Annotated in this window: 63 protein-coding genes and 2 tRNA genes (1 of these 65 only partly in view); 40 read left to right on the forward strand and 25 right to left on the reverse strand. The window is 68.4% G+C overall.

Annotated elements, in window-relative coordinates; translation table 11 throughout:
• A protein-coding gene (locus DEU36_RS14015; protein ID WP_120264936.1) for an ATP-dependent endonuclease crosses the window boundary here: on the reverse strand, positions 1–330 show its 5' end (the start). The gene continues 1,464 nt to the left of window position 1, outside the view; 330 of the gene's 1,794 nt are visible here — the first part of the coding sequence; it begins with the start codon at positions 328–330; its stop codon lies beyond the left edge, outside the window.
• Between the two features lie 965 nt (positions 331–1,295).
• Here DEU36_RS14015 and DEU36_RS16350 point away from each other — a divergent pair.
• Entirely contained in the window at positions 1,296–1,589 is a 294-nt protein-coding gene (locus DEU36_RS16350) for a tyrosine-type recombinase/integrase (RefSeq protein ID WP_396652167.1), read from the forward strand.
• Positions 1,590–1,751: 162 nt separating this feature from the next.
• Here the strand turns inward: DEU36_RS16350 and DEU36_RS14025 are convergent.
• Positions 1,752–1,824 (reverse strand) — tRNA-Lys (locus tag DEU36_RS14025).
• 171 nt (positions 1,825–1,995) lie between these two features.
• Positions 1,996–2,667, reverse strand: a complete 672-nt coding sequence (locus DEU36_RS14030; protein ID WP_120264938.1) for a fasciclin domain-containing protein — start codon at positions 2,665–2,667, stop codon at positions 1,996–1,998.
• A gap of 236 nt (positions 2,668–2,903) precedes the next feature.
• On the opposite strand from DEU36_RS14030, the gene sigK reads away from it, so the two are divergent.
• From sigK to DEU36_RS14050, 4 genes are all read left to right on the forward strand, one after another.
• A complete protein-coding gene (gene sigK / locus DEU36_RS14035) occupies positions 2,904–3,503 on the forward strand; it encodes an ECF RNA polymerase sigma factor SigK (protein ID WP_181574216.1) in 600 nt (199 codons plus the stop codon).
• Positions 3,500–4,333: an anti-sigma factor domain-containing protein gene (locus DEU36_RS14040; protein WP_120264939.1), complete on the forward strand. Its 834-nt coding sequence runs from the start codon at positions 3,500–3,502 to the stop codon at positions 4,331–4,333. The genes sigK and DEU36_RS14040 overlap by 4 nt, the downstream gene beginning before the upstream one ends.
• A 120-nt stretch (positions 4,334–4,453) precedes the next feature.
• Positions 4,454–5,092 (forward strand): DNA-directed RNA polymerase subunit beta, encoded by a 639-nt coding sequence (locus DEU36_RS14045; RefSeq protein WP_120265181.1) that lies wholly within the window; start codon positions 4,454–4,456, stop codon positions 5,090–5,092.
• A 465-nt stretch (positions 5,093–5,557) separates the two neighbouring features.
• A complete protein-coding gene (locus DEU36_RS14050) occupies positions 5,558–6,442 on the forward strand; it encodes an aminodeoxychorismate lyase (protein ID WP_120264940.1) in 885 nt (294 codons plus the stop codon).
• 130 nt (positions 6,443–6,572) lie between these two features.
• On the opposite strand, the gene DEU36_RS14055 is transcribed toward DEU36_RS14050, so the two are convergent.
• The 8 genes from DEU36_RS14055 to DEU36_RS14090 all read right to left on the reverse strand — a co-directional run bounded on the left by DEU36_RS14055 (position 6,573) and on the right by DEU36_RS14090 (position 16,084).
• Positions 6,573–7,409, reverse strand: a complete 837-nt coding sequence (locus tag DEU36_RS14055; RefSeq protein WP_120264941.1) for a DUF559 domain-containing protein — start codon at positions 7,407–7,409, stop codon at positions 6,573–6,575.
• A 617-nt stretch (positions 7,410–8,026) separates the two neighbouring features.
• Positions 8,027–8,806 carry a phosphate ABC transporter ATP-binding protein PstB gene (gene pstB, locus DEU36_RS14060; RefSeq protein ID WP_023954907.1) on the reverse strand — a complete coding sequence of 260 codons (780 nt, stop codon included), beginning with the start codon at positions 8,804–8,806 and terminating at the stop codon, positions 8,027–8,029.
• A gap of 18 nt (positions 8,807–8,824) precedes the next feature.
• Positions 8,825–9,922, reverse strand: coding sequence for a phosphate ABC transporter permease PstA (pstA, locus tag DEU36_RS14065; protein ID WP_120264942.1), 1,098 nt, complete (start codon positions 9,920–9,922; stop codon positions 8,825–8,827).
• A 1-nt stretch (position 9,923) separates the two neighbouring features.
• Positions 9,924–10,877, reverse strand: a complete 954-nt coding sequence (pstC, locus tag DEU36_RS14070; protein WP_120264943.1) for a phosphate ABC transporter permease subunit PstC — start codon at positions 10,875–10,877, stop codon at positions 9,924–9,926.
• A gap of 78 nt (positions 10,878–10,955) precedes the next feature.
• Positions 10,956–12,059, reverse strand: a complete 1,104-nt coding sequence (gene pstS / locus DEU36_RS14075; RefSeq protein ID WP_120264944.1) for a phosphate ABC transporter substrate-binding protein PstS — start codon at positions 12,057–12,059, stop codon at positions 10,956–10,958.
• Between the two features lie 172 nt (positions 12,060–12,231).
• Positions 12,232–13,170, reverse strand: coding sequence for an NUDIX domain-containing protein (locus tag DEU36_RS14080; protein WP_120264945.1), 939 nt, complete (start codon positions 13,168–13,170; stop codon positions 12,232–12,234).
• Complete coding sequence (locus tag DEU36_RS14085; RefSeq protein ID WP_120264946.1) at positions 13,167–15,335, reverse strand: RNA degradosome polyphosphate kinase; 2,169 nt, start codon at positions 15,333–15,335, stop codon at positions 13,167–13,169. The genes DEU36_RS14080 and DEU36_RS14085 overlap by 4 nt, the downstream gene beginning before the upstream one ends.
• A 50-nt stretch (positions 15,336–15,385) precedes the next feature.
• Positions 15,386–16,084 carry a response regulator transcription factor gene (locus DEU36_RS14090; protein ID WP_120264947.1) on the reverse strand — a complete coding sequence of 233 codons (699 nt, stop codon included), beginning with the start codon at positions 16,082–16,084 and terminating at the stop codon, positions 15,386–15,388.
• Positions 16,085–16,192: 108 nt separating this feature from the next.
• Here DEU36_RS14090 and DEU36_RS14095 point away from each other — a divergent pair, with 108 nt between their 5' ends.
• The 5 genes from DEU36_RS14095 to DEU36_RS14115 all read left to right on the forward strand — a co-directional run bounded on the left by DEU36_RS14095 (position 16,193) and on the right by DEU36_RS14115 (position 20,564).
• Complete coding sequence (locus DEU36_RS14095) at positions 16,193–16,483, forward strand: hypothetical protein (RefSeq protein WP_120265182.1); 291 nt, start codon at positions 16,193–16,195, stop codon at positions 16,481–16,483.
• 183 nt (positions 16,484–16,666) lie between these two features.
• Positions 16,667–17,272, forward strand: a complete 606-nt coding sequence (locus DEU36_RS14100) for an FABP family protein (protein WP_120264948.1) — start codon at positions 16,667–16,669, stop codon at positions 17,270–17,272.
• On the forward strand, positions 17,272–18,360 hold the full coding sequence (locus DEU36_RS14105) for a folate-binding protein YgfZ (protein WP_120264949.1): 1,089 nt from the start codon (positions 17,272–17,274) through the stop codon (positions 18,358–18,360). The genes DEU36_RS14100 and DEU36_RS14105 overlap by 1 nt, the downstream gene beginning before the upstream one ends.
• 1 nt (position 18,361) lies before the next feature.
• Positions 18,362–19,480, forward strand: coding sequence for an FUSC family protein (locus tag DEU36_RS14110; RefSeq protein WP_183045408.1), 1,119 nt, complete (start codon positions 18,362–18,364; stop codon positions 19,478–19,480).
• Positions 19,481–19,889: 409 nt separating this feature from the next.
• Positions 19,890–20,564 (forward strand): HEAT repeat domain-containing protein, encoded by a 675-nt coding sequence (locus DEU36_RS14115; protein ID WP_120264950.1) that lies wholly within the window; start codon positions 19,890–19,892, stop codon positions 20,562–20,564.
• A 24-nt stretch (positions 20,565–20,588) separates the two neighbouring features.
• Here the strand turns inward: DEU36_RS14115 and DEU36_RS14120 are convergent, their stop codons facing one another.
• On the reverse strand, positions 20,589–21,407 hold the full coding sequence (locus DEU36_RS14120; RefSeq protein WP_120264951.1) for a class I SAM-dependent methyltransferase: 819 nt from the start codon (positions 21,405–21,407) through the stop codon (positions 20,589–20,591).
• Between the two features lie 40 nt (positions 21,408–21,447).
• Here DEU36_RS14120 and DEU36_RS14125 point away from each other — a divergent pair, with 40 nt between their 5' ends.
• Positions 21,448–22,197: a phosphoglyceromutase gene (locus DEU36_RS14125; protein WP_120264952.1), complete on the forward strand. Its 750-nt coding sequence runs from the start codon at positions 21,448–21,450 to the stop codon at positions 22,195–22,197.
• Between the two features lie 64 nt (positions 22,198–22,261).
• On the opposite strand, the gene phoU is transcribed toward DEU36_RS14125, so the two are convergent.
• The gene (phoU, locus tag DEU36_RS14130; RefSeq protein WP_120264953.1) at positions 22,262–22,948 is read right to left on the reverse strand and encodes a phosphate signaling complex protein PhoU; all 687 of its coding nucleotides are present in this window, start codon (positions 22,946–22,948) and stop codon (positions 22,262–22,264) included.
• 171 nt (positions 22,949–23,119) lie between these two features.
• Here phoU and DEU36_RS14135 point away from each other — a divergent pair, with 171 nt between their 5' ends.
• The gene (locus DEU36_RS14135) at positions 23,120–24,328 is read left to right on the forward strand and encodes a cell wall metabolism sensor histidine kinase WalK (RefSeq protein WP_120264954.1); all 1,209 of its coding nucleotides are present in this window, start codon (positions 23,120–23,122) and stop codon (positions 24,326–24,328) included.
• On the forward strand, positions 24,325–25,008 hold the full coding sequence (locus tag DEU36_RS14140) for a response regulator transcription factor (protein WP_120264955.1): 684 nt from the start codon (positions 24,325–24,327) through the stop codon (positions 25,006–25,008). The genes DEU36_RS14135 and DEU36_RS14140 overlap by 4 nt, the downstream gene beginning before the upstream one ends.
• Before the next feature lie 131 nt (positions 25,009–25,139).
• Here the strand turns inward: DEU36_RS14140 and DEU36_RS14145 are convergent, their stop codons facing one another.
• Entirely contained in the window at positions 25,140–25,655 is a 516-nt protein-coding gene (locus DEU36_RS14145) for a DNA modification methylase (protein ID WP_120264956.1), read from the reverse strand.
• 155 nt (positions 25,656–25,810) lie between these two features.
• Between DEU36_RS14145 and DEU36_RS14150 the strand changes: the two genes are divergently transcribed.
• Together DEU36_RS14150 and ispD are read left to right on the forward strand one after the other, a co-directional pair.
• On the forward strand, positions 25,811–26,293 hold the full coding sequence (locus DEU36_RS14150; protein WP_076690104.1) for a CarD family transcriptional regulator: 483 nt from the start codon (positions 25,811–25,813) through the stop codon (positions 26,291–26,293).
• 22 nt (positions 26,294–26,315) lie between these two features.
• Positions 26,316–27,497 (forward strand): 2-C-methyl-D-erythritol 4-phosphate cytidylyltransferase, encoded by a 1,182-nt coding sequence (gene ispD, locus DEU36_RS14155; protein ID WP_120264957.1) that lies wholly within the window; start codon positions 26,316–26,318, stop codon positions 27,495–27,497.
• Positions 27,498–27,605: 108 nt separating this feature from the next.
• Here ispD and DEU36_RS14160 read toward each other — a convergent pair whose 3' ends face one another.
• Positions 27,606–28,100, reverse strand: coding sequence for a GNAT family N-acetyltransferase (locus tag DEU36_RS14160; protein WP_120264958.1), 495 nt, complete (start codon positions 28,098–28,100; stop codon positions 27,606–27,608).
• A 1-nt stretch (position 28,101) separates the two neighbouring features.
• Positions 28,102–29,031, reverse strand: a complete 930-nt coding sequence (locus tag DEU36_RS14165; protein WP_120264959.1) for a DMT family transporter — start codon at positions 29,029–29,031, stop codon at positions 28,102–28,104.
• Between the two features lie 72 nt (positions 29,032–29,103).
• Here DEU36_RS14165 and cysS point away from each other — a divergent pair, with 72 nt between their 5' ends.
• From cysS to DEU36_RS14185, 4 genes are all read left to right on the forward strand, one after another.
• A complete protein-coding gene (gene cysS / locus DEU36_RS14170; RefSeq protein WP_120264960.1) occupies positions 29,104–30,504 on the forward strand; it encodes a cysteine--tRNA ligase in 1,401 nt (466 codons plus the stop codon).
• Positions 30,497–31,486, forward strand: a complete 990-nt coding sequence (gene rlmB / locus DEU36_RS14175; RefSeq protein WP_120264961.1) for a 23S rRNA (guanosine(2251)-2'-O)-methyltransferase RlmB — start codon at positions 30,497–30,499, stop codon at positions 31,484–31,486. The genes cysS and rlmB overlap by 8 nt, the downstream gene beginning before the upstream one ends.
• 162 nt (positions 31,487–31,648) lie before the next feature.
• Positions 31,649–34,099 carry a glycogen/starch/alpha-glucan phosphorylase gene (locus DEU36_RS14180; RefSeq protein WP_396652174.1) on the forward strand — a complete coding sequence of 817 codons (2,451 nt, stop codon included), beginning with the start codon at positions 31,649–31,651 and terminating at the stop codon, positions 34,097–34,099.
• Between the two features lie 55 nt (positions 34,100–34,154).
• Positions 34,155–34,793 carry an NAD(P)-dependent oxidoreductase gene (locus DEU36_RS14185; RefSeq protein WP_120264962.1) on the forward strand — a complete coding sequence of 213 codons (639 nt, stop codon included), beginning with the start codon at positions 34,155–34,157 and terminating at the stop codon, positions 34,791–34,793.
• A 49-nt stretch (positions 34,794–34,842) separates the two neighbouring features.
• Here the strand turns inward: DEU36_RS14185 and DEU36_RS14190 are convergent, their stop codons facing one another.
• Entirely contained in the window at positions 34,843–36,147 is a 1,305-nt protein-coding gene (locus DEU36_RS14190; RefSeq protein ID WP_120264963.1) for a DUF4032 domain-containing protein, read from the reverse strand.
• 85 nt (positions 36,148–36,232) lie between these two features.
• On the reverse strand, positions 36,233–37,336 hold the full coding sequence (locus DEU36_RS14195) for an ABC transporter ATP-binding protein (protein WP_120264964.1): 1,104 nt from the start codon (positions 37,334–37,336) through the stop codon (positions 36,233–36,235).
• 246 nt (positions 37,337–37,582) lie between these two features.
• Here DEU36_RS14195 and DEU36_RS14200 point away from each other — a divergent pair, with 246 nt between their 5' ends.
• Both DEU36_RS14200 and DEU36_RS14205 read left to right on the forward strand, forming a co-directional pair.
• Complete coding sequence (locus DEU36_RS14200; protein ID WP_120264965.1) at positions 37,583–38,563, forward strand: thioredoxin domain-containing protein; 981 nt, start codon at positions 37,583–37,585, stop codon at positions 38,561–38,563.
• Positions 38,564–38,628: 65 nt separating this feature from the next.
• Positions 38,629–38,704, forward strand: a tRNA-Thr gene (locus DEU36_RS14205).
• Between the two features lie 192 nt (positions 38,705–38,896).
• Here the strand turns inward: DEU36_RS14205 and DEU36_RS16355 are convergent.
• From DEU36_RS16355 to DEU36_RS14225, 5 genes are all read right to left on the reverse strand, one after another.
• Entirely contained in the window at positions 38,897–39,025 is a 129-nt protein-coding gene (locus tag DEU36_RS16355; RefSeq protein WP_259455387.1) for a hypothetical protein, read from the reverse strand.
• Positions 39,026–39,077: 52 nt separating this feature from the next.
• Positions 39,078–40,034, reverse strand: a complete 957-nt coding sequence (locus tag DEU36_RS14210; RefSeq protein ID WP_120264966.1) for a hypothetical protein — start codon at positions 40,032–40,034, stop codon at positions 39,078–39,080.
• 95 nt (positions 40,035–40,129) lie between these two features.
• The gene (locus DEU36_RS14215) at positions 40,130–41,290 is read right to left on the reverse strand and encodes a site-specific integrase (protein WP_183045409.1); all 1,161 of its coding nucleotides are present in this window, start codon (positions 41,288–41,290) and stop codon (positions 40,130–40,132) included.
• Positions 41,290–41,700, reverse strand: coding sequence for an ImmA/IrrE family metallo-endopeptidase (locus tag DEU36_RS14220; protein ID WP_183045410.1), 411 nt, complete (start codon positions 41,698–41,700; stop codon positions 41,290–41,292). Before DEU36_RS14220 ends, DEU36_RS14215 begins: the two co-directional genes overlap by 1 nt.
• A 38-nt stretch (positions 41,701–41,738) precedes the next feature.
• On the reverse strand, positions 41,739–42,155 hold the full coding sequence (locus DEU36_RS14225) for a hypothetical protein (protein WP_120264969.1): 417 nt from the start codon (positions 42,153–42,155) through the stop codon (positions 41,739–41,741).
• Positions 42,156–42,306: 151 nt separating this feature from the next.
• Here DEU36_RS14225 and DEU36_RS16425 point away from each other — a divergent pair, with 151 nt between their 5' ends.
• The 12 genes from DEU36_RS16425 (at position 42,307) to DEU36_RS14275 (ending at position 47,534) form a co-directional block, all read left to right on the forward strand.
• Positions 42,307–42,513 (forward strand): helix-turn-helix domain-containing protein, encoded by a 207-nt coding sequence (locus tag DEU36_RS16425; protein ID WP_396652175.1) that lies wholly within the window; start codon positions 42,307–42,309, stop codon positions 42,511–42,513.
• Positions 42,510–42,725: a helix-turn-helix domain-containing protein gene (locus tag DEU36_RS14235; RefSeq protein WP_183045411.1), complete on the forward strand. Its 216-nt coding sequence runs from the start codon at positions 42,510–42,512 to the stop codon at positions 42,723–42,725. Before DEU36_RS16425 ends, DEU36_RS14235 begins: the two co-directional genes overlap by 4 nt.
• Before the next feature lie 116 nt (positions 42,726–42,841).
• Positions 42,842–43,219: a hypothetical protein gene (locus DEU36_RS16235; protein ID WP_220700935.1), complete on the forward strand. Its 378-nt coding sequence runs from the start codon at positions 42,842–42,844 to the stop codon at positions 43,217–43,219.
• The gene (locus tag DEU36_RS16165) at positions 43,216–43,941 is read left to right on the forward strand and encodes a BRO family protein (protein ID WP_220700936.1); all 726 of its coding nucleotides are present in this window, start codon (positions 43,216–43,218) and stop codon (positions 43,939–43,941) included. Before DEU36_RS16235 ends, DEU36_RS16165 begins: the two co-directional genes overlap by 4 nt.
• Positions 43,938–44,069: a hypothetical protein gene (locus DEU36_RS16360; protein ID WP_259455388.1), complete on the forward strand. Its 132-nt coding sequence runs from the start codon at positions 43,938–43,940 to the stop codon at positions 44,067–44,069. Before DEU36_RS16165 ends, DEU36_RS16360 begins: the two co-directional genes overlap by 4 nt.
• A 176-nt stretch (positions 44,070–44,245) precedes the next feature.
• Positions 44,246–44,461 (forward strand): hypothetical protein, encoded by a 216-nt coding sequence (locus DEU36_RS14245; RefSeq protein WP_120264972.1) that lies wholly within the window; start codon positions 44,246–44,248, stop codon positions 44,459–44,461.
• Positions 44,458–45,414: a hypothetical protein gene (locus DEU36_RS14250; RefSeq protein ID WP_120264973.1), complete on the forward strand. Its 957-nt coding sequence runs from the start codon at positions 44,458–44,460 to the stop codon at positions 45,412–45,414. The genes DEU36_RS14245 and DEU36_RS14250 overlap by 4 nt, the downstream gene beginning before the upstream one ends.
• Positions 45,415–45,417: 3 nt before the next feature.
• A complete protein-coding gene (locus DEU36_RS14255) occupies positions 45,418–46,152 on the forward strand; it encodes a hypothetical protein (protein ID WP_120264974.1) in 735 nt (244 codons plus the stop codon).
• Complete coding sequence (locus DEU36_RS14260) at positions 46,149–46,619, forward strand: hypothetical protein (RefSeq protein WP_120264975.1); 471 nt, start codon at positions 46,149–46,151, stop codon at positions 46,617–46,619. The genes DEU36_RS14255 and DEU36_RS14260 overlap by 4 nt, the downstream gene beginning before the upstream one ends.
• A gap of 20 nt (positions 46,620–46,639) precedes the next feature.
• On the forward strand, positions 46,640–46,939 hold the full coding sequence (locus DEU36_RS14265) for an HNH endonuclease (RefSeq protein ID WP_183045413.1): 300 nt from the start codon (positions 46,640–46,642) through the stop codon (positions 46,937–46,939).
• Complete coding sequence (locus DEU36_RS14270; RefSeq protein ID WP_147374421.1) at positions 46,936–47,235, forward strand: hypothetical protein; 300 nt, start codon at positions 46,936–46,938, stop codon at positions 47,233–47,235. Before DEU36_RS14265 ends, DEU36_RS14270 begins: the two co-directional genes overlap by 4 nt.
• Positions 47,232–47,534: a hypothetical protein gene (locus tag DEU36_RS14275; RefSeq protein WP_120264978.1), complete on the forward strand. Its 303-nt coding sequence runs from the start codon at positions 47,232–47,234 to the stop codon at positions 47,532–47,534. The genes DEU36_RS14270 and DEU36_RS14275 overlap by 4 nt, the downstream gene beginning before the upstream one ends.
• A gap of 8 nt (positions 47,535–47,542) precedes the next feature.
• Here the strand turns inward: DEU36_RS14275 and DEU36_RS14280 are convergent, their stop codons facing one another.
• On the reverse strand, positions 47,543–48,052 hold the full coding sequence (locus DEU36_RS14280) for a hypothetical protein (RefSeq protein ID WP_120264979.1): 510 nt from the start codon (positions 48,050–48,052) through the stop codon (positions 47,543–47,545).
• Between the two features lie 423 nt (positions 48,053–48,475).
• On the opposite strand from DEU36_RS14280, the gene DEU36_RS14285 reads away from it, so the two are divergent.
• The 7 genes from DEU36_RS14285 to DEU36_RS16045 all read left to right on the forward strand — a co-directional run bounded on the left by DEU36_RS14285 (position 48,476) and on the right by DEU36_RS16045 (position 53,863).
• The gene (locus DEU36_RS14285) at positions 48,476–49,087 is read left to right on the forward strand and encodes a hypothetical protein (RefSeq protein WP_147374422.1); all 612 of its coding nucleotides are present in this window, start codon (positions 48,476–48,478) and stop codon (positions 49,085–49,087) included.
• The gene (locus DEU36_RS14290) at positions 49,074–49,310 is read left to right on the forward strand and encodes a hypothetical protein (RefSeq protein WP_120264981.1); all 237 of its coding nucleotides are present in this window, start codon (positions 49,074–49,076) and stop codon (positions 49,308–49,310) included. The genes DEU36_RS14285 and DEU36_RS14290 overlap by 14 nt, the downstream gene beginning before the upstream one ends.
• Positions 49,311–49,413: 103 nt before the next feature.
• Positions 49,414–50,331 (forward strand): hypothetical protein, encoded by a 918-nt coding sequence (locus tag DEU36_RS14295; RefSeq protein WP_120264982.1) that lies wholly within the window; start codon positions 49,414–49,416, stop codon positions 50,329–50,331.
• A 264-nt stretch (positions 50,332–50,595) separates the two neighbouring features.
• Positions 50,596–52,131, forward strand: a complete 1,536-nt coding sequence (locus tag DEU36_RS14300) for a hypothetical protein (RefSeq protein WP_147374423.1) — start codon at positions 50,596–50,598, stop codon at positions 52,129–52,131.
• 145 nt (positions 52,132–52,276) lie between these two features.
• The gene (locus tag DEU36_RS14305; RefSeq protein ID WP_147374424.1) at positions 52,277–52,672 is read left to right on the forward strand and encodes a hypothetical protein; all 396 of its coding nucleotides are present in this window, start codon (positions 52,277–52,279) and stop codon (positions 52,670–52,672) included.
• A 44-nt stretch (positions 52,673–52,716) separates the two neighbouring features.
• A complete protein-coding gene (locus tag DEU36_RS14310; protein WP_147374425.1) occupies positions 52,717–53,088 on the forward strand; it encodes a hypothetical protein in 372 nt (123 codons plus the stop codon).
• A gap of 463 nt (positions 53,089–53,551) precedes the next feature.
• A complete protein-coding gene (locus DEU36_RS16045) occupies positions 53,552–53,863 on the forward strand; it encodes an HNH endonuclease (RefSeq protein WP_147374426.1) in 312 nt (103 codons plus the stop codon).
• A gap of 138 nt (positions 53,864–54,001) precedes the next feature.
• Here DEU36_RS16045 and DEU36_RS16050 read toward each other — a convergent pair whose 3' ends face one another.
• Positions 54,002–54,574 carry a hypothetical protein gene (locus DEU36_RS16050; RefSeq protein WP_147374427.1) on the reverse strand — a complete coding sequence of 191 codons (573 nt, stop codon included), beginning with the start codon at positions 54,572–54,574 and terminating at the stop codon, positions 54,002–54,004.
• Positions 54,575–54,624: the final 50 nt, after the last annotated feature.

The following is a 54,624-nucleotide window of genomic DNA, read 5'->3' on the forward strand; positions in this document are numbered from 1 at the left end:
AAAGGGAGCGCTTAGACCGATCCACGCGAACATGTCCGCGTCGCTTCCCCGTGCGTCTAGAGAAACGGAATCTACTGAAATCATCGGCGGGCGTGGCTGCGACGGGTGATGGTGGATCCACTGGTGAAGTTCGCGCAGGATCGTTGACTTGCCCGCGTTATTCGAGCCCACAATGACCGTAACCCCAGAGGCCTGTGGGCGAATGACGTCGCCACTCTTCAGCGTGATCTCCTTAACGCCGAAATGAAACTGGCTGGCGGTCCCCGTCGCCCAGTCGGGGAACCTCGTCGCGTACAGAGCCGCAACGTTCTCCATGTCCACGCGCTGCATAGCAGAATCATTGCACGCCGCGGGTCGGTCCCGACTCTGGTTGACATCCGAACTGTGAGGATTCGTGCTCGCTGGAAGGATATTCCTGTGGCAAGGCCCTATCCCTGCACGGGCGGCCGGCGGCCGGCGGCAGGCGGCCCGCCGCGTGTCGTTGGGATCCTCTCACAGGCGACGCTCGATTGCGGGACTTCCACGGACTTCGAGATCCGCAGCGGCGCGCGTTCGTTCGTCGCATAGGTTGCGGCTAGGAGGAACTATGAAGCCGCGGCGCTGAAGCGTGAGCGCCGCGAGCGGCCACCTAAGTGGGTGTTCGATGTCGATCCCCAACCCAGAAGCGCGGCTCATGACGTCGGCGATGCCCCCGATCGATTTCGCGTCTACCTGTGATCAATGCGGTCATGCTCGCGAACGCGACGAGGCATGTTCGGAGCGCTAGGAACGCGATCTCAGCTACGAAGAGGGTGGCTCTGGAGCCAGGCAGCTCGGAGGTGTTTGGACGCTTCGTGTCCGCGTATCGGCGACTGACGGCGCAAGCCACGCGCTGAACTGGAAGCCCGAACGTGTCAGCCGTAGACCCGCGCGGTCGAGGCAGCGGAGCCCGCACATCGTGAACGTGAGTTTGGCCACGGTTCAGTGTTTGCTCATCGCCTTCGATCTCCGTCAGGCTCCGCCCCAACGCTTCGATCGCCATGCACGTGTTGACGAGGAGATCCTCAATGGCTGGCCGGCGTCGGAGCGGGCCGACTGCTAGCGCGACGGCACCAGGCTTGCATTTAGAGGCGACTGTCCAAGCCCGAGTTCTGCGGTGCCAACCTAGTCAAGCGGGATGATCGGCTTGAGGACGGCGTGGCGTCTGAGACGCGAGAGGGACTGGTCCGGACTTGCCTCGAAACCATCGTTGCGCGGCTCCAAACTGTTCGCCACCGGGACCGTGAACGAAGGGAACTTCAAGGACGATGCACTCGATGCCGCCGATCGTCAGCTTCCCACCTCATGACCTGCGCCAGGCAGCAGCGTCGATCGCGATCAGCGCCAGCGCTAACGTGGAGGCGGTCCAGCGAATGCTCGACCACGCTTCAGCGGCGGTGACGCTCGACACGTACGCCGATTTGTTCGGTGGTGACATCGACAACGTCGCCGACGCGTTGGCGCGAGCCGCCGACGCGTCTGTCGTCGCAAACGTTCTCACCGCTTCGGAGAGCGGCGTACGGACGCGGAGTCGACGCGCTTCGTCGGCCAGCGACTCGACGATCACCTAGCTCCGACGCACCTTTGCGGTCCGTTGCCACGGTCGCGGCGCGGTTCGTTGAGCCCGCGAGCGCCGAGAATCAGCCATCAGAAGTGTTGTGATCCTGTTGCCACGAACTGATTCGCGGTCGCTCCAGCGCCGGAAAACCAGGGCTTCCGACGCTGCTTCAGGGTGGGCCCCGTGGGGCTCGAACCCACGACCCGCGGATTAAAAGTCCGATGCTCTACCGACTGAGCTAGAGGCCCTGAGCTTCCCAGCTTAGTAGCCGCGGGGGAGGGCTCGAACCGCCGACATCCGACCCGCCGACATCCGTCCGGGCACGACAAAGCCGCCGGTGTGCTCGCACCGGCGGCTTCGCCTCGGCCACGGAGATACCGAGGCCGTGCCGCGGGAACCCCTCACCGCGGCTGTTCGGGTCACATCGGGGGCATCAGCACCGTGTCGATGAGGTAGACCGTTGCGTTGGCCGTCGTGACGCCACCGCAGATGACCGCGGCGCTGTCGTTGACCATGATGTTGTCGCCCGAGCCGGTGACGGTCAGGTCGGCACCGTTGACGGTGGTGTGGGTGCCGTCGATCTCGTCGGGCGCGATCTGGCCGGGCACGACGTGGTAGGTGAGGATCGACGTCAGCGTCGCCGAGTCGGTCTTCAGCGACTCGATGGTGGCGGGGTCGATCTTGGCGAACGCGTCGTCGACGGGAGCGAAGACGGTGAACTCGTCACCGTTCAGCGTGTCGACGAGGTTGACGTCAGGGTTGAGCTGTCCGCTGACGGCGGCGACGAGGGTGGTGAGCAGCGGGTTGTTCGACGCCGCGGTGGCCACCGGGTCCTGCGCCATGCCGGCAACCGAACCCGAGCCGTCCGGAACGGCGGCGGCGTAGTCGGCGCAGCCGGGGCCGACGAGGTTGGCGGCCGGGTCCATCGAGGCGTCGGGCGAAGCCGACTCCATCGGGGCGGCCGACGACGAGGGGGCCTCGGTCTCCTCGGTCATGTTGTCGCCCGAGCCCGACGAGCAGGCCGAAAGGGCGAGGGCTCCGGCGAAGCCGAGGGCCAGGGCAGCAGTGAACTTCTTCTTGGTGCTGAGCATGATTGCCTCCGTGTGTTCTCCGCCGTAGGTCCGTCCCCGGCGTCGAGGGTTCTTCGGAGACCCTCGGGGATCGGATCGGAAAAAGTTCGAGAAACTTTGAAACCGAGTTTTCAGGCATCCGAAGCACCCCTCTTATAGGAAGCGAGCTGAGACGGATGCTCTCGGCCGCGCGGCGCGCCAGGTAGAGAACGCATAACAGGTCGGCGCTGCATCCGGGAACGGGCCGGGGATGCGGCATGCTGGTAGCGATGGTCATAGATGGAATGGACGTGCCCGACGACGGGCCGTCGACGGATCACGTCGCGGAGCTGATCCAGCGCTGCGCCGACGGTGACCACAGTGCTTTCGCCAGCCTGTACGACACGCTGTCGGGGCGGGTCTTCGGGCTCATCCTCCGCGTGCTCGTCGACCGCGCGCAGAGCGAGGAAGTGCTCCAGGAGGTCTTCCTCGAGGTGTGGCAATCCGCTTCGACGTTCGCTCCGAAGAAGGGGCAAGGAAGATCGTGGGTTCTCACGATCGCCCACCGCCGAGCGGTAGACCGGGTTCGGTCGTCGCAGGCGAGCAGCGATCGCGATGTGCGTGCGGGCTACCGAGAGATGGCGACACAGCCCGAAGGTGTCGCCGAACAGGTGGAGCTGCGCATCGAAGGACGGCGCGTCGCTCGGGCTCTCAGCTCTCTACCCGAGGCGCAACGAGAGGCCATCACCCTCGCCTACTACGGGGGTTACAGTCAGAGCGAAATCGCAGCGCTGGTGGGAGCGCCGCTCGGAACGATCAAGACACGGATGCGTGACGGATTGACCAAGCTCCGTAGTGCAATGGGGGTGACATCGTGAACGAACAGACATTCGCCGAGCTTTCGGCAGGGTACGCGCTCGGAGCGCTGTCGCCTGACGACGAGCTCGCCTACCGCGAAGCCCTCGAGGCGCACCCCGAGTGGATGCCGCTCGTCGAAGCGGATGCCGCGGCTGCGGCGCTGCTTTCCGAAGGCGTCGCCGATGTGGCTCCTCCGCCCGCCCTGCGGGCCAGCCTGCTCGCCCAGATCGGCGCGCCGGTCGCGGAGCCAGTCGCGGAGCAGCCGTCGTCTCGCGAGGACGACGTCGCGGACCCCGCCGACGAGCTGCACGACGACGACCCGCGTGCCGCGGCATCCGGCTACTCCGTCGGCTCTCCGGCGACAGAAGAACTTCAGACCGTGCAGCGTCGCAACTGGACGCGCAGCCTTTTCGCGCTGACGGCGTCGATCGCGCTCCTCGTGGGCATCGGTTGGGGCGTCGGCGCGCTGACCCAGGACATGCGGGCGCCGTCCGCCGAAAGCGTGCTCGCACAGATCGAGCGCTCCGACGACGCGCAGTCGAGCACCGCGCAGCTCGGCGACGGCGGTGAGGCCACGGTCCACTGGTCGCCGAGTGTCGACGGTGTCGTGCTCGTCGCCGATGGCCTGCCCGAGATCGACGACGACCAGTCATACGAGGCGTGGTTCGTCCGCGGCAGCGCGCCGATCCCGGCCGGGGCGTTCGAATCGAGCGATGGCTCGGCCGCAATGCTGCTCGAGGGCGACATGCAGCCCGAAGACGTCATCGCGCTCACCATCGAGCAGAGCGGCGGGTCGCCGAGCGGCCTGCCTACCACCGACCCGATCGTCGCGATCCCGACGAGCGCCTGACTGCCCGACCCCGTTATCCGGCAGCGAAACGGCCGGCCCTCTTCGGGCCGGCCGTTTCGTCGTCCTCCGGCTTGTGTGGAACAGCGCCGGAGGGATGCCGCTCTCGCTTAGCCTGGAATGATGACGGACGGATCCCGGGACTACCACAAGCCCGTTCGGCGACCCGCCGACGAGTTCGACCGGCACTTCGCCGGTGAAGATCCGGCGGAGGTCTCGCGCGTCGCCCACGCGACCGCGGGAGCCCTGCTGTCGCGCGTGCGCGAAGACCCGAGTGACGCCGTCGTCGACCGCCTCGTGGGCTTCACGGCCGAACACGGCATCGATACCGTCGCCGAGCTGTGGTCGCGCTCGCCCGCGAAGTCGCTGCCGGGAGCGCTCTGGCGGCTCTACCTGCTGCAACTGATGATCCACCGCGACCCGCGCACCGCTGCGCTTCTCTACGAACGCGGACGGGTTGTGCTTCGTTCGGCCGACGAGGTGATCGCGGGAGCCCCGACGCCCGCCGGCCCGGAGGAGCTGGTGGCGCTCATCGACACGATCATGCGGGGCGTGTTCCGCGGCGACTTCGCGGTGGCGCTCGAACGCGCCGCATCGTTCTGCCGGGTGCAGGCGGCGGGGGCGACCTCGGTGGCCGACGACCATGATGTCAGTGAGCCCGATCGGTCCTCGGTGCTCACCGCGCGAGCGCTGCGCCTGAGTACGTACGCCGACGACCTCGGTTCGTGCGCCGGGCTGTGGCGGCGTGAAGCGCTGAGCTGAGGCCGCGCGGACGAAGTCTCGTGCCGTGGGGGGCGAAGCCCTGAGCCGCGGCGGGCGCGGAGCGGGGGCGAACCGGCTTCGAGGCGGTCTCTCACGTCGCGCGCGTTCGGTGTGCGCCGCGATTCCCGGTCCTCGGCGGCTGCTACTCGAGCGCGAGAAGACCCCGGAAAAGCGAAGTGCCGGGCCGCAGAACGCCTCTCGGCGCGTGGCCGCTCGCAGCGGCTGAAGATGGAGCCCGGGGTTACTGCGGCCCGGCACTTACAGTCTAACGGAGCCTCGGCCGGGGGCATTCCCGGGGTGAACATGTTCGGCGCCCGACCGGTAAGGGGCGGGGGTCGTCGCGGCGGGTCGGGCGGGCCGCGATGCAAGGGATGGTGGGCGACGCGCCGGGGAAGCGGCATCCATATCGGGGTGTCGGGCCGGATGTCGTGCATCCCGGCACCGGGCGCGTCGTAGGCTCGGCGCATGGCACTGCGTTTCGCGCTGATGATCGACCCGCTCGCGGCGGATGAGACCCGGTCGGACTTCGCGTCGACCTTCACCTCGGTCGACCCCGCGGCCCCGGCGTTGACGGTGGGGGAGCTCAGCACCCAGCGCGGCGATGGGATTTTCGAGTCGATCGGGGTCGTGGGCGGGCACCCCCAGGAAGTCGAGGCGCATCTGGAGCGACTCGCGCACTCCGCCGAGCTCTGCGACCTGCCGGCGCCGAACCTCGCCCAGTGGCGGGAGGCCGTGGCGATCGCGGCATCCGAATGCGGCCCGGGCGAAGGCGTCGTCAAGCTGATCCTGAGCCGCGGAATCGAGCACGGACCGACCCCGACGGCGTGGGCGACCGCAGCGGCGGCCGCGGACTTCACGGCGGCGCGCACCGACGGCATCCGCGTCGTGACCCTCGACCGCGGCTACGCCATCGACGCCCCGGCACGCGCTCCGTGGCTGTTGCTGGGAGCGAAGACCCTGTCTTACGCGGTGAACATGGCCGCCCTGCGCGAGGCGCACCGGCGCGGCGCCGACGACGCGATCTTCCTCAGCTCCGACGGGTACGTGCTCGAAGCCCCGACGGCATCGCTCATCCTGCGACGTGGCGACACATTCATCACGCCGGCACCCAACGGCGGCATCCTGCACGGCACCACGCAGCTGAGCCTGTTCGACCACCTTGCCGAGCGTGGTTTCGAGACGGCGTACGAGACGATCCCGGTCGATGAGCTGCGGCGAGCGGATGCCGCGTGGTTGGTGTCGAGCGTGCGGCTCGCGGCCCCCATCATCGAACTCGACGGCGCGGCGCTGGCGGTGGACGCCGAGGTCACGGCATCCCTCAACTCCTACCTGCTCTCACCCCGCGACTGAGGCGCCGCGGGTGGCGGTGCCTTAGCGGTGGCCCGCGAGGCAAGGGATCGTGCGCGGCGCGCCGGAGAATGGCAGGCGTCGTCGGGGTGTCGGCGACGAACCATTGCATCCGGGTGCGGCGAATCGCGGTTCAAACGGATGCTGCAAGCCGCAGGCTCGGGTGCGTTCGCAGGGCTCCGAGGATGGCTGACTCGACGAGCTCCCAGTCGTGGATGACCAGCGCGTAGTCGAAGCGCAGCGTCACGTATCCCCATGTCGCCGCATTCGCATCGCGCATGAGGTCTTTGTGGCGCTTCGCCTCGCTGTGGCGATTCTCGCGGCCGTCGAGCTCCACGATGAGCCGGTCGCCGATGAGGGCGTCGACGACTCCGACCCCGAAGATCGACACCTGGGTTCGCACCCGTAGTCCGAGTGTGCGCAGACGCCACCGCAGGAGCGATTCGAGCCCGCTGTCGGCATCCGCCCGGGCGAGCTGAAGCGCCTCTCGGCCGCGGGCATTGGTGTGCATGCGGAGCCACCGCAGGTCGGCCGTCGTGAGACGGCGCTGTCGCAGGGCCGACTCGAGCGTGACGAAGAAATGCTCGGGGCCGCGGCATCCGAGGATCTGGCGCAGCACCTGTCGGAGCGGAAGAGCACCGGATGCCGTGGGGCGCAGGTCACGGTCCCAATGCTCGACGCACCCGCACGCCGAGCCGTGATGCGCGCGCTGGCCGGTCTTGAGCCACACGTGCGGTTCGTCGTCATCGGCGAGCGTCCAGAGCCCGTGGTGGCGGGCGGCCGTGACGCATGCCATCGAGCCGCCGTGCGCCGCGATCGCTCGGGCCGAAGGGCAGGCACCCGGCGAGGCGTACACGCCGATTCGGATGCGGCTGAGCCTGCCGGTGTCGAGTGCAGCCGCCATCTCGCGACGCCTCAGGCCGTCGGCGCGGAGTTCCCGCGTGGTGAAGATCGATCGCGACTCGCACATCTCTTCACCGTGACCCGCCCGCGCCTGGCTGACGGGAGATCATCGACGATCTGTGCACCGCGGTCTCGTCCTCCGAGACGGGGAGGAACGGTCAGTCGGGTGCGGCGCGGTCCGCGATGCAAGGGTTGCGGTGCGACACCCCGCGGGAGCGGCATCCTCACCGGGGTGTCGGCTTCGATCCCTTGCATCCGCGTACTGCCACCGCCGGAGAGGCGTCCGGCCGGGTGGGCCGTTCGGTCTATTGGTGGGGTGGGTGGGGCTGGGCGATGCGTGTTCCGCGATGCAAGAGATGCCGTGCGACACCCCGCAGGGGCGGCATCCTCATCGGGGTGTCGGCCTCGATCCCTTGCATCCCGGCACGGAGGGCAGCGGGCTCGGCAGAGTCCGAGCCGGCCTTCGCCCCCGGTCGGCCCGACCCGTCCCAACAGGCCCGACCCCCCCGGTTCCCCCGGGCCGGCCCGCCTCGCTGGCCCACCTACCCGAGCCACCGGGCCACCGCCAGCCCCACGCGCGCCGGGATGCAATGCCGAAACGGCGACGCGCCGGGCGAGGAGCCCTCGCACCGGCGCGTCGCGCACGATTCCTCGCATCCCGGCCCACAGCGAGCCGGGCGCGGCTCACCCGAAGCGGCCGGAGACGTAGTCCTCGGTGGCCTGAACGGACGGGGTGGTGAAGATCGAGGTCGTGTCGTCGTACTCGATGAGCTTGCCGGGCTTGCCCGTTCCGGCGATGTTGAAGAACGCGGTCTTGTCGCTGACGCGCGAGGCCTGCTGCATGTTGTGCGTGACGATGACGACCGTGTAGTCGCTCTTGAGCTCCTGGATGAGCTCCTCGATCGCGAACGTCGAGATCGGATCGAGGGCCGAGCAGGGCTCGTCCATGAGAAGCACATCGGGTGAGACGGCGATGGCCCGCGCGATGCACAGACGCTGCTGCTGTCCGCCCGAGAGTCCCGAGCCGGGCTTGTCGAGACGGTCCTTGACCTCGTTCCAGAGGTTGGCGCCGCGCAGCGACTTCTCGACGAGGGCATCGGCGTCCGACTTCGAGATGCGACGGTTGTTGAGCTTGACGCCTGCCAGCACGTTCTCGCGGATCGACATCGTGGGGAAGGGGTTCGGCCGCTGGAACACCATGCCGACCTGGCGCCGCACGAGCACCGGGTCGACGCCCGGTCCGTAGAGGTCGTCGCCGTCGAGCAGCACGCTGCCCTCGACGCGCGCGCCGGGGATCACCTCGTGCATGCGGTTCAGGGTGCGGAGGAACGTCGACTTGCCGCAGCCCGAGGGGCCGATGAAGGCGGTGACGCTGCGGGGTTCGATGTCGAGGGAGACGCCCTCGACGGCGAGGAAGTCGCCGTAGTAGACGTTGAGGTCGTTGACTTCGATGCTCTTGGACACGGAGATTCTTCTTTCGGGTCAGCGGCCGGTCTTGGGTGCGAAGAACTTGGCGATCAGGCGCGCCACGAGGTTCAACAGCATCACGATGACGATGAGGGTCAGGGCGGACGCCCACGCGCGGCCGACGAAGGCCTCGGCGGGAATGCCCTGGTTCATGTACTGGGTGTAGGTGAAGACCGGCAGGGTCTGCATACGACCGTTGAAGAGGTCGTAGTTCATGGATGCCGTGAAGCCGGCGGTGATCAGCAGCGGGGCGGTCTCGCCGATGACGCGCGAGATCGAGAGCATGACGCCGGTCGTGATGCCCGCGATGGCGGTGGGCAGCACCACCTTGGCGATCGTGAGCCACTTGGGCACGCCGAGTGCGAACGAAGCCTCGCGCAGCTCGTTGGGGACGAGGCGCAGCATCTCTTCGGTCGAGCGCACGACCACGGGGATCATCAGCACCGCGAGCGCCACCGACCCCATGATGCCGAGGCGGATGCCGGGGCCGAGGAACAGCGCGAACAGGGCGTAGGCGAAGAGGCCGGCCACGATGGAGGGGATGCCCGTCATCACGTCGACGAGGAACGTGATGCCCTGCGCGAGACGCTTCCCCTGCCCGTACTCGATGAGGTAGATCGCGGTGAAGATGCCGATCGGGATCGAGATGACCGCGGCGGCGAGCGTGATCAGGACCGTGCCCATGATGGCGTGGAGCGCACCGCCACCCTCGCCGACGACGTTGCGCATCGACGAGCTGAAGAACTCGCCGCTCCAGCTGGGGGCGCCCAGCGTGATGACGGTGAACGCGACGGAGACCAGCGGCACCATGGCGATGAGGAACGCCACCGTGACGACGCCGGTCACGAGGCGGTCGACCGACTTGCGGCGGCCCTCGACGGCGGCGGAGACCGCCGTGATGAGCACGAGGTAGGCCACCGCCGACAGGATGAGCCAGCCGGGCACATTGAGAGCGTCGCCCGAGGCGGCAGCGATCACGCCGAAGAAGACGCCCACGACGACCAGGGAGGCTCCGAGGATCGCCCAGGGCGCCCACCTCGGCAGGTGGCCGGTTGTGAGGCCTGTCGAAGCGCTGCGCGCCGACGTGCTCGGGGGAGTCAGAGTCGCGGTCATGTCAGTTGGCCCCCGAGAATTCCTTGCGGCGGCTCACGATGTAGCGCGCGACCGCGTTCACCGCGAAGGTGACGACGAAGAGGATGAGGCCCGTGGCGATGAGGACGTTGACGTTCGTCCCGTAGGCCTCGGGGAAGGTGAGTGCGATGTTCGCCGCGATCGTCGAGGGATTGCCCGAGGTGAAGAGCGCGAACGTGACGCCGCCCGACACCGAGAGCACCATGGCGACGGCCATGGTCTCGCCGAGCGCACGGCCGAGGCCGAGCATGGCGGCCGAGACGATGCCGCTGCGGGCGAAGGGGAAGACGGCCATCCGGATCATCTCCCAGCGCGTCGACCCGAGGGCCAGGGCGGCCTCCTCGTGCAGGGTCGGCGTCTGCAGGAAGATCTCACGGCAGATCGCGGTGATGATCGGGGTGACCATGACGGCGAGGACGACGGATGCCGTGAAAATCGTGCGACCCGTGCTGGAGACGGGGCCGTTGAAGAGCGGGAACCAGCCCACGTTGTCGACGAACCAGCTGTAGACGGGCTGCACGGCCGGTGCCAGGACGCCGATGCCCCAGAGGCCGAAGACCACGGAGGGGACGGCCGCGAGCAGGTCGACGACGTAGCCGAGGGCCTGAGCGAGCTTGCGCGGGGCGTAGTGCGAGATGAAGAGCGCGACGCCGAGCGACAGCGGCACGGCCATGAGCAGCGCCAGCGCGGCTGCCCAGACGGTGCCGAAGACGAGCGGCCCGACGTACGACCAGAAGTTGTCGGGCAGGATCGAGGCGTCTTCGTTGGTGGCGACGAAAGCGGGCAGCGACTGGATGACCAGGAAGATCGCGACCGCAGCGAGGGTCACGAGGATCATCGAGCCGGCGAAGAGCGCCGTGCCGGAGAACCAGCGGTCGCCCGCTCGGGTCTTGGCCCTCGGGGCTCCGGTGCGGGTGACCTCGGGTGTGGTGGTCATGGCTTCGATTCTGTGCGACGGACGGGAACCGCGCGAGGTGCCCGGTCCGGCGAAACCGGACCGGGCACCCGGAGCGTCTTACTTGATGGCCTCGATGGCCTCGGTGACCTGCGTGCGCAGGGTCTCCGAGATGGGGGCCGAGCCGGCAGCGGATGCCGCGGCGTCCTGACCCTCGGCGCTCGCGGCGTAGCTGAAGAAGCCCTTGACCATCTCAGCGGTCGCGGCGTCCTTGTACTCGGCGCAGCCGATGAGGTAGCTCACGAGGACGATGGGGTAGACACCGGCCTCGGTGCTCGTGCGGTCGAGCTTGATCGCGATGTCGGTCGCAGCGCGGCCCTCTTCCTCGGGCGATGCGTCGACGATCGCCGCCGCGGCCTCGGGGGAGTACTCGACGAACTCGTCGCCGACCTTGATCGCGACGGTGCCGAGGTTCCCGGCGCGCGAGGCGTCGGCGTAGCCGATGGTGCCCTGGCCGCCCTCGACGGCCGAGATGACGCCCGACGTTCCCTGAGCGGCCTCGCCGCCGAGGGCCGGCCACTCCTCGACCGAACCGGCGGTCCAGACATCCGGCGCGGTCTTGCCGAGGTAGTCGGTGAAGTTGCCCGTGGTGCCCGACTTGTCGGAGCGGTGCACCGGCGTGATCGCCGTCGCCGGCAGCTCGACGCCCTCGTTCAGGGCCGCGATCGCCGGGTCGTTCCACGTCGTGATCTGGCCGGCGAAGATCTTCGCGAGCGTGTCGGCGTCGAGGTTCAGCGAGTCGACACCGTCGATGTTGAAGACGACGGCGATCGGCGAGATGTAGGTCGGGAGCTCGACGAGGTCTGAGTCGGCGGCGCATGCCTCGAACGGGCCGGCAGTGATCTCGTCGGTCTTGAACGCGCGGTCCGAGCCGGCGAACTGCACGGCGCCGGCCTGGAACGACTCGCGTCCCGTGCCCGAGCCGGAGGGGTCGTAGTCGATCGTGAGACCGGGGTTCGCGGTCTGCAGGCCCTGGGTCCAGGCCTGGACGGCGACTTCCTGCGACGAGGCGCCGCCGCCGACGAGGTTGCCCTCGAGGGAGGGGGCCGAGGAGTCGCTCGAGCCGGCGCCGGGCGCAGCGCTTTCGTTTGCAGCGCAGCCGGCGAGGGCAAGAGAGGCCACGGCGGCCACGGCGCCCAGCTGGGCGAGTCGGGAGAGCTTCACTGTGTGAATCCTTCGCATGTTGATGACGAGAACCCGGTGCAGGTTCGTCCCGAACGGTAGACACCGTCCCTTACGAGAGTGCGCTCTGGGGGTGAACAGAAGGTGAACGACGCTCATGAACCGCGGAACGACGGGCCTCGCAGCGGGTGCCGCCGCGGTGTCGCGTGCGAGATCACACCTTCGGCATGTGCGTTTCGATCGCGACGATCCCCGAACCCGGGTTCTCGCGCGGCAGGTGCACGACCGAGAACGCACCGGTCTCGAGCGCCGAGGCACTGCCGAGGTAGGACCCGCGCAGGGTTCCGGTGGCCAGCGCCATCTCGTTCAGCAGGTCGGGCAGCACGGGGCCGTGGGAGCAGAGCACGACGGGTTTCCTGGCACGCACACGGTCGCCGATGACCGACCGGACATCGGCCCGGCCGTTCTCCCATGCGTCCTGCGAGAGGTGGTGCGAGGTGTCGATGCGTCGGCTGATCGCCGCCGCCAGCGGCGTCACGGTCCGCACGCAGCGGCGCGCATCGGAGGAGACGATGCGGCGGACGCCGAAGGCGAGGAGCGGGCCGACGATGGCGTGCGCCTGCTTCTTGCCGCGGGCCGACAACGGCCGCGCCGCATCCTCGCGGTCCCAGTCCTCGCGGGGCACGGCCTTCGCGTGGCGCAGAGCGATGAGGGGGAACGTGTCGATGGCGCGCTCGTCGACCAGCCGCACGAACTCGTCGAGGATCTCGACGTCGACGGGGTAGCTCAGCGCCTTGCGGGCCTTCTTGAGGCCCATCCACTCCAGCGCCGCGATCTCCTTGTTCGGCACGAACGTCGACATCCGGATGGCCAGGTCGGTCGCTTCCGCCGCCCAGTAGTGCACGATCTTCTGCTTCTTGCTCGGCAGGTGGTACCTCGACACACCGACGGGCGGCCCGAGCCGGACCGAGATGCCGGTCTCTTCCCGGATCTCGCGCACGGCGGTCTCGGCGAGCATCTCACCGGGGTCGACCTTTCCCTTCGGAAGCGTCAGGTCGCGGTACTTGGTGCGGTGGATGATCAGCACCTTGACCTTGCCGTCGATCCACCGCCAGACCACGCCACCGGCCGCGTACACCGCGGTGTCGGTCATCGCACCGCGCGCGCCCGGCGACGCCGCTGCACATGCGCCATCGTGCGGTCCTGCAGGTCGGCGAGCGGCTTGCCATCGTCGTCGAACGCATGGCGCGTCCAGACGCCGCCCTCGCCGAGATGCCACGAGCTGGTCGCGTCGCTCATCGCGAGGTCGAACAGCGTCGTCAGCTCTTTGACGTGCGCGGGCGCGACGACCCGGACGAGCGCCTCGACACGGCGGTCGAGGTTGCGGTGCATCATGTCAGCGCTGCCGATGTAGGCGATGGTGTCGCCGGCGTTGTGGAACGTGAAGATGCGCGAGTGCTCGAGGTAGCGTCCCAGGATCGAGCGCACCGTGATGTTGTCGGTCACGCCCGGAAGATCGGTGCGGAGCGAGCAGATACCGCGCACCCAGACGTCCACCCGCACCCCGGCCTGGCTCGCCCGGTAGAGGGCGTCGATGATCTGCTCGTCGACCATCGAGTTGACCTTGATGCGGATGTGGGCGGGCTTGCCCTCGAGCGCGTTGCGTCGCTCGGCGTCGATGTGGCGCAGCAGGCCCTTGCGCAGATGGAGGGGGGCCACCAGCAGGCGCTTGAACTTCTTCTCGATCGCGTAGCCGCTGAGCTCGTTGAACAGTCGCGTCAGGTCTCGTCCGACCTGCTCGTCGCTCGTGAACAGTCCGAAGTCCTCGTAGAGGCGGCTCGTCTTGGGGTTGTAGTTGCCCGTGCCGATGTGACTGTAGCTGCGCAGGGCGCCGTCTTCTTCGCGGATGACGTGCAGCAGCTTGCAGTGCGTCTTCAGCCCGACGAGGCCGTAGACGACGTGGACACCGGCCTTCTCGAGCTTGCGGGCCCAGACGATGTTCGCGGCTTCGTCGAAACGGGCCTTCACCTCGACGAGAGCGAGCACCTGCTTGCCGCGCTCGGCGGCGTCGATCAGCGCCTGCACGATGGGGCTGTCGCCCGACGTGCGGTAGAGCGTCTGCTTGATGGCGAGCACGTGAGGATCACGCGCCGCCTGCTCGAGGAACGCGACGACGCTCGTCGTGAACGACTCGTACGGGTGGTGCACGAGCACGTCGCCGGCACGGATGGCGCCGAAGAAGTCGGTGCGCCCGTTCTGCTCGGCGGGCTGGAACGCGGTCGCCGTCGTGGGAACGTGCGGCTTGTACCGCAGCTCGGGACGGTCGATGCGGGCGAGGTCGAAGAGGCCGCGCAGGTCGAGCAGCCCCGGCAGGCGGTACACCTCCTGATCGGTGATGTCGAGCTCGCCGAGCAGGAGGTCGAGCGTGACGTCGTCCATATCCTCGGTCACTTCGAGCCGGATCGGCGGGCCGAAGCGACGCCGGAGCAGCTCGGCCTCGAGCGCCTGGATCAGGTTCTCGGTCTCGTCCTCCTCGATCACGACGTCTTCGTTGCGCGTGAGTCGGAAGGTGTGATGCTCGAGGATCTCCATGCCGGGGAAGAGGTCTTCGAGGTTGTTGGCGATCAGGTCCTCGAGCGGCAGGTAGCGCTTGACCGAGGTGCCGGTGTTGAGCTCCACGAACCGGGGGAGCATCGGCGGCACCTTGAGGCGCGCGAATTCCTGTCGTCCGGTCTTGGCGTTGCGGATCCGGATAGCGAGGTTCAGCGACAGGCCCGAGATGTAGGGGAAGGGGTGCGCCGGGTCGACGGCCAGGGGCATGAGGACGGGGAACACCTGCGCCTGGAAGTAGTCGTACAGGCGTCCGCGCTCGGACTCGTCGAGGTCGTCCCATCCGACGATCTCGATGCCGGCATCCCGGAGCGCCGGCTGGATCATGTCTCCCCACGCGCTCGCGTGACGTAGCTGCAGCGCGTGCGCATCGGCGGAGATGTCGGAGAGCACCTCCTGCGGAGCTCGCCCGACGTTGGTGGGGACGGCGAGACCCGTCACGATGCGCCGCTTGAGCCCGGCGACGCGCACCATGAAGAACTCGTCGAGGTTGCTGGCGAAGATCGCGAGGAAGTTGGCTCGCTCGAGCACCGGCAGAGTCGGGTCTTCGGCGAGCTCGAGCACGCGCTGGTTGAACGCGAGCCAGCTGATCTCACGGTCGGTGTAGCGGTGGTCGGGCAGCTGTGCGTCGACGTCTTCGACGGCCGGGTCGAAGTCGTCGTCGTCGGCGTCGCCCAGACCGGAGTCCAGAGCCTCGGTGTCGATCATCCCCTCATCATGGCAGTCCTGCGTGTCCTGCCGGTGAACGAGACGGAGAGTCAGCTCTGCGCGGAGTCGCCGCCGGCGGGAACCGGCTCGTCCTCATAGACGTTGAAGCGGTAGCCCACGTTGCGCACGGTGCCGATCAGCTGTTCGAGATCGCCGAGTTTCGCGCGCAGACGCCGCACGTGAACGTCGACCGTGCGGGTGCCGCCGAAGTAGTCGTAGCCCCACACCTCGCTCAGCAGCTGCTCACGCGTGAAGACCCGTGAGGGGTGCGTCGCGAAGAAGTGCAGCAGCTGGAACTCCTTGTACGTCAGGTCGAGGGGCCGCCCGTGCACCTTGGCCGAGTACGACGACTCGTCGATCGTGATGCCGGAGGTCTGGATGCGGCTCGACACCGCTTCTTTGCTCACGCGTCCGATCGCGAGGCGGATGCGGGCGTCGATCTCGGCGGGGCCGGCTGTGACGAGGATGACGTCGTCGATGCCCCAGTCGGTGGACACGGCGGTGAGGCCGCCCTCGGTGACGATGAGCACGAGAGGTGCATCGATACCCGTGCTGCCCAGGATCTTGCACAGCGACTTCGCGCCGACGAGGTCGTGACGCGCGTCGACGAAGACCACCTCGGCGCTGGGGGCGTTGACGAGCTGGGCGGGTTCGGCGGGGATCTGCCGGACCCGGTGGCTGAGCAGCTCGAGCGCCGGGAGCGCGAGACCACCGCCGTGCGTGGAACTCAGAACGAGAAGCTGTGCCAACGGGGATTCCTCCGGGAGCGGCCGGGACGTGCACTCATCTTAGGCGTTCGCTGGGCGCGGGCTGTGCGCAGCGTCGCGCAGGGCGACACCGTGGGCCACAATGGGACGGTGACCACGCCCGATCTCGCACCGCCGCGCACCGTTGCCGGAGTCGTCGCCGTCTGGATCGCCGCCGCTGTCGCGGCCATCCTGGTGGGGGTTCTCGCGCCGGTCGACGAGCGTGCGATGTGGATGCCGGTGGCCCTGGGCGGCTGCCTCGTCCTGGCGTTCGTGATCCAGCTGGTGCTCGGGCGCGTGCGGGGATTCATCGAGCGCGTGGCGGTCAGCGTGCTCGGTGCGCTGTTCGTCATGGGGTTCATCGGCATCGGATTCGGGCTGTCGTCACTCGTCGGCGCGTGAACGCGGCGGGCACGACGGCCCCTTTCCACGGGCGCGGACGGCCCGTGCGGGCATAGAGTAGAGGCATGGATCTCCTCGCGCTTGAAATCTTCTACGTGGGCCTGCTCGGACTGGCGTCGCTCGCCATCGTCTTCGTGTCGGGCGTCGTCGTGAAGAACCTCTACCGCGGCCAGCGCTGACACCGTGCTCGAGCTGCCCACCGACCTGCCGGCGGACCTCGTTCCGCTGTCGTGGCTGCTCGGAGTCTGGGAGGGCTCTGGCGTCATCGACTACGAGACGGCCGACGGCCATCTCACCGGCGAGTTCGCGCACCAGGTGAGCTTCAGTCACGACGGCGGCGACTATCTGAACTACTCCGCCAACGCCTGGCTGATCGACGACAGTGGTGCGCGTATCCGTCCGCTCGTGGCCGAGACCGGATATTGGCGAGTCGCGCGACCAGCCGCGGCCGAGGACGCCGGACCGGGCCTGTTGCCGGCATCCGCTCCCGCGCGCGAGCGGACCGTCGACGATGTCGAGGCGCTCCGCAACGACGAAGGCGGTTTCGACCTCGAGGTCGCGCTCGTCCACTCCGACGGCGTGAGCGAGCTGTACCTCGGGCAGGTCCGCGGTCCGCGCATCGACCTCGCCACCGACGCGGTCGTGCGCACCGCGGGGGCGAAGGAGTACACCGCAGCCACGCGCATGTACGGCCTCGTCGACGGGCACCTCCTGTGGGCCTGGGACATCGCCGCCCTCGGAGGCGAGCTCGCCTCACACGCGTCGGCCCGCCTGGCCAAGGCCGAGTGATGTCGGGCGACGGCGCGACCTTCGCCGACGTCGACGGGGCCGTGTGCGACGAACTCGGACTCCTGCACATCGGCAATCCGATGCGTGAGCAACAGCTTCTCGACAGCGGCGGTGCCGTCGCGCCGCTGGGCGATCGCGCGGTGGTGACCGTCGCCGGCCCCGACCGTCTCGGCTGGCTCGACTCGCTGACCTCGCAGGCACTGACGCGGCTTCTCCCGGGCGAGAGCACCGAGCTGCTCGTGCTCGACCCGCAGGGTCACGTCGAGCACGCGGCATCCGTCGTCGACGACGGCGAGACGACCTGGCTCATCACCGATGCCGAGCGTCTCGACGGGCTCGTCACCTGGCTCACGCGTATGCGGTTCCGCTTGCGCGTCGAGGTGACCGACCGGTCCGGCGATACCGCCGTCGTCGGCGGAACGGCGGCCGCGGTCGCCGACCTGACGTCGTCCGTCGTGTGGCGCGACCCATGGCCGGAGGTTTCCATCGGTGGATGGGGATACGCGGCGGACGAGGGCCATCCCGCGGCCGGACGTGACTGGGCCGAGGCGGTCCTCGACCGCGGCGAACTCCGCCGGCTCGCCGACGACGCCGTCGCGGGACGCCGCCGCGTCGCCGGACGATGGGCGGCCGACGCCCTGCGCATCGCCGCGTGGCGGCCGCGCGCGACCACGGAGGCCGACGGCATGACGCTTCCCCACGAGGTCGACTGGCTCCGCACCGCCGTCCATCTGTCGAAGGGCTGCTACCGCGGCCAGGAGACGGTGGCGAAGGTGCACAACCTGGGGCATCCTCCCCGTCGCCTCGTGGCGTTGCAGCTCGACGGCAGCGACGCGGTGCTTCCCGAACCCGGCGCGATCGTGCGCCGCGACGGCGACGAGGTGGGGCGGGTCACCTCGGCCGCGCGGCACTTCGAGCAGGGGCCCATCGCCCTCGCCATCGTGAAGCGCTCGGTGCCGGTCGACGCCGACCTCATCGTCGATGCCGGTGACGAGACGGTCGCGGCGGTCCAGGAAGTCGTCGTTCCGCCCGACGCCGGCCGCACCGCCGCACCGCCGCGGCTGCCCCGTCTGAGCCGCCGCACCTGACGTGGCGCCCGAGCGTCCCGATGAGCCGCCCGCCGTCACTGCGCCCATCGCGACCGGCTGGCGGGCTCGCGTGCGCCCACGGCGGGGTTTCGAACGCGCCCGCGACTCGGCTCCGGCCATCGTGCAGATCGTCGTCGCGGCATCCGCGGCCTATGCGTTCGCGCACCTCGTCCTGGGGCACCCGTCACCCCTGCTCGCCGCGACCGTGACCATCTCGAGCCTCGGGCTCGTCCGCGACGCCCGGCCGCGGCGCGTGCTCGAGACGGTGATCGGGATGCTGGTCGGTGTGCTGGTGTCGGAGCTCATCGTGCTCGCCGTCGGTTCGGGCACCTGGCAGCTCGCCCTGGCCCTCGCTGCGACGCTGCTCACCGCGAGGCTGCTCTCGGCGCAGCCGAGCTTTGCGATCTCCGCCGCGATCCAGTCGGTGATCGTCATCGCGATTCCGGGGAGCATGCCGTTCCTCCGTCTCGTCGACGGCTCGGTCGGTGCGGTCGCCGCGCTGCTCGCGACGGCCCTGCTGCCGCGCCGACCGCTGCGTGAGGTCTCGCGCGCGGGCCGGGCCCTGTTCGCCGGGTTCGAGGGCGCTGCCGCGGCCGTCATCCAAGCACTGCGCCGCGGCGACCGGGTCCGAGCCGACCGGGGGCTCGAGAAGGCGCGGGCGCTACAACCGCTCGTCGACGATTGGACGACATCGCTCGACTCGGGCCTCGCCGTCGCCCGCATCTCGCCGTTCCTCCGGCGTCAGCGCGAGGAGCTGCAGCGTCAGGACCGCATGCGGGCCTCGCTCGACCTGGCCACGCGCAACCTCCGGGTCATCGCCCGCCGTGTCGTCTACGCCCTCGAAGACCGCCAACCGCGCCCGATCGCCGCCGACCTGCTCGCCCAGATCTCGCGCGCGGCCGACCTGCTGGGAAGGTCGATCGACGACATCGCGCTCGAACCCGCCGCGCGCGAGTCGCTGCTCGCGGTCGCGACCCGCCTCGACCCGACGACTCTGGCGCCCGGTTCCTCGCTCGGAGACCAGAACGTCATCACCGCCCTGCGTCCGCTCGTGGTCGATCTGCTGACGGCCGCGGGGATGCCGCAGGCCGAGGCCCGCGCGACGATGCCGCGCATCTGAGCCCGTATCGCTCGCACGTGAGGCGCTGCCTCACGGCCGCCACGGCTCGCCGCTCAGCGCCGAGGACGGTGCCGTCGACAGGCTGTACTTGCGCCGTGCTTGCCGAACCGTGCACCGGGCCGCATTCAGCCTGTCGCCGGAACGGGCTCGCGACCGAATGGAGCGGACGTGCGACCGGTCGCTGTCGCCCGCGAGGGACGTGAGCACCGAAGCATGGAGCCGCAGGCTTGTGCGCCGCGAACAGGCTGCGCTCGTGCGTCGGTCGCTGCAACCGGCCCATCGTCGCGGCCAGCCTGATTGCGGCGCCGACGAAGCCACGCACGGTCCCACCTGGGACGGCGTTGTGAAATCGACGCGCACGGAGCCCGCGGGCCGGCGAACGTGTTCGATGGAGGGGGAGGAATGTGACATGACCAGCGAGAACACGCCGACTGCCGCCGATCTGCTGCGCCGCGCACTGGGATCAGCCGACGGGTCCGAGCGGGTCCGCAGTGCGATGGCTGCCGGAACGTATCCCCGCCCCGAATACGTTCCGGTTCTCGTGGAGCAGTGCGCCCACGAGCCCGACTTCACCGTGCGCGAGACCCTCACCTGGGCGCTGACCCGACAAGACCGCGACACGACCCTCGAGACGGTGCTGCCCGAGCTCGGATCGGCGTCGCCGCAGGCGCGTGCCCAGGCGCTCCACACGCTCTCGAAGATCCGCGACCCGCGGGCCTGGCCCGCGATCACGCGGGAGCTCCTGCACGACGACGACACCGCTGTCGCACGGACCGCGTGGCGCACGGCGGCGGGGCTCGCCCCCGAGGCCGAGCGTGCCGCCCTCGCATCGGAGCTGGCCGCCCACTTCGGAGTCGGCCCGGACGACCTCCAGCAGAGCCTCAGCCGGGCGTTCGTGATGCTCGGTGAATCGGGCCGTGAAGCGATCGACGCTGCAGCGGCGTCGGCGCAATGGAATGTCCGTCTGCACGCACTCGCGACCGATCACCTCGTCTCCTACCCCGAGGATGGCTACGAGGCCGCCGTCGCCGTGGCCCGCCGCGCTGCCGCTCGGCGCGACGCGGCCGACTGGCACGAAGGCTGACATCGCGGCGCTCGGCGCCCGGGCTCAGCGCGGCGCGACCGCACTCCAGGGAACCGTGAACTCGCCCAAACGCCACCGTGAGCGGTCGCCAAGGTCGAATCCGCGGTCGGCCATCGCGCCCAGAGCGGAACGCCACCGCTGAACGGGACCGAAAGCGGATGCCGGCGCGGCCCGGCGCCACTCGTCGTCGAGCAGGGCCAGCAGATCGTGCACGCGCTCGCCCACGACGTTGCGGTGGATGAGGGCTTTCGGCAGACGTTCGGCCGCGATGGCGGGCGAGTCCAGTCCAGACAGGCGCAGTGAGACGGTGAGGCTGCGGGGCGCGGCATCCGGTCCCACCTCGATCCAGGTGCTGACGCGGCCGATCTCGTCGCACGTGCCCTCGACGAGCATCCCGTCGGGCGCGAGGCGCGACGTCATCCGCGTCCACGCGTCGGCGACATCCGCCTCGTCGTACTGGCGCAACACGTTGAAGGCGCGGATGATCGCGGGTCGGCGCCCGCCCGGCGCGGGCACCTCGAATCCACCTCGTTCGAACCCGACGCGGGCATCCGGTGCGAAGGACGTGCGCCCGGCGCGGACCTCCTCGAGCTGCTCGCGCGCACGGGTGACGCGCTCGGGATCGATCTCGAGTCCGACGACCTCGACGTCGGCTCGTGCGAGGCGCAGACGTGCCTCGAGCTCGAACGCCGTCACGCCGCTCGCCCCGTACCCGAGGTCGATCACGAGGGGATCGGCGCACCGGCGCAGCACGGGATGCCGCGCGATCCAGCGATCGACGCGACGCAGGCGATTCGTGTTGGTGGTTCCACGGGTGGCCTGCCCGATATGTCCCGGGGCCATGCCCCCATGATCGCAGGCCCCGGCTCGATAGACTCGGAGTATGAGTGCGCCGTACACGCTGATCCTCCTCCGCCACGGGCAGAGCGAGTGGAACAAGTCCAACCAGTTCACCGGCTGGGTCGATGTCCGACTGACCGACCAGGGCAAGGCCGAGGCCCAGCGCGGCGGTGAGCTGCTCGCCGAGGCCGGCCTGCTGCCCGACGTCCTCTACACGTCCGTCCTCAGCCGTGCCATCCAGACCGCTCAGATCGCGCTCGACGCCGCCGATCGCCTGTGGATCCCGGTCAAGCGGTCGTGGCGCCTGAACGAGCGTCACTACGGAGCGCTGCAGGGCAAGGACAAGGCGCAGACGCTCGCCGAGTTCGGCAACGAGCAGTTCATGTTGTGGCGCCGCTCGTTCGACGTTCCGCCGCCGCCCCTCGCCGACGACGACCAGTACAGCCAGGTCAACGACCCGCGCTACGTCGGCATCGACGGCGAGGTGCCCCGCACCGAATCGCTCAAGCTCGTCATCGACCGTCTGCTGCCGTACTGGGAGTCCGACATCGCCGCCGACCTGCGCGACGGCAAGACCGTGCTCGTCACCGCTCACGGCAACTCGCTCCGCGCTCTCGTCAAGCAGCTCGAGGGCATCAGCGACGACGACATCGCCGAGCTGAACATCCCGACCGGCATCCCGCTGGTCTACAAGCTCGACGAGAACCTGAAGCCGCTCGGGCCGGGCGAGTACCTCGACCCCGAGGCCGCCGCCGCCGGCGCCGCAGCCGTGGCCAATCAGGGCAAGGCGTAAGCACGACACGTACGAGGGGGCGGTGCCGATCGGCACCGCCCCCTCGTCGTCGATCGGATGTCGGTCAGAGACCGTTCTCGTTCACGATGACGTTGATCGTTTCGGTGTCGGGACGCCATTCGCCCGTGGCGAGGTAGGCCACGCGCTTGCCCACCGTCACTGCGTGATCGGCGAAGCGCTCGTGGTAGCGGCTGGCGAGCGTTGCATCGACGGTCGCCGCCGCCTCGCCCTGCCAGTTCTCGCTGAGGACCTTCTCGAAGACGCTCAGGTGGAGGTCGTCGAGCCGGTCGTCGAGACCACGCAGCGTCTCGACGAGCGCGAGGTCCTCGGAGCGCAGCAGCTCGGTCAGCGTACGCGCGACCTCGACGTCGATCTCGCCCATCTTGGTGAAGGTGCTCTTCAAGCCCTTCGGGATCGCGCGCTCGGGAAAGCGCATGCGCGTCAGCTGCGCGATGTGCTCGGCGATGTCGCCCATGCGCTCCAGCGACGCGCTCGTGCGCAGCGCTGAGACGACGATGCGCAGGTCGCGGGCGACCGGCTGCTGACGCGCGAGGATCTCGATGGCGAGCTCGTCGATCGCGATGGCCTTGTCGTCGATGACGGCATCCGCGTCGATGACCTCTTCGGCGAGGGTGATGTCGCTCGTGCCGAATGCACGCGTGGCCTTCTCGATCGCGACGGTCACCAGCTCGGAGATCTCGACCAGGCGGGTCTGGACGTCCTCGAGGGACTGGTGGAAGACTTCGCGCATCGGAGCACCTTTCCTTCTTGCGGAGACAGCACGACGCCGTACTCACGGCGACGCGATTGTCGCTCGACAAGGTTAACGAACGGTGCCGAGGCGATGAACATCAGTCCGAGTCGGGGTAGGAACGGCCCGGACGCGATGGGAGGGCGGCGTGCCACGTCTTAATCTGAAGGAATGAATCCGACGCAGCTCGCGCTGGTCGCCCTTCTCGCGGGCGCGTTCGTCGGCCTTCTCATCAGCGCTGTGGCCTTCCTCGCCTGGCGTGCGCGCGCCCAAGCGCAGGAGCAGGCCGACGGCGATCTCCCGGCGGGCGCGCGCGACGTGCTCGCGGCACTCGATGAAGCCGCGCTGATCGTCGACGCGTCGTTCACCATCGTGGCCACGTCTCCCTCCGCCGAGCTGTTCGGGCTCTTCGAGGGCGAGACGGTCCCCGGCGACGAGTTGCGCGAGCTGCTGCGGTCCTCCCGCGGCGTGCCGCACTCCGAGACGGGCACGCTCAAGCTGCGTCGCGGGGTGGCTCCCGCGGAGCCGCGGCTGATCGTCGCGCGCGCGAGCAGCATCACCCCCCGGTTCACGCTGGTGCTCGTGCGCGACATCACCGAGCGGGAGCGGCTCGCGGAGATGCGACGCGACTTCGTGGCGAACACGAGCCACGAGCTGAAGACGCCGGTCGGAGCCGTCACCCTGCTCGCCGAGGCGATCGAGTCGGCGGCCGACGACCCCGAGCAGGTGCGCTCGTTCGCCAGCCGGCTCAGTGCCGAGGCGATGCGGCTCGGGAACCTCACCTCGCGCATCATGAGCCTGTCGCGGCTGCAGTCCTCCGACGAGCTGACCGAACTGCGGGATGTCGCCATCGACGAGGTCGTGACGTCGGCGATCGAGACGCACGCGATCGCTGCCGAGTCGGCGGGCGTCGCGCTCGTGCGGGGCGGCGATCGCGGCCTGTACGTGCGCGGCGACGTGCAGGTGCTGAGCGAAGCGGTCGGCAACCTCATCGCGAACGCCATCGTGTACTCGCCGCCCGCCAGTCAGGTCGGCGTGGGCATCCGGGGCACGGACGACACGGTCGAGATCGCGGTGACCGATCGCGGCATCGGCATCCCCGAGAGCGAGCAGCAGCGTGTCTTCGAGCGCTTCTACCGCGCCGACTATGCCCGCTCGCGGCGCACGGGCGGCACCGGGCTCGGGCTCGCGATCGTCAAGCACGCCGTGCAGCGCCACGGCGGCGAGGTCCAGCTGTGGTCGCGCCCCGGTCGTGGCTCGACGTTCACGATCCGCCTGCCCGCGATCGCCGCCCCCGACGGTGCGGCGACGGCCCCGCGCAAGACCAGAAAGAAGATCGGCCGGGCGCTGCCCGCCCGACCCAAGGGAGACCCATCATGACCCGTGTCCTGCTCGTGGAGGATGAGCCCGACCTCGCTGACCCCCTGGCGTATCTGCTGCGGCGGGAGGGTTTCGAGGTAGAGATCGCCGAGGACGGGCCCGCCGCGCTCGAGGCGTTCCAGTCGCGCGGAGCCGACATCGTGCTGCTCGACCTCATGCTGCCCGGGATGCCGGGAACCGAGGTCTGCCGCATCATCCGGACCACCTCGAAGACGCCCATCATCATGCTCACCGCCAAGGACTCCGAGGTGGACATCGTGGTGGGGCTCGAGCTCGGTGCCGACGACTACGTCACGAAGCCCTACTCGTCGCGCGAGCTGCTCGCACGGATGCGCGCTGTGCTGCGCCGGGCCGCGACAGCCGATGTCGACGTGGATGAGCGTGTCCTCGCCGGCGGCCGGGTCACGATCGACCTCGACCGCCACACGGTGGCCGTCGACGGCGGCGAGATCAATATGCCGTTGAAGGAGTTCGAGCTGCTCGAGGTGCTCATGCGCAACGCGGGCCGTGTGATGACCCGTGGCCAGCTGATCGACCGCGTGTGGGGGAGCGACTACTTCGGCGACACGAAGACGCTCGACGTGCACATCAAGCGCATCCGCTCGCGCATCGAGACCGATCCGGGGCGACCGTCGATGCTGCTCACCGTACGCGGACTCGGCTACCGCTTCGAGGGCTGACGACGCGCGAACTTCGGAGGGTGACGCGGCTCTCGGAGGAATCTGCGCCAACGGTCCGAGGTCCGCGACGTACTCCGAAGTTCGTGCGCCCCACATCCGGCGGGAAGCGGGAAGTCAGAGGCGCCGAGTCGTCACGGGGTCGGCGTGGCCGACGGCGTGGGAGTGGCCGACGGGGTCGGCGCCTCGCGCGGGACGTACTCGGTGTAGTACGGGAGCGTGCCGTCGAGGACCGGGACGTCGATGAGAACGCCCTCGGCGTCGCCCGACTGGAACGCCATCGGCAGCGTCGCGCCGGGCTGGGTGTCGATGCCGTCGAGCAGGATCGGCTCGTTGCCGTCGACACCGAGGCTGATGCTGTCGCGGGCCGGAACCTCGAGGGTCGTGGTGACGCCGCCGAACCCGAAGATGAGTGTGTGGTCGTCATCGGTGGGGTTGACGATGGCGGCGAGGAAGTTGCCCGAGGTGCCGGACTCGTCGGCGATGACCATCGCGTTGCGCACGTCGAGCGGGCCCGACGGCGGGATGTTCACGCCGTCGGAGGCGGAGAAGTCGATGGTCGTCGCCTGCGGCGAGATCATGCTGCAGCCGGTGGCTCCCAGGGTCAGGGCGGCGCCCACGGCAATCGAGGCGACGATTCGCAGTTTCACGGATCCTCCAGGCAGGCAGACAGCGACCTCAGCAGTCTAAACGGTGACGGGGGTCGCGCGCCGACACCGCCGGGATGCCGCCGGGCACAAGCGGCGGCAAACCTTACTGTATGCCCCCTGTGTTATCCTGGATGTTGCCGAAGGGATATAACTCCATGCTTTTTGAGGTTGGCGAAACCGTCGTCTACCCCCACCACGGGGCAGCCACGATCATCGAGGTCAAGGACCGGATCATCAAGGGCGAGACGAAGAAATACCTGAAGCTCAACGTCACCCAGGGAGACCTCATCATCGAGGTCCCGGCTGACAACGTCGATCTGGTCGGCGTTCGCGACGTCATCGGCAAGGACGGGCTCGAGCGTGTGTTCGACGTCCTGCGTGCTCCTTTCACCGAAGAGCCGACCAACTGGTCGCGCCGGTACAAGGCCAACCTCGAGAAGCTCGCCTCGGGCGATGTCATCAAGGTGAGCGAGGTCGTCCGCGACCTGTGGCGTCGCGACCAGGATCGTGGTCTGTCCGCAGGTGAGAAGCGCATGCTCGCGAAGGCGCGTCAGATCCTCGTGTCAGAGATCGCGCTCGCGCTCAAGGCCGACGAGGAGCACGCTTCGGGCGTCCTCGACGAGGTCCTCGCTTCCTGAGGCCGAGTCGGCATCCGCTGCCGTGGGCATCATCCCCGTTCCGCGCGTCGCGGTCATCGTGGTCGCCGCCGGCTCCGGAACGCGACTCGCTGCCGGAGCGCCGAAGGCGTTCGTCGGCATCGACGAGCACTCGATCCTGAGGCACGCTCTCGAGGGGGTGGTCGCCGCGCCGACTGCCCAGGTCGTGATCGTCGCGCCGCACGGGCGTGCGGGCGACGCGCAGACCGAAGCCGAGGCGGCATTCGGTGAACGCGCCGATCTGGTCACGGTCGTCGTCGGTGGCGACACACGTCAGCAGTCGGTCGCCGCAGGCTTGGGCGCGCTCTGGGCTGACGTCGAGATCGTGCTCGTCCACGACGCTGCTCGTGCCCTGACGCCGCCGGAGGTCTTCGAACGGGTGATCGCCGAGGTCGAGAGGACCGGTGCCGGCGTAGTGCCCGTCCGCCCCGTCGTCGACACGCTCAAACGCGTGACCGGCCGGGTGGTCGATGAAGCCGTCGATCGCGCCCCGCTCGTCGCGGCACAGACGCCGCAGGGCTTTCCGCGTGCGCTCCTCGAAGCGGTGTATGCCGGGGCGACCGAGGAACACACCGACGACACCGCACTGTTCGCCGCCGCCGGTCACTCTGTGCACACCGTGGCCGGTGACGACCTGTCGTTCAAGATCACCACTCCGGCCGACCTCGACCGGGCGCGTCACCTTCTTCGGCCCGCCGCGCACACGGCATCCGTCCTGCCCCTCGTCGGCATCGGTACCGATGTCCACGCGTTCGGCGGCGACGGAGCGCTGCGTCTGGCGGGATTGGAATGGCCCGGCGAACCGGGGCTGCGTGGGCACTCCGACGGCGACGCCGTCGCTCATGCCATCGTCGACGCGGTGCTGGCCGCCGCAGGTCTCGGAGACATCGGCACGAATTTCGGGGTCGATCGTCCCGAATACGCGGGTGCCTCGGGGGTCGTGTTCCTCCGTCGCGTGCGCGAGCTCGTCGCCGAGGCCGGCTTCGCGATCGGAAACGTCTCGGTGCAGGTGCAGGCCAATCGGCCGCGGTTCGCCTCGCGCCGTGCCGAGGCCGAGGCGCTGCTGACGCAAGCACTCGGGGCGCCGGTCTCCGTCGCCGCGACGACGACTGACGGCCTCGGGTTCACCGGCGCCGGCGAAGGCGTCTCGGCCACCGCGGTCGCGCTCGTGCACCGCATCCGCTGACCTCTCAGCCGGCGGCCTGGCCCGAGTGGGGCGCACTTTCACGTGTGAGGCGCGGTTCAAGCTGCGCCTGATGCCTCGAACTGCGCCCGACGGCGACCGCGTTGCGGCTCAGAGCGCAGCGGGGCCGGGCGAGGGCGCGAGGTCGCGCGTCATGAAGACCGACAGCGGGTCGGGGGAGTAGTCGCCGAAGGGCGGGCAGTACGAGAAGCCGGCGCTCTCGTACAGACGCCGTGCCGCGACGAAATCGGGGCCCGCCCCGGTCTCGAGCCAGAGCGATCGGATGCCGGCTTGCCGTGCCTCGCGTCCGAGATGCACGAGCATCGCGCGCCCCAGCCCGCGCCCCAGGAACGCATCGGCGACCCGCATCGACTTGAGCTCGGCACGATCGGAGTCGAAGGTCTTGAACGCGCCGACGGCGGCGATCTCATCGCCGATCCAGGCCGAGTACACCTGGACCGACGGATGCTGCAGCTCCCCGAGGTCGAGTGCGTGCACGCTCTCGACGGGCGTGTTGGCGAGCATCCCGGCCAGGTGCGCGGCGATGAGACCCCGTGTCGCCTCGCCGGTCAGGTCGTCGCGCACCATCGTGAGGGAATGCGTCATGTCAGGCCTCCAGAGGCGTCGGGGCGGGGTTTCGGCGAGACCGCGAGGTGACGGCGAGCAGCACCAGCCCGGCGGCCAGTACCGCAAGCCCCACCAGCGCCAACGGGGCGAGGCGTTCGCCGAGCATGAGCACGCCCAGCAGGCTCGCGGTCAGCGGCTCGGCGAGGGTGAGGGTGGCGGCAGTCGCCGCACTCAAGCCGCCCAGTCCCCACGTGAACAGGGCGTACGCGAGCGCGACCGTCGCGATGCCGAGCCAGAGGGCCATCGTCCAGCCCCGCGGGTCGGTCAGCCAGCCCATGTCGGTGAAGGGAACCATCGCGGCGCCGCAGACCGCCGCTCCGGCGCCCATCGCGCCCGAGACGGTGAACGCGTCCCAGCCTCCGGAGATCAACCGCCGTTGGGCGTTCGCGATCACGGCGAACGACGCGCCCGCCCCGACCGACCCCATCACGCCGAGGCCGTCGGCTCCTGCCGAGCCGCCTCCCGCGATGGCGAGCAGCGCCACTCCTGCGGTGGCCAGCGCCGTCGCGGTCATCCACGACGTGGTCGGCCGTCGCCGGGTGAGCGCCCACTCCAGCAGGCCGGCGAGCACGGGTGCGGAGCCGAGAGCGATCACCGTTCCCACGGCGACACCGTTGCGGGCCGTGCCGAGGAAGAACAGCGGTTGATACAGCGCGAGGCACAGCCCGGTCACGATCATCAGCGCGACGGCCCGCGGACCGCCGGCCGGGCGGATGCCGTCACGCGCGAGGCGCGTGCGCTGTCGGCGCGCTCCGATCGCCAGGCCGACGACCGCGAGGGCCGTTCCTCCGACGATGAGACGAGCGGCTCCGACGCCCAGCGGCGTCGTGTCCCCGGGCCCGAGTGCCTGCGCGGTGCCGGTGGTGCCGAACAGCACCGCCGCGACGAGGACGGCGATCACAGACAGCACCCTCCAGTTCTACCGTGTCGGCGAGCGTGCGCATGCCACGGCGGCGCGGCGCCCCGCCGGTAGGCTGGTGCAGTGACCGTTCGCCTCTACGACACCCGCGCGCAGGCGCTGCGTGATTTCGCGCCCCGCGACCCGTCGAACGTCACGGTCTACGTCTGCGGTCCGACGGTGCAGTCGGGCCCGCACATCGGTCATGTGCGGGCAGCCGTCGGGTTCGACATCCTGCGCCGTTGGCTCGAGCACCGTCACGGGCGTGTGACGTTCGTGCGCAACGTGACCGACATCGACGACAAGATCCTCGCGAACGCGACGGACACGGAGCCCTGGTGGGCGCTGGCGTATCGGATCGAGCTCGAGTTCACGCGTGCTTACGCGGCTGTCGGGGTGCTGCCCCCCACGTACGAGCCGCGCGCGACGGCGTCCGTTCCGCAGATGATCGAGCTCATCGAGACTTTGATCGAACGCGGTCACGCCTACGCGGCGCCCGACGGTTCGGGCGACGTGTACTTCGACGTGCGCTCGTGGCCCGAGTACGGGTCGCTGACGCGCCAGTCGCTCGATGCGATGGAGGCCGCGACCGACGCCGATCCGCGGGGCAAGCGGGATCCTCGCGACTTCGCACTGTGGAAGGCCGCGAAGCCCGAGGAGCCGTCGGATGCCGGCTGGAGCTCGCCCTGGGGGACGGGCCGTCCCGGATGGCACATCGAGTGCTCGGCGATGAGCCGGCGCTACCTCGGCGGCGAGTTCGACATCCACGGCGGCGGCCTCGACCTGCGCTTCCCGCACCACGAGAACGAGCTGGCGCAGTCGACCGCAGCGGGCGACGCCTTCGCCCGGTACTGGGTGCACAACGGCCTCGTGACCGTCGGCGATCAGAAGATGTCGAAGTCGCTCGGCAACTTCCTGCTCGCCGACGACGTGCTGCGTGAGCGTGACCCTCAGGTGGTGCGGTACGCCCTCGGAGCGGCTCACTACCGATCCAGCCTCGACCTGACGCCCGCGAGCTTCGACGAAGCGGAGGCTGCCCTCGGGCGCATCCAGTCGTTCCTGCAACGCGCCGACCGCGTCGTGCCCGATGCGTCGGTCGCTCCCGGCGAGCTGCCCGCCGCCTTCGCGGCGGCGATGGACGACGATCTCGCCGTGCCGCAGGCCCTGGCCGTGCTCCATGAGACCGTGCGCGCGGGAAACTCCGCTCTCGATGAGGGCGACCGCGAGGCGGCCATGGCCGCCGTCGCCGCCGTCTCGGGGATGCTGCGCGTCCTGGGGCTGGACGCCGCCGACCGAACGCACGGCGACGACGCCGGAACCATCGCCCTCGATGCGCTCGTGCGCACGATGATCGACCAGCGCGCCGAGGCGCGCGCCAGCAAGGACTGGGCGACAGCCGACCGTATCCGCGACGCGATCGCGGCGGCCGGCATCGTCCTCGAAGACGGTCCCGAGGGGACCCATTGGAGTGTGAACCGTGGCTAAGCCAGGAAACCCGTCCGCCGGACGCGGCAAGAAGAAGGGGCCCACGAAGGGCACCGGTGGGAAGAACCGCCGCTCGCTCGAGGGGCGCGGCCCGACTCCGAAGGCGGAGGATCGCGCCTGGCACCCCGCCGGCAAGCGGAAGGCCGCCCAGGAGCGCTACGTCGCCGCAGGCGGCAAGCCGCAGCAGCGCCAGGGCAGCTCGAACCGGTCGCCGAAGTCGAAGTCGGGTGACGACACCGAGACCGTCACGGGCCGCAACAGCGTGCTCGAGGCACTGCGCGCCAAGATCCCCGCGACGGCCTTCTACATCGCGCAGCGCGTCGAGATGGACGACCGCGTCAAGGAGATGCTGTCGATCGCGACGAACCGCGGCATCCCGGTGCTCGAGGTCACCCGTCAGGAGCTCGACCGTATGGCCGGCTTCGACGGCGTGCACCAGGGCGTGGCGATCAAGGTGCCCCCGTACGAATACGGCCACCCGCAGGATCTGCTCGAGGAGGTCATCGACTCGGGTGAGACTCCGCTGTTCGTCGCCCTCGACGGCGTCACCGACCCGCGCAACCTCGGCGCGATTATGCGTTCGGCGGCGGCCTTCGGCAGCCAGGGCGTCATCGTCCCGCAGCGTCGCTCGGCCGGCGTCAACTCCGCGGCGTGGAAGACGAGCGCCGGCGCGGCCGCGCGTATCCCGGTCGTGATCGCGCCGAACCTGACGACAACGCTCAAGGAGTTCAAGAAGCAGGGCGTCTTCGTGCTCGGCCTCGACGGCGGGGGCGACGTCGAGCTGCCCTCGCTGCAACTCGCCGACCGCCCGGTGGTCATCGTCGTGGGTTCGGAGGGCAAGGGGCTCTCGCGCCTGGTGACCGAGACGTGCGACCAGGTCGTCTCGATCCCGATCTCGTCGGCGACAGAGTCGCTGAACGCCGGGATCGCGGCATCCGTCGCGCTCTACCAGGTCGCCACGATCCGCGCGGCCCAGGAGTGATCGGCAGGTCGCGCCGGGCTGTGACCGGGCGATGACCTTCCTGTAAATTCCGCTCGGTTCATGGCCGGTGGCCCGACGCGATCGCGGTCGACCGGGTAGTTTCGAACCGTGAGCGAGAACGACAAGACCTCCGATTCCCGCACGGCCGTTGCGACGCACCCGCTGGCGCTCGCGCCGGTGGCCTCGCCTCCGGCGACGGTCGACGGCTTCGTGCGCGAGTTCCTGCTGAATCTCAACATGGAACGCGGCGTCGCGCTCTCGTCGGCCACCGAGACCGACAAGTACATGGCGCTGGCCGCGACCGTGCGCGACTACCTCGTGGCGCGGTGGCTCGAGGACCAGCGTCGTCAGCGCGAAGACCAGCGCAAGGCCGTGTGCTACCTGTCGGCGGAGTATCTCCTCGGCCGCCAGCTCGACAACAACCTGCTTGCCGCCGGACTCACCGAGATCGCCACCGAAGCGCTCGCCGCGTGCGGGATCGACATCGACACGATGCGCGGGCACGAGGTCGAGCCGGGGCTGGGCAATGGTGGCCTGGGGCGGCTCGCCGCGTGCTTCGTCGACTCGCTCGCGACCCTCAGCGTTCCGAGCATCGGCTACGGCATCCGGTACGAGTACGGCATCTTCCGCCAGGTCTTCCGCAACGGCGAGCAGATCGAGAAGCCGGACGCCTGGCTCGCGCTCGGGTCGCCCTGGGAATTCCGCCACCCGGAGGCGGCGCAGACCGTGTCGTTCGGCGGTCACACCGAGACCTACGACGACGAGGGCGTCATCCGCAGCCGCTGGGTGCCGGCCTGGAGCGTCCGCGCCGTGCCCTACAACTACATGGTGCCCGGCTACCAGAACGGGCGGGTGAACACCCTCCGCCTGTGGAGCGCGGAGGCGACGAAGGCATTCGATCTCCGCACCTTCAACAGCGGCGACTACGTCGAGGCGGTGCGCGCGCAGACCTTCGCCGAGAACATCTCGAAGGTCCTCTACCCCGAAGACTCCACGCCGCAGGGCAAGGAGCTGCGGCTCCAGCAGCAGTACTTCTTCGTCGCGGCATCCATCGCCGACTACATGACGAAGGTGCTGCCCGACGACTTCGTGATCGAGGATCTGCCCGACCGCGTGATCTTCCAGCTCAACGACACGCACCCCGTCATCGCGGTCCCCGAGATGATGCGCGTTCTCGTCGACGAGCGGAAGCTCGACTGGGATGCCGCGTGGGCGATCACCCAGAAGTGCTTCGCCTACACCTGCCACACGCTGCTGCCGGAGGCGCTCGAGGTCTGGTCGGTCGATCTGCTGGGACGGCTGCTGCCGCGGCATCTCGAGATCATCTACCGCATCAACGACGAGTTCCTGCTGCGTGTGCGCGAGCGGTTCGGCGACGACGAGCAGCGCCTGCGCGACATGTCGATCGTGTCCGAGCACCGCGCGGTGCGCATGGCCTACCTCGCCACGGTCGCCGGTGCGAAGGTCAACGGCGTCGCCGAGTTGCACTCGCAGCTGCTGCGCGAGAAGGTGCTGCATCAGTTCGACGAGATGATGCCCGAGAAGTTCACGAACGTGACGAACGGGGTGACCCCGCGCCGCTTCATGCGTCTGGCGAACCCCGAGCTGTCGGATCTCATCACCGAAGCCCTCGGCACGGGCTGGCTCACGGACTTGGAGCGGCTCCGCGAGCTCGAGTCGTACGCGGAAGACCCGGACTTCCGTGCCGCGTTCGCCGACGTCAAGGCGTCGAACAAGCGTCGCCTGAACGACGTGCTGATGAAGCGCGACGGATTCCAGATCGCCGACGATCACCTGCTCGACGTCATGGTCAAGCGGCTGCACGAGTACAAGCGCCAGACCCTCAAGCTGCTCCACATCGTCACGCTCTATGAGCGGGTCGTGTCGGGCCGGGTCGCGGCATCCGATCTGCAGCCGCGCACGTTCATCTTCGGGGCCAAGGCGGCCCCGGGGTACGCGATGGCCAAGCGCGTCATCCACCTCATCAACGCCGTGGGCTCGGTCGTCAACAACGACCCGCGTCTCGAGGGGCGGCTCAAGGTCGTCTTCCCGCCGAACTACAACGTCACCCTCGCCGAACGGGTGATTCCCGCGGCCGACCTGTCGGAGCAGATCTCGCTCGCCGGCAAGGAGGCCTCGGGCACGGGAAACATGAAGTTCGCCCTGAACGGGGCGCTCACCATCGGCACCGACGACGGCGCGAATGTCGAGATCCGCGAGCTCGTCGGAGACGACAACTTCTTCCTGTTCGGCATGAGCGAGCCCGAGGTCGAAGAGCTCTGGGCCGCGGGGTACCGTCCGGGGGAGTTCGCCCAGGCCGACGAGGAGCTGCGTCGCGCGCTCGACCTCATCGGCTCCGGGGCATTCTCGGACGGCGACCGCTCGACCTTCGAGCCCGTCGTGTCGAACCTGCTCTACGACGACCGCTTCATGGTGCTCGCGGACTACACGTCGTACATCGCCGCTCAGGAGCGGGTGGATGCCGCCTACGCCGACCGCGACGCCTGGACCCGATCGGCCATCCTGAACGTCGCCCGAACGGGCTTCTTCTCGTCGGACCGCTCGATCCGCGACTACATCGACCGCATCTGGCACACGCAGCCCGCTCGCTGATCGGCCGCATGCGCGGGCCCGTGCCCGCGCTCGACACCCAATGGAGGAAACAGTCATGGCACGCATCGCCGTCATCGGAGGCACCGGATACGCCGGCAGCCACATCGTCGAGGAGGCCGTCTCGCGCGGCCACACCGTCGTCTCCGTCGCCCGCAAGGTTCCCGCCGAGCGCGTCGAGGGTGCGACCTACCTGGAGGGGACGCTGCTCGACGTGCCCGCCCTCGTTTCGCAGCTGGAAGGGGTCGACGTCGTGGTCTCGGCCGTGGCACCGCGCGGTGACATGCAGGGTCAGGTGCGCCCCAACACGGCGCTACTGGCCGAGAGCCTGCCCGAGAACGTGCGTCTCGGCGTCGTCGGCGGCGCGGGCGGCAGCCTGGTCGCGCCGGGCGGCCCGCGTCTGGTCGACAGCGGCTTCCCCGAAGAGTTCAAGGACGAGGCGCTCGAAGCCATCGGCATCCTCGACGACCTGCAGGCCGACGACAGTGGCCGCGATTGGTTCTTCATCCACCCCGCGGGTGGTTTCGGCTCGTTCAACCCGGGTGAGCGCACCGGACACTACCGTGACGGCGGCGACGTCCTCGTGACCGACGAGAACGGCGATTCGTTCATCTCGGGCGCCGACTTCGCCATCGCCGTCGTCGATGAGATCGAGAACCCGAAGCACATCCGCGAGCGCTTCACCGTCGGTTACTGACGCGCGGCACGGTCCGCGGGCGTGACCCGCGGGCCGTGCCGGTGGACGTTCAGACCAGGTCGCGCCAGTCGACCTCGGTGTCGTCGTCGTCGACCGGGACCGCGTCGGTGATGGTCGGTACCGACATCGTCTCGGTCATCGGACCCATCACCGTCGCCTCGTCGCGGCGGTGACGGAGCACGTTCTCGACGTACGACGACAGGACCTCGGCCAGCGGCACCGAGCGGCCCTCGGTCTGCGACAGATACCAGCGGTGCTCGAGCACCTGATGGAACAGCTCCGCAGGCTCGAGCTTGGCCCGCAGGTCCCACGGCACCGACAGCACGACGGGCTCGAACACGCGGGTCAGCCACTCATGCGCGACCATCTCCTCGTTCGATCCGAGTCGTGACACGCGTGCGCTGAACTCGTCGAGGTCGTTGAGCAGACGCCGAGCCTGGTTCTCTTCGACATCCAGTCCCGTCAGTCGGAGCAGACGCCGCTGGTGGTGGCCGGCGTCGACGACCTTCGGCTGGATCGACACGCGCGTGCCGTCGGCTGCGGCGTCGATCGACATCTCGCCGATGTCGAAGCCGAGCGAGTTGAGCTTCTGAACGCGCTCGGTGATGCGCCACGACTCATTCGCCGAGAACGTCTCCTGGTCGGTGAGCGCCGCCCACAGCGAGTGGTACGACGACATGATGCCGTCGGCCACGGCGATCGCGTCGACGCCGCCCTCGAGGCGTCCGCCGGCTTCGAGGTCCATGATCTCGCCGGCGATGTTCGTGCGGGCGATGTCGAGGTCGTGCATGCGCTGACCGCGTGTGAGGCCGCGCTCGTGAAGCTCACCGGTCTCGGCGTCGACGAGGTAGGCGGCGAACGCACCCGCATCGCGACGGAAGAGAGTGTTCGACAGCGAGACGTCGCCCCAGAAGAAGCCGACGTTGTGCAGGCGCACGAGGAGGACGGCGAGGGCGTCCACGAGACGCGTCGCGGTGTCGGGACGCAGCACCTGGGTGAACAGGGCCCGGTAGGGGAGCGAGAACTTCAGGTGCGCCGTCACGAGCGCCGCAGGCAGCTCTTCGCCGTTCTTGTCACGGCGGCCGTCGATGACCGCGACGCGCTCGACGCAGGGCACGTCGAGGCGTTGCAGCGAACCGAGCATCTCGTACTCTCGCCGAGCCATCGCCGCCGTGGTCTCCTTGATCGCCACGACTCGTCCGGAGAGGTTCGCGAAACGCACGAGGTGGCGCGAGATGCCCTTGGGCAGGTAGACGATGTCGGGCGTCGACCAGTCGGCGAGGGTCGTCGACCAGGGGAGGGCGAGCAGACCCGGGTCGACACTGCTGGCGGTGATCGAGAGCGAAGCGGTCACGGGGTCTCCGATCGGATGTGAGGCGCAAAGACTGCGGCGCGGGCGACCAGAGGCCACCCGCGCCGCAGCGTACGAAGATACCGGATCAGGCCGAAGCGATGGCCTTGTCGGTCAGACGCTCACCGGTCTCGCCGTCGAACACGTGGATGTGTCCGGTGACGGGAGCCAGCACGACCCGGTCGCCGGCGTTCGGGTGACGGCGGCCATCGACGCGCGCGACGATGTCGGTGCGCTTGCCGTTGATGTCGGTGTGGCCGTAGAGGTAACCGTCAGCACCGAGCTCCTCGACCAGGTCGACGTCGACGGTCAGACCCTGGCCGTCCTCGGGGTTGACGATGATGTCCTCGGGGCGGACGCCGATGGTGACCGTCGAACCGTGAGCCTTGCCGAGGGTGTCGGCCTCGATGGCCGCGACCTTCGTGCCGAACTGCACGCCGCCCTCGGCGAGCGAAGCCGAGAACAGGTTCATGGCGGGCGAGCCGATGAAGCCGGCGACGAAGACGTTGTTGGGCTTCTCGTACAGGTCGCGCGGGGTGCCGACCTGCTGCAGGACGCCGTCCTTCAGGACCGCGATGCGGTCGCCCATGGTGAGGGCCTCGGTCTGGTCGTGGGTGACGTACACCGTGGTGACGCCGAGGCTGCGCTGCAGCGAGGCGATCTGGGTGCGCGTCTGCACGCGGAGCTTGGCGTCGAGGTTCGACAGCGGCTCGTCCATGAGGAAGACCTGGGGCTTGCGGACGATGGCGCGACCCATCGCGACGCGCTGACGCTGACCACCCGAGAGGGCCTTCGGCTTGCGGGTCAGGTACTCCTCGAGGTCGAGGAGCTTGGCGGCCTCGAGCACGCGCTGAGCGCGCTCTTCCTTGCCGACGCCGGCGATCTTGAGCGCGAAGCCCATGTTCTCGGCGACCGTCATGTGCGGGTACAGCGCGTAGTTCTGGAAGACCATCGCGATGTCGCGGTCCTTCGGGGGCACGTCGGTGACGTCGCGCTCACCGATGCGGATGCTGCCCGAGTTGACCTCTTCGAGGCCGGCGAGCATGCGCAGCGAGGTGGACTTTCCACAACCCGAGGGGCCGACCAGGACGAGGAACTCGCCGTCGCCCACTTCGAGGTTGAGCTTGTCGACCGCGGGGCGCGTGCCACCGGGGTACAGACGGGTTGCGTTGTCGAAAGTGACAGTCGCCATCGTTTCTTCTCCTTCACCGGCAGGTACGTGCCGGACGATCCGTTGTGAATGGAACGGGGTCGCCCCCGTACGCCCTTCATCGGGCGCGATCTCAGTATGGCACGGGCGCGAGTGTGCCGGAGACAACGCGATCGGGCCGGTGCTCTGGGCTTTCCCAGGCTGGCTGATTACCATCGAATCACTCGTGAAGCCCGTCGCGAGCGCCGCCAACTCGGCCCTGATCCTTTCTCTGTTCCCCGAGGTTCCATGTCTTCTGACGACACCCCTGACGCACCTGAAACGCCGGCAGTCACCGACCGCCGCGAGGCGGTGCGTGAGAAGGCGCTCCAGGTTCACAGCCGGCAGTCGCGTGCGCGCATCGCACGTCGCTCGGGTCTGGGAGTGCTGGCCGTCGGGATCGTGGCGGCAGCGGCCGTCGCCGTCACCTGGACGGTCTCGAGCGCCGGCAGCAAGCCGCAGCTCGAGCCGGCGACCGCGTCGGGCGACGGCTTCGTCGTCGCCGATGTCGTCAACACGTCGGTCTCGACCGACATCGCCGCCCAGACCGACGCGTCTGCGCCGGCAGAGGCCGCCCCGGATGCCGCGGCCGCGACTCCCGCGGAAGGGCTTCCCGCCCCGACGAGCACGGCGACCCCGCCCGTCGAGATCCGCGTCTACGTCGACTACCTCTCGGCCGGCGCGCGCGAGTGGCAGGTCGCCAACGCTCAGCAGCTCACCTCCTGGGTCGACGACGGCGCCGTCACCCTCAGCTACTACCCGGTGGCGATGCTGACGGCGAAGTCGAACGGCACGAAGTACTCGCTCCGCGCGGCCAGCGCCGCCGCCTGCGTGGCGACGAACGCCCCCGACGCCTTCTTCGCGTTCAACAACGAACTCCTCACGCGTCAGCCCGAGGTCGACACCGACGGCTACTCCGACACCGAGCTCGCCAACATGGCGCAGGCCTCCGGGGTCGACTCGACCCGCGTCGTCCGCGACTGCATCGAGTCGGGCTCATACGCCGCGTGGGCGAAGTCGGCGACCGAGCGGGCCGTGGCCGGCATCCCCGACACCAACGGGCTCTCGCTCACCGGCACGCCGATGGTGCTCGTCAACGGCAAGCAGTACATCGGCGATCTGAGCGACCCGGCAGAGTTCTCGCAGTTTGTCCTGACGACCGCGAGTGACGCGTACTACAAGTCGGCACCCACCCCCACCCCGACGCCGACCGAGGCGCCCGCGTCCTGACGGCCGGCGCTCGAGGCTGCCGGAGTTTCTGAGCGGCCCGCGTCCGTCGGTAGACTGGACGCCTTGCCGACTTGGCGCAATTGGTAGCGCACCGTACTTGTAATACGGGGGTTACGGGTTCGAGTCCCGTAGTCGGCTCCAAAAAGTCCAGATCAGCGGTAAGAAATGGCCCGGATGCGCATACGCGGATCCGGGCCATTCGCCGTTTACTCGCCGTTTTGAGGCTAGTGAGGGCCATTGCACGAGTTGCGTCATGCGGCCTTCGGTGGACTTGACGACGTACGCCTCGGCCCGCTCGCTGAGGTGAGCGGGCCGAGGCGTACGCGCGCCGCGTCAGTGCGTGCGCATCCGCGAGATCTGGAAGGCTGCCAGAAGTGTTGGCACCAGAACGAGGTACGGCGATGTCGCCTCGAGGATCGAGCCGAGCAGTAGAAGCACGATCGACACGATGCAGATGAACACGAGCGCGAGACGACGTGCGAGTTCTGCATCAACCTGCGGGAATCGTCTCGACTTAGTTGTCGGCATCCCTTTCGCCTCGCTTCGTCCGCCGGACCTCGAGAACGGTCCAGTCCTTGCTGGTGTTCTTGCCTGGCTCCTTCGACACCACTTCGAGGATCTTCAGCCAGAAGATGTCACCCTTGTGGATAGCTTCGCCACGATCGACGCGGAGAAGGAACTCTCTGTCGTCGATTCTAGCCTGGCGGGTACCTTCCTTGGTCGTTTCTACGCGCCACTTGTCGGGGCTGTCGAAGTCGATGCTCCGCAGTACGGCCTCTGTCTCAAACACCCTCTCCCGCTCGAACGCCTCGACGGGCTCGGTGCTGGCAGCTAGGTAGTCGCCGGCGCGCGCCGTCGCCGCCGCGGGCTCGCTCAGAATCTCCGGCGTGGGCTCCGAGACGGAAGCCGACCGTACCTCGAGCTTCTCGGCATCCTTCCCCAGCGGTGACATCAGCTTCCGCAACGCGGTTCGCGTCGGGCGCTTCATCTCATTGAGCTTCGACCACGTCGCCGTAGTGATCTGTGTGGTGGTCTGATCCGGCCAAGTGAGCAGGACCTCACCGTTCTGCAGCATTTCCGCACGTTCCGGCTTCTCGCTACGCAGACGCCGGAGGCCGACGCCGATCGCATTGGTAATCGCTTTGCCTGCTGCGGTGCCCAGCTCCTTTGCCATCGCGCCGCCGGCAATCGCGGCGCCGGTCGCGCCGGCCCCGGTGAGCGGGTTCTCCGCCAGCCAGACGAGAGCCTCCAGGACGAACGATCCTTGCTTTGGTACTCGGATTCGGATCTCCGGAGCGGGGCCATCACCGAACTCGCCCGACTTGGCCAGCTCGCGACTGAACTCAAGCAGCCCCTCGAGAACTTCTGCCAGATCCTGTGCGCTGATGTCTCGAACGTTGTCGTCCGCATCGGCGAATCGAAGCTGGACCACCCCGTTCTCGATCTGGCTTCTGTCTCGCGTGATGATCACAACGCCCCCTGCGTCTCTATTAGCAAATGCTCATCCAACGTAGTGGATAGCTGAGTGAAGATTTGTTCCTGGAGCGTTTCCACCCGCGAATGGGCTCACGTGAATAGCTTTGAAAGAACGCCTGCGGTCGCTGGCCCACGGTGGACCTCATCCGCGTAGTGGGCCTCCGTGGTCTTCTTGTCCTCGTGCCCGAGCTGCTCCTTCGCTGCCTCGATGCCGAGCGCGTCGCGCACCACCGTCGCGACCGTCTTGCGGAAGCTCTTGGGAGTGACGCCCGCGTAAGGCGTGCTGGCGAGAGCGGCGCGCCAGCTCGTGCGGTAGTTGGGGGGCAGTCGGAGCGTGCCGACCGCCGAGGGGAACACGAACTCGCTATGGGAGTCGACGCGGCGCCGCAGCAGCATCTCGACGACCTCGGCGGGCAGCTCGAGCTCGCGGTATCCCGCGTCGGTCTTGGTGAACTCCTGGACGAAGAATCGCTCGTTTCGGTCCTGTCCCACGGTGCGCCGGATGGTTACGAGTCGCTCGGTGAGGTTCACCGCGTCCCATTTCAGCGCTAGCAGTTCGCCGGTGCGCATGCCGGTGCCGATGATCATGTCGGTTGTGTCGAGGAGGGCGCTTGCGCGGGGGAGCCGGCGTCGGCGGTCGCCCTCGGGGCGTGGCTCGGTGCCGGCGTCCCACTCGGCGAATCGGGCGCGGATGCCGCGGACGACCGTGACGTCAGGTGCGGCCGCGCGGCGGACTCGCTTTGGTCGCTCGGGTTTGGGGACGTCGATCATCGGATTGGTGCGGACGGCGCCGTGTCGTGCTGCGAGGGCGAACATCCCACGCAGCACGACGTGAACGGTGGAAGCGATGCCGTGTCCGGATGATGAGGCGACGGCGATGATGAAGCGGTCGAGTTTGGGGACTGTCGCTTCCTGCAGTCGGACGGAGCCGAGCCCGCGGTCGATGTGTTTGATCGCGTTCCTGTAGGTGCGGATCGAGCCTTCGGCCAGGCGGCCTCGTGAGTCGATCCACTTCACCGCGAGCTCGGAGATCGTCGTCGCTGACGTGAGGTCTTCGCTGGACGGTGCGAGCCGCGCCTTCAACGCGCGGATCAGGTTGCGTTCCGCTTCGGCCGGCGTCCGGCCATCCCGCTGCATTCGACGGGTGATGCCGTCGGAGTCGCGGTAGTTGGCGACTGCGGTGGGCTTGCCGCCGATTGTGGTGCGTCGGATCTTTCCCCAGGTCTCAAGTTCGAGGGGTGGGCGGGCCATCAGTGGACCGTCTCTCGGTGCTGCCACATACCGGCGCCCATGCGTGGGCGGTGGTAGACGGTGTCGCCGAATCGGGTGAGGGTGCGCTGGAAGGCTTCTACTAGGTCGACGGTGACGTCTAGCTCGAGCGCGATTGCGTCGGTGTGGCCGGAGTGGATGGACTCCGCGAGCTTGTACTCGTCGATGTCGATGAGGCGGAGTGCGGCCCATTCGTCGGCGCGTTGTTCCATCTTCGCGTTGATGAGGCCGAAGTGGGCTGGTTCGTCGCCGAACACTGCGTGTGCGCATTCGTGTGCGAGGACGGAGCGGTGCAGCCGCCGGGGCATGCCGGGTTGGAGACGGATCAGGCGTCGGTGGTGCAGGTATTCGCCGTCTCGGTCGTCTGCGAGTGGTGTGTAGCGGACGCTCACTCCGAGATCTTGGATGGTCTGGCGGATGTGTCGGTCCCTCACGGCTCAGGGTCCTCCCCGCGGTCCCGGCTCTTCTTCTTGGCGATCGCGCGCTCGTCCAGTTCCGGGGCACTCGCGCCGAATCGGCCATGCACGACATTCGTCGCAGATCGGGAGTCGATCTCAGTGCTCTCGGCCATGAGATGAGGGTCGACCCCGAGTGCTCGCTGGTGAGCGCGAAGCGTGAGGTCAGTGACCTTGAGGTCCAACGCTTCGGCGATCGCCGACAGATCCTTGACATTGAGCGTCACCCGTTCCCCCGTGCGAGGGTTGCCGCCGTCGAGCCGCATCGACATGTACTGAGAAGACTCTCCGATCATCGCGCCGAGCTTGCGCGACGAGAGGTCCCGTCGCCCCATCTCTGCCTTGATCTCAGAGACAAGAGCTTCCGAGAAGCGTTCGCCGTAGTTGTCCACGGGATCATGATCTCGCCTGCATGATTTTTCGTCAACCCGCATGACAAAGTTGACGCCGCATGATTTGTCATCCATAGTGATCCACATGACAAATCACTCACTGGTCGGAGCGGTGATCGCGGGCCTGCTAGCGGGGGAGGTCCGAGCCGAGATGGCACGGCAGAAGAGGACTGCGGGCGAGATGGCCGGGGCGCTCGGCATCACGCCTCATACGGCAGGCCGTAGGTTGAACGGCGCTACGCCCTTCAACGTCGTTGAACTGGGCAACGTCGCTCACTGGCTCGGGATGACACCTGACGTTCTGGTTCAGCGTGCTGAGGAACGCTTCGTTCGCGCGGATCGGCCGGCAGCATCGTGAGCGCGTCGATCGAACGGACCGGGCCGGTTCTGAGCACTCGGCGCGCCGCTGAGTACTGCGGCATCGCCCATCAGACCCTTCGTAACCTGCTCGCCGCTGGTCGGGGCCCGAAGATGTTCAAGCAGGGCCGCCTGAATGTCTTCTATCCGGTCGACCTCGACGCGTGGATGACGACGCGCGTCATCGACCCGGCCGAGGCGGTGGCGTCATGACCGCCCCGTCGCCGTTCTGCGCCGACCACCCGGCCGGTGCGACCGCTCCGTGCGGGCCGTGTCGGGACACGAGGCTTGCGTCCGAGGCGTCCGCTGCGTCTGCGAGGGGCTCGCTGGTGCGCGCGGTGCTGGGGCGCGACTATCGGATCGACATGACCGAACTGGTCGGCCGCATCACCGATGGGTATGTGACATCCGAGATCGCTGGCGTTGTCGTGCAGCGGTTGCGCGGGCTAGCCGACCAGATCGATTCAGAGGTTGCGAGCCGCCGCGATCTTCGCGACGGCCCGACTCAGCTCAAGGACAGCGAAGCTGAGCGATTCGAATGCGCGGTCACGATCCCCAGCACTCGTGGCCTCGTTCATCGAACGGGCGGCGTCATCGGCGTAGCCCACCGCGTTCTCCGCGTGCTCCTTCGCGGTTGTCGGGAAATTGTGGCGCGCGGTCATGGTGCTCCTTCGGTCGATTCCTCGATCGTAGGAGGAATCCGGTGACTGAGCTGAGCATCTTCCGCTTCGTAGGAACCGATATCCGCACGGTGGTCATAGATGGTGAGCCATGGTTCGTGCTCGCGGATGTCGCGATGGCCCTTGGTCTCGCGCGGTCGGCGTCGGCCGTGGCCGAGCGTCTAGACGATGAGGTACGCCAGACGTACCCCATCCAAGACCGGCTCGGCCGCACGCAGAAGGCGACCATCATCAGCGAGCCGGGGATCTATGAGGTCGTCATACGTTCGGATGCGCCCGCCTCGCGAACCTTCCGCCGGTGGCTGACCCAAGAGGTCATCCCCGCCATCCGTCGCACCGGAACGTATGCCGTGCAACACGCGCTGCCGCAGTCGTACTCAGAAGCTCTTCGAGAGCTCGCCGCGACCGTTGAGCGTGCCGCAGAGTTGGAAGCTCGCGTCGCGGAGGACGCCCCCAAGGTCGAGGCGTACGACCAGCTGATGGATGCCGACGGGTACTACTCCATGGAGTCCGCCGCGAAGATGTGCAGAGTCGGCCGGAACACGCTCTACCGCCGCCTCCGTGAGGCGGGCGTCATCCAGCCCGGATCGACGCTCCCGTACCAGAAGCACATGCGCCACTTCGTGCTCACCGCGTCGTCGTGGACCGACCGTGAAGGGAACGTCCACCCGACGCAGACCACCCGGGTGCGCCCGTCCGGCCTGCCGTTCATCCTCCGCAAGGCCGAGCTCGAGGCGGTGGCTTCGTGATCTACCCCGACGAGATCCCCGTGTGGCTCGCGATCCCGTCCCTCGTCGTGACGTGGGGCACCTGGATCTCGATCTGTGTTCTCGATGCTCGCGCGCGACGCCGGCAGACGCAGGGGAGCCGACGGTGATCGCGATGCTGCTCGCAGCGCTCGCCGTGATCCTCGCGATCACCCTCGCCGCGATGATCCACCTCGCTCGAGCGGACCGCCGCGCTCGGCGCTGAGCGACAAGAACCCCCCAGACCGGGTGCGGCGCGACCCCCCACGCGCCGCACCCTCCCATTCCTGTACCCGAAAGGCCCCGCATGTCCCTCGTCGACGTCGCGCCCGCGACAATCCCGACCCGCTCGAAGACCGATCCGCTGAGGGTCGGCGACATCGTCACCGTTGACGGCGTCCGCTGGAAGATCCGCGCGCTGAGCCGCTCCGGCACCACCCGCCTGCAGTCCATGAACACCATCCACGTCGACATCTGGTGGACGACCCGAGTCGACACCCTCCCGGAGCGAGACAACCGATGAAGCAGCCCACCGCCCGAATCGTCGTCCCCGCCGACGCTGACCGCGAGCTCTGGCTCGCTGAGCGCGGCGAAGGCGTCACCGCCTCCAACGCCTGGCGCATCGCCCGCGCCGGCCTCAAGGCACGCCGCACGATCGCCGAAGAGAAGATGAACGGCGCCCGCTTCCGCGGCAACGCCGCGACCCGCGCCGGCTCCGCCCGAGAGGCCGCGCTCCTCGACGAGGCCGCGGACCTCTTGCAGAGCGTCGTCGCGAACACGGCGCTCTGGGCCGCCCGCGACAACGACCTGCACCGCGCGACCCCGGACGGGTTCGGTTGGGACGGCGACGGCCGCCTCGCCGTCATCGAGGTGAAGTCGCACGAGCACGGGTGGGAGCACGATGGCATCCCGATCGAGCACTACGCGCAGATGCAGTTTCAGATCCGCGTCATGGGCGCCGACTTCGGCCTCTACGGTTTCGAGATCCGGGACGAGGACGACCAGCCGCCGGCGGACGGCGCGACGTGGAAGGTCGTCGCGCGTGACGAGGAGATGATCGCGTGGCTCACCGAGCGTGCCGACGCGTTCATCGCCTGGCGTGACGCCGGATGTCCTGATGTCGACGATCTCCCCGACGACGTCGCCGCGGCCCTCGAGGCATGGGTCCCGCTCAAGCTCGCGCTGACCAAGGCAGCCGAGGCTGAGAAGGCCGCGAACGCCGCTCTCAAGAAGGCGATCGCCAAGCTCCCGCACGCCACCCGCTTCGGTGCCGTCGGCATGGGGGAGACCGGAGGCTTCCAACTCTCCGTCAGCGAGACCGTCGCGATCGATGAAGCGGCGTGGGCAGCCACCGACCCCGCCGGACACGCCCGCGTCGAGCAGCTGCGCATGCACCTCGCATTGGCGGAAGCCGCCGCCAAGCGCAAGCACCCGAAGACCTCGCGCCGCACGACCCTCAACTTCCAGGAGGCGTGAGCCATGCCCGAACCCCGCACCATCCCCGTCGAGGCTGCTCGTGCCGCCGTGCTCGCCTCCGGCCAGCTCGCCGCCATCGACGGGCCCTACTTCCTCGCAGCCACCGATACCGAGTGGTCCGACATCCACGTCGACCGGGAACCACCGATCGCCGCACGGGTCGTCATCACCCGCCTCGGCCAGCAGCCCCGCAAGGTCACGATCAGCTGGGCAGAGTACGAGCAGCAAGAGTCGAACGACCCCGAGTGGAACGAGCTGCGCGCACGGAAGCCGATGGCGATCTTCGGCTCCGAGGTCGAACGCCACGCCTACCGCGTCGTCTTCGCCGACATCCTCGCCCCGCTCCTCGACCCGCGCCCCGCCGCGCCGGCCGACCCAGAACCGGGGGACACCCGCGAGGAACAGGCAGCCCGCGACTGGGCCGCCGAGATCGAAGCCGCGCAGACGATCCTCGACATCGACACGATCGACCGCGAGGCACGCGCCGCCCGCGCATTCCGCGCCGACGCCGAAGGAACCGCCCTGCACCGTCAGCTGCGCGCCAAGCGCAAAGCGCTCGCCGAGGCGCCCGCCGGCACAGACGCCGACCCGTGGGCGCCCGCACCGAGCGCGAACGTGCCGGTGGCTATCGAGCGCACTCCCGAGGCGCGGCCCGCCGTTCGCCGTCCGCAGGACCACCTGCCCGGGAACCGCGCGAGTCGCCGTGCCGCGAAGCGGAAGGGCGGGCGCCGGCGATGAGCACCGAACCGAACCACGTCGACCCCGCCTCGGGAGTGGTCGTCACCATCCCCGCCGGGTTCGACATCGTTCCGCTGAACGTCGCAATCCTCGACGAGGACCTCCTCGCACAGTGGTCACCCACCCCTGCTCAGGTCGTCGGCGCGCTCGCAATCGCGCGAGCGAAGAACATCGCCGCGCCCGGCGCGCTCGCCGACTACCGCGCGAAGCTGAAGGACGCAGAGCGGGAACGGAAGATCGCGCTCGGCCTCGCCGTCAAGAAGCTGCGTGACGAGTACGGCCGCGGCGCGACGATGACCGAGCTGCGCGAGCTCGCGTACGGCGTCGACGAGCGCCTCATGCGTGCGGTCGACGCGTACGACGAGGCGTGGCTGATGTTCGAGTACGCGAAGGACTTCGCCGAGGCCGTCGAGCGCGACGTGACCCTGCTGCAGTCGATCGCGAAGTCGATGCGGGACGAGAAATGACCCGCGCGAACGCTGACCCGATGGCCGACGCCCGCCCCGTCGTGAAGGACCGTTCCGGCGGCATGTGCGAGCGCTGCGGCGCCGAACGTGCGACCGACATGCACCACCGGCAGCTGCGCCGCCACGGAGACCACCTGCCCGCGAACCTCGTGCACCTGTGCCGCACCTGCCACAACACCGTGCACGCCGACCCCACGGCCGCCGAGCTCACCGGCTTCATCGTCCCCTCGTGGGCGAACCCGCGCCAGTGCCCGATCAACCACTCCGTCTGGGGCCGCGTCCGCCTCGACGACGACGGCGGGTGGAGCGCCGCGGCATGAGCATCATCGGGTCGGCCTTCGCTGATTGGCGGGAGGTGCGAGAGGAGTACGAGGAGGTGCGTCTCGCGGCGTACATGCTCGCCGAGGAGGCGACGAACGGCGCGCTGCTGAACGCACGCGGCCGCGCGGCGGGGATCGACCCGGGCTCGCTGTTCATGGGAAACGAGCGCCGCGCCCGCGCGTACGCCTCTCCCGAGCTCCTCGAGCACTGGGAGAAGCACCCGCGCGTCACGTACGCCGCCTACGAGCGGCAGTGGGTCCGCGAGCGTGAGGCCGAGATGGGGCTCGCGTCATGAAGGCAGCATGCAAGTTCGGCTGCTGCACGCGCGAAGTCGCCGCCCTCCCCGACGGCGGATGGTCGCTGACCGACAAGGGCTGGGTGCTCGACATCCGTCGTCAGGAGCACGTGCGCCGCGAGCGGGCAGCCGAGCTCGCGCGCATTGACCAGATGCACGCCGCAATCTACCGCGCGTGCGCCGCCTGCGGACAGCTCGCGATCCGGCTCGACACGTTCGGACTGTGCAGCAAGACCACCGAAGTACATAACGTCCGCCGCGGCGGGCTCACATTTGCGCAGAAAGCGAGATCAAGATGAGTTGTGGTTCACAGGCGCTGTTCGAACCAGCTCGTTCGCAGTTCGCCGCGCTGCCAATCGAGCAAGGTCTGCATAGCTTCCGCTGCGATCTTGAGCGCCTCTCCTCGATGGGGCCCAGGCTCCTGCCGGGCGAACTCGCCAGCTTGACCGGCCAGATCCACCACCTCAGTCATCCGGATGCGCTCCTTCGCGATCCATCTCGCGACAGGGAGATCGGCATCCGGGAGAAGCGCGTACGCCCGCACGAGCGACTCGTTTGCCTGGAAGCGAGCCGCGACTGCATTGGCCCACATCCCCGCATCAGCAGCGACGGCCGCCTCTTCGCCGAGAAGCTCGGTGAGCGCCAGGAGACCCTCGGCTCTGCGGTCCTCGGTCCGGTGTCGGTCGAGCTGCCTGATCTGCCGCACGACTACCAGCGCGGCGACACCGGCGGCCGCGATTGGGACCACTGCGCCGGTGAAGACAGCCCACGCGGCACTCAGCAGTTGGCCGCCAATGAGGGCTGCGATCTCGTCCACCCCCGAACCGTATCGGGAATGTCGCGATGAGCGCGATGCCGACGTTCGCGATGACGTACGTCGTCTACTGGCCGGCATCGCGAGTCCTGAAGGTGGGGCGTGCGTGGAAGTGGAGCCGCGTCGAGAAGCTCATGCGCGCCGGCGCCCACGTCATCGTCTGCGCCCGGAACACGGATGCCTCGTGGGAGCGCGAGGCGCTGCGCGTGCTGGCGCGCTGGTTCCCCCGGGCATTCACCGGATGGGACGACGCCGAGGCGGTGCTCGGCCGCGGCGGGAAGGGATGGACCGAATGCTTCACGGTCCACGAGCACGATCTGCAGTTCGCCCTCGACAAGTGCATCGAGGGCTTCGCGAGAGGGAACGACCAGGGTGTCAATGAAGCAACGAATGATCAGCGCGGCCGACCTGGGACACCTCGACGAGGTGCCGCACGAGGCGAAGCCGCTCGCACTGTGGCTGTGGCTGAACCTCGACCCGCTGGGCCGGGGACCGATGGACCCGGCATGGATCGCACGGGAGACGTTCTCGACGCCGGACGACGTGCTCGATCACCTCGTCGCGCTGATGGACGCCGACTTCCTGACGACGTATGTCGCGGGCGGCGCCGAGTGGCTGCTGCTGCTGCACCCGCTGCGGGTGGACATGCGCGGCGTCCGGATCTCGACCCCGGAACCGCCGGCGCGGGATCGTCCATGGACGTCCGTGGCTGTGGGGCGGGGGAGCGCGGGCGGGCGCGAGCGAGCGCGGGAGCGGGCGAGGGCGCAGGTGCGGGCGGAGGCCGCCGCGCGGGCCGATGCGTGGGACGCGGTTGCGCAGGACCGCGAGGAGGAGCCTGTGCTGCCGGAGCGCCCGCTGATCCTGGATGCCCCGCCGATGTTCTGCGACGACCACATGCCGCACGGCGCCGGGAAGACGAAATGCGGACCCTGCCGGGATGCTCGCCTCAAGCGCGACGAATGGCTGCAGCGGCGGATCTACGAGGAAAAGCTCACCGCCCACTTCGAGCGAGTCGGCACCGACGATGAACCGTTCTGAACGCGCGCTCGCCGCGATCGTCGACACCGAACTGCGGCTGCGCCAGGAAGCGATCCAAGCCGCTGACGACCGGACACTGCGGCGCCTCCGCGAGGCCGGCCTTTACTTCCGGGCTATCGGCGAGGTCGCCGCTTACCAGCGACGCCAACGAGACGCCGCGCGCGCCACCGCCGCACTCATCGATATGCGCCACGAGATCGCAGACCCCGGGCGGACAGCATGACCTCCGCCAGCAGGCGACAACACGAGCCGCGCATCGCCCGCCTCGACGACGGCGGCTCGTGGACGTCCTGACCAAGTACATCCCGTTCTGAGAGGAGCCTTGAATGTCCGAACGATCCTGCGTGCTCGGATGCACGGTGCCTGACGTGCACTACGCCACGTGCGACTGGTACGGAGTTGAGAAGCGCCTCGTGCCCGCAAAGGCCGAGCTGCCGAACGCGCCAGAGGCGTGCAACGGATGCGCGCCGGCTGCCGCGCGCGATGGCGTGCTGATCTGCGACCGCTGCTATCGCCGGATGCGTGGACACCTCGAGAACGCGGCGGACCTCGTCGGACGTATGCGATCGCTTGCGGACCCGCGGAGGGCGACGGTCTACGACTCGGTCCGCGTCTCATCCGGGATGCTCGCTGAGTCGCCCGCGCCTACACCGGCCGATCTGATCGACGCTTCCGAAGACGTGATGCGATCGCTGCGCGCATGGGCCGTGTTCGTCGACCCGCGGTCGGGAATCGTCGGCGGGATGCCCGCCGGCGCCGGCTCACTCGCGGCATACGACTACGCTCGCAGCTGCGCGAACGTGATCCTCGGTGACTTCGACCAGATCGCGAACGACGCCGACAACGTCAAGCAGCTCGCCGAGGCCGTGCTCGTGCGGCATCCGGTCGACGACGAGGGTGTGCGCCCGTTCTGGTCGATCATCGACGCGGTGGGTCGCTACCGCCTCGAGCGCCCGGATGCTGCGCACGTCGTTGACGCGGACGCCGACGAGGCGCTCGAAGTGTCGGCTGTCGCCGAGTGGCGGGACCGGCTGATCACGAAGGACGAGGCGGCCCGGGCGAAGTACGCCGGGTCTGAGCGGACGCTCAGGCGCTGGCGAGAGCGCGAAGGGCTCGTGCCGCGCGCGATCACGCAGGGGCCGATGGGGCGAGTGACGTGGTTCCGTGAATCGGAGGTGCTCGCACTCCGCGAGACTATGCGCGCTCGCGTCGGCCGCCCTACCGCAGGGAGGTCGCGCAACTAGGCCGTCCGAACGAGCGTTCCAACCGCACTGATTTGGGCTGTGCAAGCCGCTAACGTCATCCGCATGGTCTCGGGGCGAAGAATCAAAGCAGATAGGCGTGCGCGCGCGGCAAGCGGCTCCGCACCTAAGACGACATCGGGGCACGAACCCGTCGACCCCGATATCCAACGCGCAACATCACTGTCGATCAACGACCTGCTCGGGGTCGCCCCTGGCGCCCTCGTGTCCCGGTTGGAGGCGCGATCCGTTGCACGATCAGTGCTGATGTCGGAAGCCGGACGCGTTCCACCCGTCGCCTGGCGGGGCGGTTTTGCAGTCGCTGTCGGGGACATGGCGCTGGATCGAATGGGCGCGCCGTGGTTCTGGGAGGAGACGACTGCGGCTACCTCCACCACAAGAGTGTGGCTGTCCGAGTTGCGGGAGGGGCTCGATGTCTACGCCCGCATAGTCTGGTGCCTGCGGTTCGGATACACCTACGCGGCGGCCGCACTCGCTAGGCGGTACATCGAACGATGGACCTATAACATCGCCTTTTCTCACGAATTTGAGCGGGTGCCGGGATCCTCAGACGCTCAGTATCTGCGTGATGCCTGGGCTCATCAGCCGTCGCACCTCGTCGACCGAGACGTTCCAGCCGACTATGGCGCGCTCTCCGAGTTCCTTCACGGGCGGCCGGCCGCGATGGGATCGAGAACTGTCGCGGCAAGCCTCACTCCTCAGTCTGCCGAGCGGTGCCATATCGACGACTTCATCGCTCGAGCCGCAGTCGTCCCGCTGAACCAAGTCCGCGTCTGCATCAGCTTGCTCGGGAAGGAGCAGGGGGTCTCAGCGAAGGATCTGCATTCCTTGCTCCTGTGTCCGATCTCGGGTTTCGACGACGACGTGCCTGAACCTTCGTTCTTCAGTGTGTTGTACGAGCCGCCAGATTATGACTTCGTGATGTCGGAACGGTCCAGCACGCTGACTGGCTGGGGGCAGACCTACAGGCGAGTGATTGCTCGTCATCGAGACGACGAGTCTATTGACTTGAGAAAGTTCCATGCGTGGATGTCTCTCGAGGAGCGGTGGGCTCGGAGTGGAGATGAGGCGCGCCGAGCGTTCGCGCGTGAACGGATCGTCACCGGTGGCGCGTTCGATCCGGCTGTCCTACGTGCCAAGCTCGAGCGATTCCGAGCCATCACTGAACTCACTGATCTGCTGGGTGTTGCGACTCGCTCGCAGCATCGAGAGAGGGCTGCAGCCCTCAGAGCGGCAGCTGCAGCGATGGAATCTGCTTGGGTCTTGTGGCTTCAGGATGTCGACGACTCGATGACGTGCGTGCGCGGCGTGATCGAATCTGTCGCTCGCGCACGGACACATCGGTTGAAGCCGGCGCGCGCTCGACGCATGGAGATGCAACGGGTCGCGCCCTCACCGTCTCGCTGGGTAGACGCCGCTGGTTGGGGCAGACTGAGTGTCTTCGTTCGATCGTTGAGTGAGCTGGCCCACGTTCAGGAACGATCGCGGCACGGGTCCTCCCGAGTGCTGCTCACAGTTCTTCAAGAAAACCCTTACGTGCCGAACGCGCCTCAGACCGCGCGCGGGCACGCCTTGGAGAAGGTTCAGATGCTAATCGCCCACGAGGCGATCGCATCTCTAGCGGAGACGCACCCACAGCTCGCCGAGAACTTCCGTGCACGTGTGGTCCAGGAGACGGAGGCAGAGAGCGAGGCTGCCGTATCGGACTGGCTGGCCCGCGTGTTCGAGGCGAGAGAGTTCGACTTTGGGCCGAGCGACGTCGCCCGGTTGAAGGATGAATAGACGCCGTGTGCCGCCTGCCGATGTGGCGGAAACGCGACGGCTCCGAGAGTACTGACGTCTCATTGCGCGAGCGGTGCGGTGGCTTGCGTGAACCGTCGCGGTCCGGTTGAGTCGCGACTCGCTTGGCGCCTGGTAGCGTGATGGCGTGCCGGGGGGACAAGGTGGATCGGGTGCTCGTGACGTCGCGAGTACGGTTTCGTGGACCCCGCCGCCCATTGAGGAGTGCTGGGTCGAGCCAGCCGACGTCATGCAGGTCGACGAAGTCAACCGCATCGTCACTAGGAGAGTCGAGTGGGATGGCCAGCTCGTCGACTATGCCATCGTCTGGACGCGCTGCGGTTCGGACGGCGAGTACGTCGAGCAGGTCTGCATCGATTGCCGTCACGGAACGGTTCACCGACACGATGGCTACCCGCACGACGAGAATAAAAAGCGCGTCATACGCGCTATCTACTCTCAGGAAGACGTGCAAGAATCGTTCCGTTCTTCGTTCGACGAAGTGTACGACGCCTACGAGGCGTCACTTGAGGAGATGTCATGACTCCGGGATCTGTCGGTATGGACCGTCATTCGGCGGCTCGACGGGTGATGAAGTCCATCGCGGTCGGACCGCGACGCGTGAACCTTCCTTACGCCGCACCTGACGGCACGCGTCCGCTCGTTGTGGCTACCCCAAACGAGCACATCAGTGCGGTCATTGCGCGCGTCGCCGCTGCTGGCGGGGCTGCCAACGTCGCTCTGGCAGAGGCGCGCAAGTTCGTCGTGTTCGTGATGCGTAGCGAAGACGAGGATGTCCCTGACGCTCCAGGTGAGATCAGTGAGGACGTCAACGAGGACATGTCGATGGGGATGCTGCTGCTGAGAGCCAGCCGCCGCGGGCGCAAGACCAGCTACCGCTTACGGAGTGGCGCGACGATTGCATCACCTCTGAGCGAGCAGTTCGCCTACGCGTCGTAGGGTCGTGGCTGGCATTGAGCGAGGGCTTGCTGGGGACCGCTGTCCACGCCCCGCTTCAGGCCAGCGCCCGAGGGTGACTTCGATACCCGACACGCCGTGGAGAGTTGCTCTGAAAACTTGGCCTGTTTCGCTGATAGGCTGTGCCTCGCACAAGAACTATGTCCGAAAGCCTCACCCTAACGGGTGGGGCTTTCGGCGTTCTCGGGGTCGCGCTCGTCTCTCGCGCATCGGGCGCGGCCCTGCCTGATCTTCCGGTCCGACTGGCCGGGATCTCGCCTAACCGTTCACGCAACGCTTGCATCTTCAGCCAGACGGCGCCCGGCCGCCCCAGGGGTGGAGCCGAGTAGCGCTGATCATCTTGCATCGGGGGCGATCGCGGACGCGTGAGGCGCGGTCGTGCATAGGTGAGCGCCCGCGTGTACCGTCCGCGGACGCTCACGGGCAACGTGTCGGAGGTGTCGCGGTGAGCAGCCGATCCGTTCGAGACGGCAAAGGCCACCGCGCCTACCGGCGCAAGCAGGCTGCGCTGAAGCGGCGCACCGCGCGCGAGAACCTTCCCTGCGGGTACGGTTCCCCGACGCGCGAGGGCTGTGGCCAGCCAATCGACACGACGCTACCGAAAAGCGAGCGGATGTCGTTCACCGCCGACCATCCGGAAGCTCTCGAAAACGGCGGTCATCTCACGCGGCAGGACCTCGTACCCATGCACCGCAGCTGCAACAGCCGGAAGGGCGATAACGCCCCAATCGACATCTCAGCCTTCGCGGCGAGCTAGAAGGCGGCCGGGCGCCATACGATCATCGGCAGCTTCCTCGGCTGCGATCGTGCTCGCCCAAGCAGAAGATGTGAAGGTCCGTTCCACGTCGACTAAGCCGGCTGCTGCAGCGTGACACGGGGGCACTTGCCCGGCATCTCAATCCAGGATCCAGATGATTGCTTCGCGTTCGTCTCCGTGCTCGTCCTCGTAGACCACGTTCGCCATCGCGTCGTTCATCCAGGGCAAGAGGTGGTTGCCGGAGCGAAGTTTTCGGGCCCGGATCGAGACAGATCCTCCTGGAGCGAGCCGCACAGGGAAGCTTGGCTCCTCCCACTCGAATGGCCAGTACGGTCCAGATGGCACGATCCCCTCGACAGTGACGGTTTCTCCGGTCTGGTTCCTCAGCTCCCAGAAGCGCGCTTCACTAGCAGGGCCGAGAACCCAACCGTCATAGTCCTGGTGTCGTTTTTCATGCGCTTCGTCGGCTGGGTCGCTTTTCGCAGCGGCGGTCGCCAGCCGCACTGCCTCCTCGATCTCTGAGTCGAGGCGACGCTGAGTTGTGACCCGGAGTGAGCGTAGAGCGTTCCAGCTCCGTCCGACGGTTGCGCGCAGCCTCCGTATCTGACGCTTCCCCCAGGGTGTGAGGTAGGCACTGAAACTCACGACAAGGGCCACGATCAAGGCGGATGCGACCTGAACCCCCAGATCCGTAGCCCAACTGCTCACCATGCCGTTCAAGTTATCTGCTCGAGCCCTCCGGCCGGTGCTGCGACGGGCCC

This window comes from Microbacterium sp. AG238, from assembly GCF_003610405.1.
In the GTDB taxonomy this organism is placed as follows: Bacteria; Actinomycetota; Actinomycetes; order Actinomycetales; family Microbacteriaceae; genus Microbacterium.

Excerpts from the sequence above, each read along its gene's own strand:
- DEU36_RS14120 (WP_120264951.1), bottom strand. The coding sequence starts at position 21,407 with ATGGCCCCGGGACATATCGGGCAGGCCACCCGTGGAACCACCAACACG.
- DEU36_RS14050 (WP_120264940.1), top strand. The coding sequence starts at position 5,558 with ATGGCACTGCGTTTCGCGCTGATGATCGACCCGCTCGCGGCGGATGAG.
- DEU36_RS14275 (WP_120264978.1), top strand. The coding sequence starts at position 47,232 with ATGAAGGCAGCATGCAAGTTCGGCTGCTGCACGCGCGAAGTCGCCGCC.
- phoU (WP_120264953.1), bottom strand. The coding sequence starts at position 22,948 with ATGCGCGAAGTCTTCCACCAGTCCCTCGAGGACGTCCAGACCCGCCTG.
- pstA (WP_120264942.1), bottom strand. The coding sequence starts at position 9,922 with ATGACCGCGACTCTGACTCCCCCGAGCACGTCGGCGCGCAGCGCTTCG.
- DEU36_RS14140 (WP_120264955.1), top strand. The coding sequence starts at position 24,325 with ATGACCCGTGTCCTGCTCGTGGAGGATGAGCCCGACCTCGCTGACCCC.
- DEU36_RS14200 (WP_120264965.1), top strand. The coding sequence starts at position 37,583 with ATGTCTTCTGACGACACCCCTGACGCACCTGAAACGCCGGCAGTCACC.
- DEU36_RS14255 (WP_120264974.1), top strand. The coding sequence starts at position 45,418 with ATGCCCGAACCCCGCACCATCCCCGTCGAGGCTGCTCGTGCCGCCGTG.
- DEU36_RS14185 (WP_120264962.1), top strand. The coding sequence starts at position 34,155 with ATGGCACGCATCGCCGTCATCGGAGGCACCGGATACGCCGGCAGCCAC.
- DEU36_RS14270 (WP_147374421.1), top strand. The coding sequence starts at position 46,936 with ATGAGCATCATCGGGTCGGCCTTCGCTGATTGGCGGGAGGTGCGAGAG.
- DEU36_RS14260 (WP_120264975.1), top strand. The coding sequence starts at position 46,149 with ATGAGCACCGAACCGAACCACGTCGACCCCGCCTCGGGAGTGGTCGTC.
- DEU36_RS16050 (WP_147374427.1), bottom strand. The coding sequence starts at position 54,574 with ATGGTGAGCAGTTGGGCTACGGATCTGGGGGTTCAGGTCGCATCCGCC.
- DEU36_RS16350 (WP_396652167.1), top strand. The coding sequence starts at position 1,296 with ATGCCGCCGATCGTCAGCTTCCCACCTCATGACCTGCGCCAGGCAGCA.
- DEU36_RS14250 (WP_120264973.1), top strand. The coding sequence starts at position 44,458 with ATGAAGCAGCCCACCGCCCGAATCGTCGTCCCCGCCGACGCTGACCGC.
- DEU36_RS14080 (WP_120264945.1), bottom strand. The coding sequence starts at position 13,170 with ATGACCGACACCGCGGTGTACGCGGCCGGTGGCGTGGTCTGGCGGTGG.
- DEU36_RS14215 (WP_183045409.1), bottom strand. The coding sequence starts at position 41,290 with ATGGCCCGCCCACCCCTCGAACTTGAGACCTGGGGAAAGATCCGACGC.
- DEU36_RS14195 (WP_120264964.1), bottom strand. The coding sequence starts at position 37,336 with ATGGCGACTGTCACTTTCGACAACGCAACCCGTCTGTACCCCGGTGGC.
- DEU36_RS14135 (WP_120264954.1), top strand. The coding sequence starts at position 23,120 with ATGAATCCGACGCAGCTCGCGCTGGTCGCCCTTCTCGCGGGCGCGTTC.
- DEU36_RS16425 (WP_396652175.1), top strand. The coding sequence starts at position 42,307 with ATGGCACGGCAGAAGAGGACTGCGGGCGAGATGGCCGGGGCGCTCGGC.
- DEU36_RS14300 (WP_147374423.1), top strand. The coding sequence starts at position 50,596 with ATGTCGGAAGCCGGACGCGTTCCACCCGTCGCCTGGCGGGGCGGTTTT.
- DEU36_RS14030 (WP_120264938.1), bottom strand. The coding sequence starts at position 2,667 with ATGCTCAGCACCAAGAAGAAGTTCACTGCTGCCCTGGCCCTCGGCTTC.
- DEU36_RS14295 (WP_120264982.1), top strand. The coding sequence starts at position 49,414 with ATGTCCGAACGATCCTGCGTGCTCGGATGCACGGTGCCTGACGTGCAC.
- sigK (WP_181574216.1), top strand. The coding sequence starts at position 2,904 with ATGCTGGTAGCGATGGTCATAGATGGAATGGACGTGCCCGACGACGGG.
- DEU36_RS14055 (WP_120264941.1), bottom strand. The coding sequence starts at position 7,409 with ATGTGCGAGTCGCGATCGATCTTCACCACGCGGGAACTCCGCGCCGAC.
- DEU36_RS14045 (WP_120265181.1), top strand. The coding sequence starts at position 4,454 with ATGACGGACGGATCCCGGGACTACCACAAGCCCGTTCGGCGACCCGCC.
- DEU36_RS14160 (WP_120264958.1), bottom strand. The coding sequence starts at position 28,100 with ATGACGCATTCCCTCACGATGGTGCGCGACGACCTGACCGGCGAGGCG.
- DEU36_RS14150 (WP_076690104.1), top strand. The coding sequence starts at position 25,811 with ATGCTTTTTGAGGTTGGCGAAACCGTCGTCTACCCCCACCACGGGGCA.
- DEU36_RS14245 (WP_120264972.1), top strand. The coding sequence starts at position 44,246 with ATGTCCCTCGTCGACGTCGCGCCCGCGACAATCCCGACCCGCTCGAAG.
- DEU36_RS14085 (WP_120264946.1), bottom strand. The coding sequence starts at position 15,335 with ATGATCGACACCGAGGCTCTGGACTCCGGTCTGGGCGACGCCGACGAC.
- DEU36_RS14265 (WP_183045413.1), top strand. The coding sequence starts at position 46,640 with ATGGCCGACGCCCGCCCCGTCGTGAAGGACCGTTCCGGCGGCATGTGC.
- DEU36_RS14290 (WP_120264981.1), top strand. The coding sequence starts at position 49,074 with ATGAACCGTTCTGAACGCGCGCTCGCCGCGATCGTCGACACCGAACTG.
- DEU36_RS14125 (WP_120264952.1), top strand. The coding sequence starts at position 21,448 with ATGAGTGCGCCGTACACGCTGATCCTCCTCCGCCACGGGCAGAGCGAG.
- pstC (WP_120264943.1), bottom strand. The coding sequence starts at position 10,877 with ATGACCACCACACCCGAGGTCACCCGCACCGGAGCCCCGAGGGCCAAG.
- DEU36_RS14105 (WP_120264949.1), top strand. The coding sequence starts at position 17,272 with ATGTCGGGCGACGGCGCGACCTTCGCCGACGTCGACGGGGCCGTGTGC.
- DEU36_RS14115 (WP_120264950.1), top strand. The coding sequence starts at position 19,890 with ATGACCAGCGAGAACACGCCGACTGCCGCCGATCTGCTGCGCCGCGCA.